The 56754-nt window shown below is 45.5% G+C and carries 64 protein-coding genes (1 of these 64 only partly in view); 41 read left to right on the forward strand and 23 right to left on the reverse strand.

The features are described from left to right. On the reverse strand, positions 1 to 1045 hold a 1045-nt coding region (locus tag HPS55_RS10040), incomplete at its 3' end, for a tetratricopeptide repeat protein (protein WP_172324945.1). Positions 1046 to 1468: 423 nt separating this feature from the next. Here HPS55_RS10040 and HPS55_RS10045 point away from each other — a divergent pair. The 38 genes from HPS55_RS10045 (at position 1469) to rplQ (ending at position 27254) form a co-directional block, all read left to right on the forward strand. Then, positions 1469 to 1699: a hypothetical protein gene (locus HPS55_RS10045; RefSeq protein WP_172324947.1), complete on the forward strand. Its 231-nt coding sequence runs from the start codon at positions 1469 to 1471 to the stop codon at positions 1697 to 1699. 48 nt (positions 1700 to 1747) lie between these two features. Continuing rightward, positions 1748 to 2632, forward strand: coding sequence for a hypothetical protein (locus HPS55_RS10050; RefSeq protein ID WP_172174146.1), 885 nt, complete (start codon positions 1748 to 1750; stop codon positions 2630 to 2632). Between the two features lie 14 nt (positions 2633 to 2646). After that, positions 2647 to 5412 (forward strand): C13 family peptidase, encoded by a 2766-nt coding sequence (locus HPS55_RS10055; protein ID WP_172174144.1) that lies wholly within the window; start codon positions 2647 to 2649, stop codon positions 5410 to 5412. Positions 5413 to 5514: 102 nt separating this feature from the next. After that, positions 5515 to 7101 carry a leucine-rich repeat domain-containing protein gene (locus HPS55_RS10060; protein ID WP_172174142.1) on the forward strand — a complete coding sequence of 529 codons (1587 nt, stop codon included), beginning with the start codon at positions 5515 to 5517 and terminating at the stop codon, positions 7099 to 7101. Between the two features lie 45 nt (positions 7102 to 7146). After that, the gene (locus HPS55_RS10065) at positions 7147 to 8757 is read left to right on the forward strand and encodes a leucine-rich repeat domain-containing protein (RefSeq protein WP_172174140.1); all 1611 of its coding nucleotides are present in this window, start codon (positions 7147 to 7149) and stop codon (positions 8755 to 8757) included. A 302-nt stretch (positions 8758 to 9059) separates the two neighbouring features. After that, positions 9060 to 9440 carry a 30S ribosomal protein S12 gene (gene rpsL, locus HPS55_RS10070; protein WP_021851960.1) on the forward strand — a complete coding sequence of 127 codons (381 nt, stop codon included), beginning with the start codon at positions 9060 to 9062 and terminating at the stop codon, positions 9438 to 9440. A gap of 156 nt (positions 9441 to 9596) precedes the next feature. After that, a complete protein-coding gene (gene rpsG / locus HPS55_RS10075; RefSeq protein ID WP_172174138.1) occupies positions 9597 to 10073 on the forward strand; it encodes a 30S ribosomal protein S7 in 477 nt (158 codons plus the stop codon). Between the two features lie 34 nt (positions 10074 to 10107). Next, positions 10108 to 12225 carry an elongation factor G gene (fusA, locus tag HPS55_RS10080; RefSeq protein WP_172174136.1) on the forward strand — a complete coding sequence of 706 codons (2118 nt, stop codon included), beginning with the start codon at positions 10108 to 10110 and terminating at the stop codon, positions 12223 to 12225. 113 nt (positions 12226 to 12338) lie between these two features. Further along, positions 12339 to 12644 carry a 30S ribosomal protein S10 gene (rpsJ, locus tag HPS55_RS10085; protein ID WP_013064715.1) on the forward strand — a complete coding sequence of 102 codons (306 nt, stop codon included), beginning with the start codon at positions 12339 to 12341 and terminating at the stop codon, positions 12642 to 12644. Between the two features lie 54 nt (positions 12645 to 12698). Beyond that, positions 12699 to 13313, forward strand: coding sequence for a 50S ribosomal protein L3 (gene rplC, locus HPS55_RS10090; protein ID WP_172174134.1), 615 nt, complete (start codon positions 12699 to 12701; stop codon positions 13311 to 13313). Next, positions 13313 to 13942, forward strand: coding sequence for a 50S ribosomal protein L4 (gene rplD, locus HPS55_RS10095; protein WP_172174132.1), 630 nt, complete (start codon positions 13313 to 13315; stop codon positions 13940 to 13942). The genes rplC and rplD overlap by 1 nt, the downstream gene beginning before the upstream one ends. 15 nt (positions 13943 to 13957) lie before the next feature. Beyond that, a complete protein-coding gene (gene rplW, locus HPS55_RS10100) occupies positions 13958 to 14317 on the forward strand; it encodes a 50S ribosomal protein L23 (RefSeq protein WP_172174130.1) in 360 nt (119 codons plus the stop codon). 3 nt (positions 14318 to 14320) lie between these two features. Further along, positions 14321 to 15145 (forward strand): 50S ribosomal protein L2, encoded by an 825-nt coding sequence (rplB, locus tag HPS55_RS10105; RefSeq protein ID WP_172174128.1) that lies wholly within the window; start codon positions 14321 to 14323, stop codon positions 15143 to 15145. Positions 15146 to 15166: 21 nt separating this feature from the next. Beyond that, the gene (gene rpsS, locus HPS55_RS10110) at positions 15167 to 15433 is read left to right on the forward strand and encodes a 30S ribosomal protein S19 (RefSeq protein ID WP_172174125.1); all 267 of its coding nucleotides are present in this window, start codon (positions 15167 to 15169) and stop codon (positions 15431 to 15433) included. A gap of 39 nt (positions 15434 to 15472) precedes the next feature. Further along, positions 15473 to 15871 carry a 50S ribosomal protein L22 gene (rplV, locus tag HPS55_RS10115; protein ID WP_172174122.1) on the forward strand — a complete coding sequence of 133 codons (399 nt, stop codon included), beginning with the start codon at positions 15473 to 15475 and terminating at the stop codon, positions 15869 to 15871. Positions 15872 to 15882: 11 nt separating this feature from the next. Then, complete coding sequence (rpsC, locus tag HPS55_RS10120) at positions 15883 to 16605, forward strand: 30S ribosomal protein S3 (RefSeq protein ID WP_172174119.1); 723 nt, start codon at positions 15883 to 15885, stop codon at positions 16603 to 16605. Between the two features lie 22 nt (positions 16606 to 16627). Then, on the forward strand, positions 16628 to 17056 hold the full coding sequence (rplP, locus tag HPS55_RS10125; protein WP_104368382.1) for a 50S ribosomal protein L16: 429 nt from the start codon (positions 16628 to 16630) through the stop codon (positions 17054 to 17056). 2 nt (positions 17057 to 17058) lie between these two features. Continuing rightward, positions 17059 to 17253: a 50S ribosomal protein L29 gene (gene rpmC, locus HPS55_RS10130; RefSeq protein WP_172174116.1), complete on the forward strand. Its 195-nt coding sequence runs from the start codon at positions 17059 to 17061 to the stop codon at positions 17251 to 17253. A 2-nt stretch (positions 17254 to 17255) separates the two neighbouring features. After that, a complete protein-coding gene (rpsQ, locus tag HPS55_RS10135; protein ID WP_285816203.1) occupies positions 17256 to 17522 on the forward strand; it encodes a 30S ribosomal protein S17 in 267 nt (88 codons plus the stop codon). A gap of 2 nt (positions 17523 to 17524) precedes the next feature. Next, entirely contained in the window at positions 17525 to 17890 is a 366-nt protein-coding gene (gene rplN / locus HPS55_RS10140; protein ID WP_009161008.1) for a 50S ribosomal protein L14, read from the forward strand. 21 nt (positions 17891 to 17911) lie between these two features. Beyond that, positions 17912 to 18259, forward strand: coding sequence for a 50S ribosomal protein L24 (gene rplX / locus HPS55_RS10145; RefSeq protein ID WP_216653096.1), 348 nt, complete (start codon positions 17912 to 17914; stop codon positions 18257 to 18259). Beyond that, entirely contained in the window at positions 18259 to 18813 is a 555-nt protein-coding gene (gene rplE, locus HPS55_RS10150) for a 50S ribosomal protein L5 (RefSeq protein ID WP_172174110.1), read from the forward strand. Before rplX ends, rplE begins: the two co-directional genes overlap by 1 nt. Positions 18814 to 18818: 5 nt before the next feature. Continuing rightward, complete coding sequence (gene rpsN / locus HPS55_RS10155) at positions 18819 to 19121, forward strand: 30S ribosomal protein S14 (protein ID WP_172174108.1); 303 nt, start codon at positions 18819 to 18821, stop codon at positions 19119 to 19121. Positions 19122 to 19194: 73 nt separating this feature from the next. Beyond that, positions 19195 to 19590, forward strand: a complete 396-nt coding sequence (gene rpsH, locus HPS55_RS10160) for a 30S ribosomal protein S8 (RefSeq protein WP_172174105.1) — start codon at positions 19195 to 19197, stop codon at positions 19588 to 19590. 15 nt (positions 19591 to 19605) lie between these two features. After that, complete coding sequence (rplF, locus tag HPS55_RS10165) at positions 19606 to 20175, forward strand: 50S ribosomal protein L6 (RefSeq protein ID WP_172174102.1); 570 nt, start codon at positions 19606 to 19608, stop codon at positions 20173 to 20175. 18 nt (positions 20176 to 20193) lie between these two features. Continuing rightward, positions 20194 to 20538, forward strand: a complete 345-nt coding sequence (gene rplR, locus HPS55_RS10170) for a 50S ribosomal protein L18 (RefSeq protein WP_172174099.1) — start codon at positions 20194 to 20196, stop codon at positions 20536 to 20538. Between the two features lie 6 nt (positions 20539 to 20544). Continuing rightward, complete coding sequence (gene rpsE, locus HPS55_RS10175; protein WP_172174096.1) at positions 20545 to 21057, forward strand: 30S ribosomal protein S5; 513 nt, start codon at positions 20545 to 20547, stop codon at positions 21055 to 21057. 12 nt (positions 21058 to 21069) lie between these two features. Then, positions 21070 to 21246: a 50S ribosomal protein L30 gene (rpmD, locus tag HPS55_RS10180; protein WP_172174093.1), complete on the forward strand. Its 177-nt coding sequence runs from the start codon at positions 21070 to 21072 to the stop codon at positions 21244 to 21246. Between the two features lie 27 nt (positions 21247 to 21273). Next, entirely contained in the window at positions 21274 to 21720 is a 447-nt protein-coding gene (gene rplO, locus HPS55_RS10185) for a 50S ribosomal protein L15 (protein ID WP_172174090.1), read from the forward strand. Between the two features lie 5 nt (positions 21721 to 21725). Next, positions 21726 to 23081: a preprotein translocase subunit SecY gene (gene secY, locus HPS55_RS10190; protein ID WP_172174087.1), complete on the forward strand. Its 1356-nt coding sequence runs from the start codon at positions 21726 to 21728 to the stop codon at positions 23079 to 23081. Positions 23082 to 23096: 15 nt separating this feature from the next. Next, positions 23097 to 23897 carry a type I methionyl aminopeptidase gene (gene map, locus HPS55_RS10195; RefSeq protein ID WP_172174084.1) on the forward strand — a complete coding sequence of 267 codons (801 nt, stop codon included), beginning with the start codon at positions 23097 to 23099 and terminating at the stop codon, positions 23895 to 23897. Between the two features lie 4 nt (positions 23898 to 23901). Further along, entirely contained in the window at positions 23902 to 24120 is a 219-nt protein-coding gene (gene infA, locus HPS55_RS10200) for a translation initiation factor IF-1 (protein WP_004369550.1), read from the forward strand. A 14-nt stretch (positions 24121 to 24134) separates the two neighbouring features. After that, complete coding sequence (gene rpmJ, locus HPS55_RS10205; protein ID WP_104368396.1) at positions 24135 to 24251, forward strand: 50S ribosomal protein L36; 117 nt, start codon at positions 24135 to 24137, stop codon at positions 24249 to 24251. A gap of 35 nt (positions 24252 to 24286) precedes the next feature. Beyond that, positions 24287 to 24667, forward strand: a complete 381-nt coding sequence (gene rpsM, locus HPS55_RS10210; protein WP_104368397.1) for a 30S ribosomal protein S13 — start codon at positions 24287 to 24289, stop codon at positions 24665 to 24667. A gap of 30 nt (positions 24668 to 24697) precedes the next feature. Continuing rightward, positions 24698 to 25087: a 30S ribosomal protein S11 gene (rpsK, locus tag HPS55_RS10215; protein WP_172174081.1), complete on the forward strand. Its 390-nt coding sequence runs from the start codon at positions 24698 to 24700 to the stop codon at positions 25085 to 25087. Positions 25088 to 25131: 44 nt separating this feature from the next. After that, a complete protein-coding gene (gene rpsD / locus HPS55_RS10220) occupies positions 25132 to 25737 on the forward strand; it encodes a 30S ribosomal protein S4 (protein WP_172174078.1) in 606 nt (201 codons plus the stop codon). Positions 25738 to 25750: 13 nt separating this feature from the next. After that, complete coding sequence (locus HPS55_RS10225; protein WP_172174075.1) at positions 25751 to 26743, forward strand: DNA-directed RNA polymerase subunit alpha; 993 nt, start codon at positions 25751 to 25753, stop codon at positions 26741 to 26743. A 7-nt stretch (positions 26744 to 26750) separates the two neighbouring features. Then, positions 26751 to 27254 (forward strand): 50S ribosomal protein L17, encoded by a 504-nt coding sequence (gene rplQ / locus HPS55_RS10230; protein ID WP_172174072.1) that lies wholly within the window; start codon positions 26751 to 26753, stop codon positions 27252 to 27254. A gap of 108 nt (positions 27255 to 27362) precedes the next feature. On the opposite strand, the gene HPS55_RS10235 is transcribed toward rplQ, so the two are convergent. Beyond that, positions 27363 to 27968, reverse strand: a complete 606-nt coding sequence (locus HPS55_RS10235; protein WP_172174069.1) for a nitroreductase family protein — start codon at positions 27966 to 27968, stop codon at positions 27363 to 27365. Between the two features lie 301 nt (positions 27969 to 28269). Here HPS55_RS10235 and HPS55_RS10240 point away from each other — a divergent pair, with 301 nt between their 5' ends. After that, positions 28270 to 31308 carry a M16 family metallopeptidase gene (locus tag HPS55_RS10240; protein WP_253945767.1) on the forward strand — a complete coding sequence of 1013 codons (3039 nt, stop codon included), beginning with the start codon at positions 28270 to 28272 and terminating at the stop codon, positions 31306 to 31308. Positions 31309 to 31426: 118 nt separating this feature from the next. Next, positions 31427 to 32299: a hypothetical protein gene (locus HPS55_RS10245; protein WP_172174066.1), complete on the forward strand. Its 873-nt coding sequence runs from the start codon at positions 31427 to 31429 to the stop codon at positions 32297 to 32299. A 44-nt stretch (positions 32300 to 32343) separates the two neighbouring features. Here HPS55_RS10245 and HPS55_RS10250 read toward each other — a convergent pair whose 3' ends face one another. The 15 genes from HPS55_RS10250 to HPS55_RS10320 all read right to left on the reverse strand — a co-directional run bounded on the left by HPS55_RS10250 (position 32344) and on the right by HPS55_RS10320 (position 48010). Further along, positions 32344 to 32844 carry a septal ring lytic transglycosylase RlpA family protein gene (locus HPS55_RS10250; RefSeq protein ID WP_253945766.1) on the reverse strand — a complete coding sequence of 167 codons (501 nt, stop codon included), beginning with the start codon at positions 32842 to 32844 and terminating at the stop codon, positions 32344 to 32346. 56 nt (positions 32845 to 32900) lie between these two features. After that, complete coding sequence (gene gdhA, locus HPS55_RS10255) at positions 32901 to 34238, reverse strand: NADP-specific glutamate dehydrogenase (RefSeq protein ID WP_172174060.1); 1338 nt, start codon at positions 34236 to 34238, stop codon at positions 32901 to 32903. Between the two features lie 372 nt (positions 34239 to 34610). Beyond that, a complete protein-coding gene (locus HPS55_RS10260; protein WP_172174057.1) occupies positions 34611 to 35894 on the reverse strand; it encodes an O-acetylhomoserine aminocarboxypropyltransferase/cysteine synthase family protein in 1284 nt (427 codons plus the stop codon). A gap of 681 nt (positions 35895 to 36575) precedes the next feature. Next, a complete protein-coding gene (locus tag HPS55_RS10265; protein WP_172174054.1) occupies positions 36576 to 37352 on the reverse strand; it encodes a hypothetical protein in 777 nt (258 codons plus the stop codon). A gap of 128 nt (positions 37353 to 37480) precedes the next feature. Beyond that, positions 37481 to 38068 carry a hypothetical protein gene (locus tag HPS55_RS10270; RefSeq protein ID WP_172174051.1) on the reverse strand — a complete coding sequence of 196 codons (588 nt, stop codon included), beginning with the start codon at positions 38066 to 38068 and terminating at the stop codon, positions 37481 to 37483. Positions 38069 to 38114: 46 nt separating this feature from the next. Then, the gene (locus HPS55_RS10275; protein ID WP_172174048.1) at positions 38115 to 38885 is read right to left on the reverse strand and encodes a hypothetical protein; all 771 of its coding nucleotides are present in this window, start codon (positions 38883 to 38885) and stop codon (positions 38115 to 38117) included. Positions 38886 to 38952: 67 nt separating this feature from the next. Next, positions 38953 to 40107, reverse strand: coding sequence for a hypothetical protein (locus tag HPS55_RS10280; protein WP_172174045.1), 1155 nt, complete (start codon positions 40105 to 40107; stop codon positions 38953 to 38955). A gap of 3 nt (positions 40108 to 40110) precedes the next feature. Next, the gene (locus tag HPS55_RS10285) at positions 40111 to 40665 is read right to left on the reverse strand and encodes a retropepsin-like aspartic protease family protein (protein ID WP_172174042.1); all 555 of its coding nucleotides are present in this window, start codon (positions 40663 to 40665) and stop codon (positions 40111 to 40113) included. Between the two features lie 2 nt (positions 40666 to 40667). Further along, positions 40668 to 41270, reverse strand: coding sequence for a hypothetical protein (locus HPS55_RS10290; RefSeq protein WP_172174039.1), 603 nt, complete (start codon positions 41268 to 41270; stop codon positions 40668 to 40670). Between the two features lie 9 nt (positions 41271 to 41279). After that, positions 41280 to 43064 (reverse strand): hypothetical protein, encoded by a 1785-nt coding sequence (locus tag HPS55_RS10295; protein WP_172174036.1) that lies wholly within the window; start codon positions 43062 to 43064, stop codon positions 41280 to 41282. Positions 43065 to 43081: 17 nt separating this feature from the next. Further along, entirely contained in the window at positions 43082 to 44035 is a 954-nt protein-coding gene (locus HPS55_RS10300; protein WP_172174033.1) for a hypothetical protein, read from the reverse strand. 22 nt (positions 44036 to 44057) lie between these two features. After that, positions 44058 to 45110, reverse strand: a complete 1053-nt coding sequence (locus HPS55_RS10305; RefSeq protein WP_172174030.1) for a hypothetical protein — start codon at positions 45108 to 45110, stop codon at positions 44058 to 44060. 497 nt (positions 45111 to 45607) lie between these two features. Continuing rightward, a complete protein-coding gene (locus HPS55_RS14300; RefSeq protein ID WP_172174027.1) occupies positions 45608 to 45811 on the reverse strand; it encodes a DUF3990 domain-containing protein in 204 nt (67 codons plus the stop codon). Beyond that, on the reverse strand, positions 45811 to 46023 hold the full coding sequence (locus HPS55_RS10315; RefSeq protein WP_172174024.1) for a DUF3791 domain-containing protein: 213 nt from the start codon (positions 46021 to 46023) through the stop codon (positions 45811 to 45813). The genes HPS55_RS14300 and HPS55_RS10315 overlap by 1 nt, the downstream gene beginning before the upstream one ends. 121 nt (positions 46024 to 46144) lie before the next feature. Further along, positions 46145 to 48010, reverse strand: a complete 1866-nt coding sequence (locus HPS55_RS10320) for a MutS-related protein (RefSeq protein WP_172323450.1) — start codon at positions 48008 to 48010, stop codon at positions 46145 to 46147. Between the two features lie 310 nt (positions 48011 to 48320). Here HPS55_RS10320 and HPS55_RS10325 point away from each other — a divergent pair, with 310 nt between their 5' ends. Continuing rightward, positions 48321 to 49337: a YqiA/YcfP family alpha/beta fold hydrolase gene (locus HPS55_RS10325; RefSeq protein WP_172177974.1), complete on the forward strand. Its 1017-nt coding sequence runs from the start codon at positions 48321 to 48323 to the stop codon at positions 49335 to 49337. A 181-nt stretch (positions 49338 to 49518) separates the two neighbouring features. Here HPS55_RS10325 and HPS55_RS10330 read toward each other — a convergent pair whose 3' ends face one another. The 6 genes from HPS55_RS10330 to obgE form a co-directional block, all read right to left on the reverse strand. After that, the gene (locus tag HPS55_RS10330; RefSeq protein WP_172177976.1) at positions 49519 to 50118 is read right to left on the reverse strand and encodes a formate/nitrite transporter family protein; all 600 of its coding nucleotides are present in this window, start codon (positions 50116 to 50118) and stop codon (positions 49519 to 49521) included. A gap of 150 nt (positions 50119 to 50268) precedes the next feature. Beyond that, a complete protein-coding gene (locus HPS55_RS10335) occupies positions 50269 to 53295 on the reverse strand; it encodes a PEP/pyruvate-binding domain-containing protein (protein WP_172177978.1) in 3027 nt (1008 codons plus the stop codon). A gap of 115 nt (positions 53296 to 53410) precedes the next feature. Beyond that, a complete protein-coding gene (locus HPS55_RS10340; RefSeq protein ID WP_172324949.1) occupies positions 53411 to 54172 on the reverse strand; it encodes a hypothetical protein in 762 nt (253 codons plus the stop codon). A gap of 53 nt (positions 54173 to 54225) precedes the next feature. Beyond that, complete coding sequence (locus HPS55_RS10345; RefSeq protein ID WP_172177982.1) at positions 54226 to 54864, reverse strand: M23 family metallopeptidase; 639 nt, start codon at positions 54862 to 54864, stop codon at positions 54226 to 54228. Between the two features lie 73 nt (positions 54865 to 54937). Next, positions 54938 to 55759: a peptidoglycan editing factor PgeF gene (gene pgeF, locus HPS55_RS10350; RefSeq protein ID WP_172177984.1), complete on the reverse strand. Its 822-nt coding sequence runs from the start codon at positions 55757 to 55759 to the stop codon at positions 54938 to 54940. Then, a protein-coding gene (gene obgE / locus HPS55_RS10355; protein ID WP_172177985.1) for a GTPase ObgE crosses the window boundary here: on the reverse strand, positions 55743 to 56754 show its 3' portion. The gene runs 203 nt beyond the window's last position; 1012 of the gene's 1215 nt are visible here — the last part of the coding sequence; its start codon lies beyond the right edge, outside the window; its stop codon occupies positions 55743 to 55745. The genes pgeF and obgE overlap by 17 nt, the downstream gene beginning before the upstream one ends.

Below are 56754 nucleotides of genomic sequence, written 5' to 3' on the forward strand. Positions count from 1 at the left end.
CACTTTGCTTCTTGTTGTCGAGCTCTGCGGCCAATTGTATTTCCTTTATGCTGTCTCGGGCATGTATATGTTCTACGCTGTCTCGGAGTTTTATTACTTTCTTTGATATTATGTTTGCTTCCTTGTATTTGCCCATATGTTCCTTGGTCTGTGCCAGTTCATATAGTATGAATGCTTCCCAGTCGACGCTCGGGCTGTATTTCAGAGCTTCTTCCAAGTATGCTTCTGATTGGGCGTAGTCTTTTCTGTCTCTTGCTAATTTTGCCAATATCTGATAAGCACTGTTGGATTTTCTTATTTCCAATGACTTTAGAGCGTATTCTTTAGCCTTTGCTGTGTCTGTGTTTTCGATAGCAGCGGCAACATTTATATATATAGATGCTTTTTGTGCAAGTGGAACTTTGTCTAAATAGTCAATGCATTTGTTTGCGAAAAAAATGCAGCTATCAGGTTTATGAATGTATCCATATAAATCAGAAACTGTAAGATAGCACCAAATTAGTGTTTCTGTATCATTGGCTTTTTGTCCGTATTTAATAGATTTTAATCCAAATTTCAATCCTGTTTTATAATCTTCATTTTTTAAGTTTGCTAAAGCTATGCAGTTGAATATTCGCATTTTAAGGAAGTTGTTATCTGTCTTTTGAACAGTAAATTCTGCTTTTTTGAAATATCGTATAGCATCTTTTTCTTTACTCATCCTTCCTTTAAGATAATAGCTGAGAGCTAATTTTCGAGCATCTTCATTATCAGAATAATATGAAATGCTGTAGTTTATAAGACTGTCCTCTACATGAACGTTTTTATTTATTCGATTTTTTCTGAATAGTAACTGGTATTTAAGCAGGCTGTAATATGCTCTTTCTTTCCCGTCTTTTATGTTGTATGTGTTTTCAATTATTTGTATTATTTTGTTTGCAGAGTCATTTAGATCATTTTCAGTCAGTGAGTCAACCTCTATCAGTTTCTTGTAACATGCGCTGTCGCCACATCCGTAGGTGATAAATGTAAATGCAGATATGAGTAAAAACAGTATTCTGTTCATAATGATTATCATTTGTTTCTGAGGTGCAAATATATGAAAATTTCTTGATGTGTAAAAATGGAGCAAAATATAAACGTTACAATTTTAGGGGTGTTTTAACATTTTATTTTAGTTATAGTGTTGATAATAAGGATTTTAACAAAAACAACGATGTAACACTGTTAAAAAATGTATACTTAATTTATTTGGAAATATTGATTGGTTTTTTATAACTTTGTTATCACCTAAAGGCAAAAAATAAATGAATAACCAATAAAATTTAAAGTGATGAAAAAGATTTTTATTGTCGTTTTTGTGGGCATTTTTATTATGTCACAGTTATGTAAATCGTATGGATCAATAGAAGCAGAGATAGAGAAAACTCATGGGGATTTGGTTGGTAGTAGTGGTAATAAGAACACTCACAAGTCCGATTCCATTTCTATGAGCTATGACAATGTTACAAACACAATTATTATTGCCAATGACGGTGGAGATAAAGATGTAGATGTGCAGATATACAAAGACGGTGTTTTGGTTTATGCGGACTGTGACAATGTGGGTAAAGGTTCTTCGCTGAATTACATCATGACTGACGAGGAAAGCGGTGACTATTATGTTCGTGTGGATGTGGAAGGACGTGGAAGCATAGAAACGACCATAACCAATGAATAGAAAAGAGTGGTACCATAAAATAAAATTTATAACATTAACAACAAAGAAATGAAACGGGACAAGATTTTAACATTTGGATTTGCAGCATTGTTTGCTGCAGGTCTGCTGTCATCTTGCAGCCAGGAAGATGTTGCAGCAGGAGTGGACTTGCATCAGGAAAATAACAAGACTGTGACCGTGAAGGAACTGACGGAACGCCTGAAAGTGTATAATGCGAATGTTTACGGAGTGACGCGTGCTTCGCAGGAGCCTTGGATGCCCAATCCGGAACTGTCCACCGACTTGAAGATGAAGATAGTTGTTGCCGACGTCAAGGGCGGCATACGCGGTTACCGTCATGGCGGATGGCTCGGCGGGCTCGTTGGAGCGGCAGTCAGCTCGCTTGTAAAGGCCGTTACAGACAGGCTGTTTGGCTCGAAGCGTGTGGAATTGTCAAATCCTACGGTCTTTATAGCAGGCGTGGCTCCCGCGTTTTCGGACAGTATAGGCTATTATCACAATCATCTGGAGGGCATGATGTATAATATGGACAACAACAGCAATCTTTTGACATCGGCCAGTCTGCTGTCCCGTGCCGACAGCATAATGCTTGATACATCCACCGGATATGCTGCCGCCGACAGGCTCAACGGCATGCAGAAGGCTGCCATAGCCGCCGATGCCGATGTGGTGCGCTCCATAGATTCGTCAGACATGACGTTTGACGAGTATTGCGGCAAGCTGACATCACTGAATCCTGAGGATGCCGACTATATAGACTTTGTGGCAGAGTATCTGTATGTTGTCAATTATGCCAATGTGGATATTGCAGAATACACGGAGGAGGTGATGTTTATGATAAACAATGCCAATGCCGACGTGGAAGATGCATCGTTGCTCAACAGCAGTGTGCAGGTGGCGTACGCAAGTTCGGTGGTGGCAAATGGTAACTGAAAAATGCAGAAGCGATGAAAAAGATATATTCATTGTTTGTATTGTTGCTGTGCTGCGTGGCTGCGGAGGCACAAATATCCATTATGGATGCAGAATACAGAATCGTCCAGTCTGTCAGAAGAATGCTGGCCGATACGGCTTGTGTTTACGACTATTATTTAGGTGAATCTAACCGTGTAATGCCGTCAAAGGTTATTACTCCGACCTTGAAAAGAGCGGAACCTGTCTGGGTGGTTTTTGTTGATGAAGAGCCTGGTAGCGGCTGGGAGCATCCCTGTAAATATGTATATTTGCCTAAAACCAATAATATTTCAACATACGAAATAATCGATTCCGTATGCCCGCCGGCAGATGTGGAGTTGAGGCCCGTGTTAAAGCCCGACCGATATGGTACCAATGCGAAGAAGCCCGTTGTGGAGAAGATACAGTCGAACGACCCCAATGTGGCCGCTGGAAATACCTATGCGGTGATACTGAACGGAGGAATGTCGCCGACAGCCAACAGGGAGAACTATTGGAACGACTGCTCGTTCATATACAAGACTTTGCGTAACAGATATGAAATTCCCAAGGGAAATATAAAGGTGGTGATGTCTGACGGTGCTGATGAGGGAGCGGACATGAACCCTATAAGTGGCGATTTCGTATCTTCCCCGCTTGACCTTGACGACGACGGACAGCCTGACATAGAATATGCCGCGACAAAAGAGAATCTGCAGCAGATATTCGGTGAACTGGCACAGAAACTGACTGACAACGACCATCTGATGCTTTTTGTGACAGACCACGGCGGATGGGATAAAGCCAAGAAAACATCTTTTATCTATCTTTGGGACAGTGTGAAACTCTATCCGCAAGAGCTGGCTTCTTATCTGGATCCTGTAAATGCCGGTTTCATAAGCGTAGTGATGGGGCAGTGCTATTCGGGCGGATTCATCGGGCCGCTGCAGAAGACCAACCGTATCATTGCCACGGCTTGCTCGGAGACAGAGCGGTCGTATTGCAGCAAGACATTGCCGTACAATGAATTCCTGTATCACTGGACGTCGGCATTGAACGGTTATGACGCGGTTGGCAAAAAACTGGATTGTGGGGAGAACATCCCGATTGCGGATGCACAGCTGTATGCGGCAAAACACGACTTCTATGCCAACGACGGAACAAAGTTTGTTTCGGAGACGCCACAGATAAACTATTTTACCAATTCAGTGGCATCGGATCTGTCTCTTGCGTATATCCCGCCTACGGTAGATCTTGTTTTTGATGAATACAAAAAACCGCTTGTGTCGGAATTGAAGACGAAAGCGTATAAGAAGGGAAAATCAATAGGTTTGATAACACGTCCGTACTGGCAGGATCGTTATGGTGCTATGTTCGTTCATGACAGATATGCTTTTTGGAACAATCCTTATATATGGCTTAGAAATAATGAGGATGGAGAAGAAAACCAAAAGTCAGAAAAGTTGATAATAGAGAAACACAAACCTGTTTTTGTATATTTCAAGGTTCGTAACAGAGGTGTTAAAGACTATACAAAAGGCGACCAGACGGTGAGGGGGTATTGGACAAAATCCGATGTTGCAATAAACTTGGATGGCTGGAAAGGCAGGATTGATGAAGATTGCGATACATTAAAGCATACTGGTGGAACATTGGGAAGCATCCCGCTTGATTTTATACCCGCAGGCGGCAGCGGTATAAATTGTTTTTGGTATTCGTTCAATAAAGAAGACTATAAAGAAGCGTCAAAACCAGATTTTAATATGTGCACGCTTATTTACATAAGAGATGCGTATGAGTCCGGTACAATGCCGGTGGATGAAGATAGGATAGTGGAGGTTTGGAAAACAAACAAGCTTGGTCAGAGCAATCTGTCAATAGTGTCGATTTCTGATTCCATGCGTGTAAGTTTGTCAAATTGGGGACTGGAAGAAAAATTATATGATATATGTCTTGTCGATACTGTCCTCACCGCATTGTTGTTTAGAGAAGCCAATGTGTCTATGAATTTGTCATCTGACCTAACCGAGTCATGGAATAAAGGCGGCCAATGTGGCGAGTACGTGGAGTTGGATAAGAACAAGGAAAACTCTGTCATGCTGAAAAGCAATGTTAGCAAGCTAAAAAGGTTGAAGATGGCGCCATACCAAAGTGGCAGAATAGGGTTGGCATGTAACTTTTTTGCCAATAAGGCCATAACCGAACGAAAGCAGTACGATGTTGACGTGGCACTGGTGAACAGCGTGACAGGAAAATGTGTCGGCGGAGAGTCATTCAGAATAATTCAGGAACCGCGTCCTGCCATCAATCCGGTGATAAGTGCCAATATGCAGAGCAACGGCAAGACAATGCTTGAGGCTACCAATGTTGACGAGGATGTCATCTACAAATGGTATGACGCCACGGGAGCGGTTGTCGGCACGGGTGCCACATTCGAGGTGCCGTCAGGAGCGGCATCAAGCTATACCGTCCGAGCGGAATCCGTCAGCGACGGTGCCATAAGCGATTCTGCACCCGTGACGGCCGAGACATCGACAATTAAGGCTGTTGACACACAGAGCTGCACAGATGCCGTGGATGTCAGGTTCTATGAGGCTGTGCCGGGTGGTGTAAAGCTGTGCTTGACATCGTCAGACGGCCGCACTCCGGCAACATACTATAACATTGAAAATGGTGCTTCCGGCTATGCCATCCCTGCCATGAACCTGCCATCGGGAATATATCAGGTGACGATGATTCAGAACGGGAACGTGACCGGAATAAAAAAATTCGTGAAATAACGAGTGAAAAAACTTTGCCGTTCGGGATTGTTTGTCTATCTTTGAAAAGAAAAACAAACGGCAAAATTTAGCCAACATAATTATTAATAAAACATGAAACTTATGAAAAAGACACTTGCATTCATCGTTCTGTTTACGGCGTTTATGTCTGTGGTTTCTATGGCTCAGGAGAAGAAAACCAAGGTGATAGAGGCTAATGGCAGTGGATATCCCAACACCCTTGAATCCAGGCTTGGCAACGACCGGTATGAAATAGATTCAATAGTGATAATCAGTGATTACGGTTTTGACGATGACGCTATGGAACTTCTTAGAGACTGTTGCGAAAACGGCCGTCTGACAGGTATAGACATGTCCCGCTACACCGGACTGTTGGGAATCGTGCCTAACTCTTTTATGTCGAAGAATAGGGAGGATGATGGCGTGACCCCGCGCCGCATAAACCTGAAATATATAACATTGCCCGGCAGTCTAAATTGGATTGGCGATAGCGCTTTTGCGTATACCAGTCTGGAATGTGTTGAGATACCGACGGGTGTGGATAACATCGGCACGGGAGCCTTTTCAGGTTGTGCGAATCTGAAGAATGTGGCGTTCAGGGGGAGTGACCCGCGCGGGGATGCCGACGGAAATGCCTTTGCTGCCGGTATGCCGCCGGACGCGGTGCTGCATGTTTGCCCCGGGCTAGGCGGACATTACCGTAATTCGGACAGCTGGAAATCATTCGGCGAAGTGCGTGAGGAGGATGCGCTTTTCAAGAGTCTCGACATTAACTTGGAGGCTGGCAAGAGTCTCACGGATGTGGTGGATATGGCGGGGCTTGATGTCGACTCCGTACATGTCACCGGCATGCTCAGTGCGGAAGATTTGGCTTTGTTGAAAGAAAAGGTTCAGTATGGACACTTGGCCAGTCTTGACTTAAGCGGTTGTGAGATGGGGGAAGACGGCAATCTGTGTTTTTGCAGCATCAGCTATCTGCGTATGCCGGATCGGATGGAAATGATACCCCACGGTTTTCTGGAACGTTCGGAAGTCCGGCATCTTACCATGCCGCAGAGTTATGACAGGATAGGTGTCGGCTCATTCGAATACTGCAAGGCGTTCCCCGACGGTACGCTCACTGTCGCCGAAGGATGCCGCAAGCTGGATTTTCAGGCGTTCTACAGCTGCAGGACCATCAACAAGATTGTGCTGCCTTCCACGATGGAAGTTCTCGAGCCACATTCGCTGGCTCTCACCGGGGATCATTATGTGCCCGATTTCAAGGTCGACCTATATGTCAACCGGATGTTTCCCCCGGAGCTGACACAATATTTTGAAGAGGCAGATTATTTAATCGACACCGGCCATCAAAACGGTCCGTTCGGATGTGTCGGTTCTTGCGATGGCAGCATATGCCGGACCGGCACTTGGCGTCTCTTCGTGCCTGTAGGGGCAAAGAAGAACTATGAGAACACCGACCACTGGAACCACTTCATGGAAATAATCGAGACTCCGATGCTCACGGGAGTGTCGGCAGGCATCGGAGATATCATGACAACACCGATGGCAGGCACCGGACATACCGACGGCATATATACCACCGACGGACGTATGGTGGCAAGGGGCGCGGCGGCAGTGGACCTGTCCCGCGGACTGTATATCGTAAGGGAAAACGGACAGGCGCGCAAGGTGCTGATGGGCAGGTGAGGCCTGCAATCAGGCGCATGAGCAATTTCTTAATGAAAAAAACTTATGAAAAAGAAGATAACATTGATGTTGCTGTTGTCGGCATTGATGACAGCAACGGCTACAGCTCAGGAAACAAAATTGGTGAAAGGCATACATTATGGTATCGGCAGCGACAACAATTTCAGGACAGAGCTGAAACGTGTTCTCGGCGATGACCTTTACAGGGTGGATTCGCTTGTCATTTCAGCCGATGTCCATCTGCCTTACGGCTGGACATCGGCACTCCTCGACTGTTGCGAAAATGGCCGGCTCACGGGCATCGACATGTCGCAATGCAGATATGAGACGGAAATACCCTCCGCCGCATTTCTCCCGACCATGGTGAACGGTGCCCCGCGCAAGTCGGCTGACGGGGGTAACGGTAGCCTGTACATGAACGGCCTGCGCTACATAACCCTGCCGGTGAATCTGGAGAAGATAGGCAACCTTGCTTTCAGCAGCTGCGGCTTGCAGGCCATCGCAATACCGTACTGGGTGAAAGAGATTGGAAGCGGGGCTTTCCATAACTGCAATAATCTGAAAAATGTTGTGCTCTATGGCGACAAGCCACATGACGAGACAATGGGCTGGCAGTTCTCGGGTCTGCCCCATGGCGCTGTCCTGCATGTGGCCCCGGGATGCGGCAGGCATTATCGCGGCAAGGACGGCTGGGCCTCGTTCGGTGAGGTGCGTGAGGATGACACAGCGTTCAAGACGATGACTCTCGAGCTTGACGGCAGCAAACCCCTGAAAGACATCATGGGCAGCGACTATATGTGCGTGGACTCGATGAAGATAAGCGGCGTGCTGAACGCCGGAGACTTTGAAACGCTGCGCCATAACGCCATTTACGGACGGCTGTACAGCATCGACTTTTCCGGTCTTGACGTGGATGCCAGCAAGCGTATGTTCATATCAAGCAGCAAGCTTGACTATCTTATAATGCCAAAGACGGTAAGGGAGATTCCCGGCTCTTTCCTGGCAAAGTCATCGGTGCGCCATCTTGTGATGCCCGAGAGCTATGAGAAAATCTGCCATACCGCTTTCAGGTTTTTCAAGGGCACACTTCCCGACAGCATGTTTGTAATACCGGAGGGCTGCAGGAGGATAGACACCGAGGCGTTCGGACTGTGCGGGGCTGTCAGGTCGATGGTGCTGCCGTCAACCCTTGATGTCCTGGAGCCATGGTCGTTGGGATTCAACTATTGGAGTCCGGAGACCGATCTGGCTGTTGACCTGTATGTGAACCGCATGACGCCTCCTGTCTTTGTATCGGAGATGAGCGGCACCTATGACGATTATTATGCGGAAGAAGGCCCGTTCGGAGCGCCCATGTTCGACTATTGGCCTATGCATGCATCCCGTCTCTTTGTGCCTGTGGGTGCAAAGAAGAACTACGAGAACGCAGAGTATTGGAACCACTTCCTCGAAATCGTCGAGACCCCGCTGCTCACGGGAACATCGGCAGGCATCATCGGGACGACGGTTGCGGCAGGGCAGGCTGGAACCGACGAAATATACACCGTCGACGGCCGCCGGATTGAGGCAAAGGGCACCGCAACCGGCAATCTGCCCCGAGGACTGTATATCGTAAAGCAGAACGGGCAGGCACGCAAGGTGTTGATGGGGCGTTGAACTCTCTGTTTATTATACATAATCTATTACTATGACAGCGGCAGCGACGGCAGATTTTGCCGTACGTTGCCGTTGGATTTTATTATTTGAATGTTGGAAATTCGTAATTTTGTGATTGTAATATTGGTTAACTGTGGTTATTTTATGTTAAAACTGCTATTTTGAGTAATCTAACGTTTATATAATGTTGTGTGTTTTGGGGATTATTTAGTACCTTTGCAGCCCGAATATGGGTATATAATGCCCGTATTGTAACGATTTGAAAATAATACGAAATATATATAATTTAAAACATTAACAAAATGCCTACAATTCAGCAATTGGTAAGAAAAGGTAGAAAGGCGCTTGTTGACAAGAGCAAATCGCCCGCATTGGACTCATGTCCTCAGCGTCGTGGCGTTTGCGTCCGTGTGTATACAACAACCCCGAAGAAACCTAATTCGGCAATGCGTAAAGTTGCCCGTGTGCGTCTGACAAACCAGAAGGAAGTCAACTCCTACATTCCCGGAGAGGGACACAACCTGCAGGAGCACTCTATCGTGCTCGTTCGCGGTGGACGTGTGAAGGACCTTCCCGGTGTGCGCTATCACATTGTTCGCGGTACGCTTGATACCGCCGGTGTCGCAAACCGTACACAGCGCCGTTCGAAGTATGGCGCAAAACGTCCGAAGGCTAAGAAGTAATAACCGGAGAAGGTTAGTAAAGCCCGGATAAAACAACAAATTTTTAATCGTTTTGCTGGAGAATTGTTACGACAAGGTTGAGTAAATGCCCGAGAGAGGACGTTGAAGGACAAAAAAGGAACAGCCCCAAGCAGAATTATTTCATTTAACAACAAAATGAGAAAAGCAAAACCAAAGAAGCGTGTGATCCTGCCGGATCCCGTTTACAATGACCAAAAGGTCTCGAAGTTTGTGAATCATCTGATGTACGACGGTAAGAAAACCAAGTCGTACGAGATTTTCTACAACGCACTTGACACAGTTAAGAACAAGATGGCCAACGAGGAGAAATCGTCTCTTGAGATATGGAAGACCGCCCTCGACAATATCACTCCGCTGGTGGAGGTGAAAAGCCGTCGTATCGGTGGTGCCACATTCCAGGTTCCTACAGAAATACGTCCCGACCGCAAAGAGAGCATATCTATGAAGAATATGATCGCTTTCGCACGTAAGCGCAGCGGTAAGACTATGGCCGACAAACTGGCCGCAGAGATTATGGACGCTTTCAACAGTCAGGGTGGCGCATACAAGCGCAAGGAGGATATGCACCGCATGGCCGAGGCTAACCGTGCATTCGCCCACTTCAGATTCTAATAGGTCAATATCAATATAATAAAGGAAAAAGACAATGGCACATCGCGATTTACATTTGACCCGTAATATTGGTATTATGGCTCATATCGACGCCGGAAAGACGACAACCTCAGAGCGTATCCTGTTCTATACAGGTAAGACTCATAAGATTGGTGAGACTCACGACGGCTCGGCAACCATGGACTGGATGGCTCAGGAGCAGGAGCGTGGTATAACCATCACTTCTGCTGCTACAACATGTTTTTGGAACTATAAGAACAATCAGTATAAGATAAATCTGATTGACACTCCGGGACACGTTGACTTTACCGCTGAGGTGGAGCGTTCGCTCCGCGTGCTTGACGGTGCTGTGGCAACATATTGTGCGGTAGGCGGTGTAGAACCGCAGTCTGAGACGGTATGGCGCCAGGCGGACAAATACAATGTGCCCCGTATGGGCTACGTCAACAAGATGGACCGCTCTGGAGCCGATTATTATGATGTGCTCAAGCAGATGAAAGAAGTGCTGGGCGCAAACCCGGTTAACCTTTGTTGTCCTATCGGTGCTGAAGAACGGTTCAAGGGATTGGTGGACCTTATCAAGATGAAGGCTATTCTGTGGCATGATGAGACTATGGGAGCTGAGTATTCCATGGAGGATATTCCTGCAGACATGGTTGATGAGTGTAATGAATGGCGCGGGAAATTGCTTGAGTCAGCTGCTGAGTTTGACGAGTCGCTGATGGAGAAATATTTTGAGGATCCGGAATCGATAACCGAAGATGAGATTATCGCAGCAATCCGTAAGGGTACCATCTCTTTGCAGTGTGTTCCTATGCTTTGCGGTTCTTCATTCAAGAATAAGGGTGTGCAGACTATGCTTGACTATGTGTGCGCATTCCTCCCTTCACCTGTTGATACTCCTGCAATCGAAGGAACGAACCCGGATACAGAGGAAGCTGAAGTTCGTCATCCGTCAGAGGATGAGCCTACGTCGGCTTTGGCGTTCAAGATTGCTACCGACCCGTATGTAGGCCGTTTGGTGTTCTTCCGCGTTTACTCAGGAAAGGTGTCTGCCGGTTCGTATGTCTATAATCCGCGTTCGGGCAAGAAAGAGCGTGTGAGCCGTCTGTTCCAGATGCACTCGAACAAGCAAAATCCTGTAGAGGAAATTGCAGCAGGTGATATAGGTTCTGGTGTCGGTTTCAAGGATATCCGCACGGGTGATACTCTCTGTGATGAGAACAAGCCTATCGTATTGGAGTCGATGACATTCCCCGATACTGTGATTTCTATCGCTGTAGAGCCGAAGAGTCAGGCCGATATTGCCAAACTTGACAACGGACTTGCCAAATTGGCTGAGGAGGACCCGACATTTACAGTGCATACTGACGAGCAGAGCGGACAGACCGTTATTTCGGGTATGGGCGAGTTGCATCTTGATATCATCATTGACCGTCTGAAGCGTGAGTTCAAAGTTGAATGTAATCAAGGCAAGCCGCAGGTTAACTACAAGGAGGCTATCACCAAGGAAGTCAATCTTCGTGAGGTTTACAAGAAGCAGTCGGGTGGTCGCGGTAAGTTTGCCGACATCATCGTTAACATCGGCCCGAAAGATGAGGACTACAAGGAAAGCGACTTGCAGTTTATAAATGAGGTTAAAGGTGGTAATGTGCCCAAGGAGTTCATTCCTTCAGTACAGAAGGGATTCGAGGATTGTCTCAAGAGCGGTGTTCTTGGCGGTTATCCTGTTACAGGCTTGAAGGTGACACTTCTCGACGGTTCGTTCCATCCGGTTGACTCCGATCAGCTTTCGTTCGAGCTTGCCGCACGCAACGCATTCAAGAATGCTTGTCCGAAAGCAGGTCCTGTGCTGATGGAGCCTATCATGAAGGTTGAGGTAGTTACTCCGGAGGAGAACATGGGCGACGTTATCGGTGACTTGAACAAGCGCCGTGGTATGGTGCAGGGTATGGAAGAGGCACGTAGCGGTGCACGTATTGTGAAGGCAATGGTTCCGCTGGCAGAGATGTTCGGTTATGTTACCGCTCTGCGTACTATTACTTCAGGACGTGCTACAAGTTCAATGGAGTACGATCACCACGAGGCTGTTTCAAGTTCTATAGCCAAGGCTATCCTTGAGGAAGCAAAGGGACGTGCAGATCTTGTATAAAGATTGAAGATATATAATTATAACAGAAAGAGAAGAAGCGCTGCTTAGCGAATGACTCTTAAGCAGCGTACTTCTTTTCTTCAGATTGAGAAACAGTAATCAATTAAATAGAAATGAGTCAGAAAATCAGAATCAAGCTGAAATCTTACGACCACAAATTAGTGGATAAGTCAGCAGAGAAAATCGTGAAGGCTGTTAAGGCTACGGGTGCTATAATCAGCGGTCCTATTCCATTGCCTACACACAAGCGTATTTACACTGTGAACCGCAGTACATTCGTTAACAAAAAAGCACGTGAGCAATTCCAGCTCTCAGACTACAAGCGTCTTATTGACATCTACAGTTCTACTGCAAAGACTGTCGACGCTCTGATGAAACTCGAGTTGCCCAGTGGTGTGGAAGTAGAGATTAAGGTATAGTACAGGTATACGCTGAAGAAGAAAACTTTATAATATATTTTAATATTAATTGAAATGCCAGGATTAATTGGAAGAAAAATCGGAATGACATCCGTTTTCAGTGCCGACGGTAAGAATGTACCGTGCACTGTTATCGAAGCTGGTCCTTGTGTTGTTACACAGGTAAAAACTGTCGAAAAAGACGGTTACAAGGCTGTTCAGCTGGGTTTCGGCGAGGCTAAGGAGAAGAATACTACAAAGCCTATGCAGGGAATCTTCAAGAAAGCCGGAACAACACCGAAGAGCCACTTGGCCGAGTTCAAGTTTGACGAGGAATATAACCTCGGAGACACCATCACTGTTGATATTTTCAGTGACACTCAATTTGTTGATGTTGTAGGTACATCTAAAGGTAAGGGATTCCAGGGCGTTATGAAACGTCATGGTTTCGGTGGTGTAGGCCAGAGCACTCACGGTCAGGATGACCGCGCACGTAAGCCGGGTTCTATCGGTGCATGTTCTTATCCCGCAAAGGTATTTAAGGGTATGCGCATGGGTGGACACATGGGTAATGAAAGAGTGACAACCCAGAACCTCAAAGTGTTAAAGGTGATACCGGAGCATAATCTCATTCTTGTGAAGGGTAGTGTGGCCGGTTGCAATGGTTCAACTGTATTAATTGAGAAATAATGGAAATCAATGTATTAAATATCAATGGTCAGGAGACCGGAAGAAAGGTAGAACTGAACGAGGCTATCTTCGGAATCGAACCTAATGACCACGTTCTTTATCTGGACGTTAAGCAGTATCTCGCTAATCAGCGTCAGGGTACACACAAATCAAAGGAGAGAAGTGAGATTTCCGGTTCTACACGTAAACTTGGTCGCCAGAAAGGCGGTGGTGGTGCTCGTCGTGGTGATATCAATTCACCGGTACTCGTCGGTGGTGGCCGCGTATTCGGTCCAAAGCCCCGTGACTATCGTTTCAAGCTGAATAAAAAAGTAAAAGTTCTTGCTCGTAAGAGTGCATTGTCTTACAAGGCTCAGGAAAATGCAATAGTTGTAGTTGAGGATTTCTCTTTTGAGGCTCCAAAGACTAAAGAATTCGTAAATATTGCAAAAAATCTTAAAGTAGACGGTAAGAAAATGCTTTTTGTTTTGCCGGAAACAGATAAAAATGTATATTTGTCAGCTCGTAATTTGCAGCGTGCCGAAGTTATGCTCGCATCAGGCCTCAATGCGTATAAAGTTTTGAATGCCGATGTACTCGTTATGACAGAGAACTCGCTGAAGACAATCGACGGAATCTTAAACAAATAAAGGAGACAAAAAGACATGGCATTTATTATAAAACCATTGGTCACTGAGAAGATGACCAAGATTACAGACAAGTCTTCTGTGGATAGGACTTACAGGGTGAAGTCAAAGAAAGGTGAGGAGAGAACCAAGAAGGCTACTCCCAAATATGGCTTCATTGTTAAGCCTGAGGCCAACAAGATTGAGATTCAGAAGGAAGTCGAGAGTCTGTATAACGTTAAAGTTATCGATGTGAACACAATTCGTTATGCCGGCAAGCGTTCTGCTCGCTATACCAAGGCTGGTCTGATTAAAGGACAAAAGAATGCGTTCAAGAAAGCAATCGTTACTCTCAAAGAGGGCGATACTATAGATTTTTATAGCAATATACAAGAATAAAAAATGGCAGTACGTAAGTTAAAACCGGTAACTCCGGGTCAAAGACACAAGATTATTGGCACGTTCGAGGAAATTACTGCATCCGTGCCAGAGAAATCTCTCGTTTACGGTAAACGTTCTACCGGTGGTCGAAACAACACCGGTAAGATGACCGTCCGCTATATGGGTGGCGGTCACAAGAGGAAGTATCGTATGATAGACTTCAAACGAGAGAAAGATGGTGTTCCAGCAGTTGTAAAGACAATCGAATACGATCCGAACCGTTCGGCTCGTATTGCTTTGTTGTTCTACGCTGATGGTGAAAAACGTTATATCATTGCTCCCAATGGATTGCAAGTAGGCGCAACAGTGATGTCGGGTGCAGAGGCCGTGCCAGAGATTGGTAATACTCTTCCTCTTGCCAACATCCCCGTAGGTACCGTGATTCACAACATTGAATTACGTCCCGGACAAGGCGCTTTGCTCGTTCGTTCGGCCGGCAATTTCGCTCAGTTAACTTCTCGTGAAGGAAGCTATTGCGTAATCAAACTCCCTTCAGGAGAGACACGCAAGATTCTTAGTGCTTGTAAGGCTACTATCGGTAGTGTCGGTAATTCGGATCACGCTCTTGAGCAGTCCGGTAAGGCAGGACGCTCTCGTTGGCTTGGCCGTCGTCCTCACAACCGTGGTGTTGTTATGAACCCTGTTGATCACCCGATGGGTGGTGGTGAAGGACGTCAGTCCGGAGGCCATCCGCGTTCACGTAAGGGCTTGTATGCAAAGGGTCTCAAGACACGTGCACCTAAGAAGCTTTCTAATAAGTATATTATCGAAAGAGCAAGTAAGTAATTAAGTTAACTAAGTGAAATTATGAGTCGTTCATTAAAAAAAGGTCCATATATCAACGTGTCGCTTGAGAAGAAGATTCTCGCAATGAATGAGAGCGGCAAGAAGACAGTCGTTAAGACTTGGGCCAGAGCTTCAATGATTTCCCCGGATTTTGTGGGACATACTGTTGCAGTTCATAACGGAAATAAATTTATTCCTGTCTATATTACCGAGAACATGGTAGGACACAAGCTCGGAGAATTCTCTCCAACACGTCGTTTCGGTGGCCATGCAGGTAACAAGAAGTAACAGACGGGTAAATCCACCAGAAATAAAAAGAATATAATAATGGGAGCAAGAAAACATATTAAGGCTGAAGAAAGAAAGGCAGCCCTTAAAACACAGTATTTTGCTAAACTGAAAGGCGTTCCTTCTTCTCCGCGTAAGATGCGTTATGTCGTGGACATGATACGTGGCATGGAAGTGAATCGTGCACTTGGTGTGCTGAGATTCTCAAAAAAAGCCGCTGCTGCTGACGTAGAGAAACTTCTCCGTTCGGCTATCGCCAACTGGGAGGCAAAGAATGATCGCAAGGCTGAGAACGGTGAACTTTACATCACCAAGGTCTTCGTAGACGAAGGTGTTACTTTGAAACGAATGAGACCCGCACCGCAGGGCCGCGGATACAGAATCCGCAAGCGTTCTAACCACGTGACTCTGTTTGTTGATGCTAAAACTAATGATTAATAAAAAGTAGAATGGGACAGAAAGTAAATCCGATTAGCAACCGTCTTGGAATTGTCAGAGGTTGGGATTCAAATTGGTTTGGAGGCAAGGACTTCGGAGACAACTTGGTTGAGGACCAGAAAATCCGTAAGTATCTTAACGAGCGTTTGGCAAAAGCCAGCGTGTCTCGCATTGTCATCGAACGCACACTGAAGCTGGTTACCATTACTATCTGCACGGCTCGTCCGGGTATTGTCATTGGTAAAGGTGGTCAAGATGTCGACAAGTTGAAGGAAGAATTGAAGAAACTCTATGACAAGGAGATTCAAATCAATATCTTCGAGGTTAAGAAGCCAGAGCTCGACGCAACAATCGTAGGCAACAACATAGCACGTCAGGTGGAGGGCAAAATCGCTTACCGCCGTGCTATAAAAATGGCTATTGCAAACACGATGCGCGCTGGTGCCGAGGGTATTAAAATTCAAATTACAGGACGTCTGAACGGTGCTGAAATGGCACGTAAGGAAATGTACAAGGAGGGTCGTACACCTCTGCATACATTCCGTGCAGACATTGATTTCTGCCAGGCCGAGGCTCTTACAAAGGTTGGTCTGCTGGGTATTAAGGTATGGATTTGTCGTGGTGAAGTTTATGGAAAGCGTGATCTTTCACCTAATTTCACTCAAGAGAAAGGCAACAACCGCTCAGCAGGTAACAATGGTGGCAGAAAGTTCCGTAATAAGAAGAATAAATAATCGTTTAAAGTAAGAAGCTATCATGTTACAACCTAAGAGAGTAAAATATAGAAGACCTCAAGATGGACGTGGCAATAAAGGTAATGCCCACAGAGGTACACAACTGGCTTTCGGCTCTTTCGGTATCAAGACTCTTGAGGCCAAATGGCTTGACAGCCGTCAGATAGAGGCAGCTCGTGTGGCTGTCAATCGTTACATGCAGCGTGAAGGACAGGTCTGGATCCGCATATTCCCGGACAAACCTATTACACGCAAGCCTGCAGACGTACGTATGGGTAAGGGAAAGGGAGATCCCGCAGGATGGGTTGCACCTGTTACTCCAGGCCGTATCCTCTTTGAAGTTGAAGGAGTTTCATTTGATATAGCAAAAGAGGCTTTGCGTCTCGCTGCGCAGAAACTTCCGGTGAAGACAAAGTTTGTTGTTAGACGTGATTACGATAAAAACGCTTAATTATGAAGATTAAAGAAGTAAGAGAGCTCGAGACCAAAGACTTGGCAGAGAAGATAGAGGCTGAGGTTGCAAAGTACAACCAAATGAAGCTGAACCATGCAATTAGTCCTCTGGCGAATCCGTCGGAAATTAAGGTTACTCGTCGTAATATCGCACGTATGAAATCAGAACTCCGTCAGAGAGAACTTAACAAATAATAATGGGCCAGATGGAAACAAGAAATTTAAGAAAGACAAGACAGGGTGTTGTTGTCAGCAACAAAATGGATAAAACCATTGTTATTGCCTCTAAGTTCAAGGAGATGCACCCTATTTATGGTAAATTTGTCCAAAAGACAAAGAAATATCATGCCCATGATGAGAAAAATGAGGCCAACATTGGTGACACAGTGCTCATTATGGAAACACGTCCCTTGAGTAAGACCAAGAGATGGAGATTAGTTCAAATTGTTGAAAAAGCTAAGTAATTATGATACAGGCAGAATCAAGACTTACAGTATGTGATAACAGCGGTGCTCGCGAGGCTCTTTGCATTCGTGTGTTGGGCGGAACGCGCCGTCGCTATGCAAGTGTTGGTGACGTGATTGTCGTTGCTGTCAAGAATGTCATCCCATCAAGTGATTTGAAAAAAGGTGCAGTATCGAAGGCTTTGATTGTTCGTACAAAGAAAGAAATACGTCGTGCTGACGGTTCTTATATTAGATTCGATGATAATGCGTGTGTATTGTTGAACAATGCCGGTGAAATACGTGGTAGTCGTATCTTTGGCCCTGTGGCCCGTGAGTTGCGTGCAGTCAATATGAAGGTGGTTTCTCTGGCACCTGAGGTTCTTTAACATTTAATAAAGAGACAAGAAATGACTAAGTTGAAAATAAAGAAAGACGATATGGTGCTTGTCATTGCCGGTAACAGCAAGGACCGCAAGGGACAGAATGGCAAGTACCCTGCACCTCACAAGGTGCTTAAGGTGCTTGTTGACGAGCAGCGTGCAATCGTTGAAGGTGTTAATATGGTGTCTAAGAGCACCAAACCTTCAGCAAAGAATCCTCAGGGTGGAATTGTTAAGCAGGAGGCTCCGATACATATCTCTAATTTGAGTCTGGTAGACCCGAAGACAGGAGAACCTACACGTGTCGCCATCAAGAAAACTGATGATGGCAAAAAAGTACGTATCGCAAAAAAATCTGGAGAGGAGATTAAGTAATGAATACAGCGCAACTTAAGAATACATACAAGGAGCAGATTGTTCCGGCACTGGAGAAGCAGTTTAACTACTCTTCAAAGATGCAAGTTCCTGTACTGAAGAAAATCGTGATTAATCAGGGTTTGGGCGATGCTACACAGGACAAGAAAATTATAGATGTGGCCATCAATGAAATTACTGCCATTACAGGTCAGAAAGCTGTTGCCACATATTCGAAGAAGGATATTGCTAACTTTAAACTTCGCAAGAAGATGCCTATAGGCGTAATGGTGACATTGCGTCGTGAGCGTATGTATGAGTTTCTTGAGAAACTTGTGCGTGTGGCTTTGCCTCGTATTCGCGACTTTAAGGGTATTGAGAGCAAGTTTGACGGTCGTGGAAACTATACTCTCGGTATACAGGAGCAGATTATTTTCCCGGAGATTAATATCGATGCAGTGGACCGCATTCAGGGTATGAATATCACATTCGTTACGTCAGCAAAGACAGACGAAGAGGGATATGCTTTGTTGAAAGCTTTTGGTCTGCCGTTTAAAAACGCTAAAAACGATTAATAGATATGGCAAAAGAATCAATGAAAGCCCGCGAGGTGAAGCGTGCTAAGCTGGTTGCCCGTTATGCAGAGAAACGTGCGGCATTGAAGAAGATAATTGCAACTACCGATGATCTGGCAGAGGCTTACGAGGCAGCTCGTAAGCTCCAGAGCATCCCGAAGAATGCTAATCCAATTCGTCTGCACAACCGTTGCAAAATAACAGGACGTCCTAAAGGATATATGCGCCAGTTCGGTCTTTCTCGTATACAGTTCCGTGAGATGGCATCAAGCGGTCTGATTCCGGGTGTAAAGAAGGCAAGTTGGTAATTAGGATACGCACACGAGATTTTTTATTATTTAATATTGTCGGGGTTGTCCCGATTAATTAAAATTTATTTTTATGACAGATCCAATAGCAGATTATCTGACGAGGTTGAGAAACGCAATCATGGCTCATCACCGTGTTGTCGAAGTACCGGCTTCAAACTTGAAGAAGGAGATTACGAAGATCCTCTTCGAGAAGGGATACATCCTGAACTACAAGTTCATCGAGGATGGTCCTCAGGGTTCAATCAAAGTGGCTTTGAAGTACAATCCTTCAACAAAGGAGAATGCTATCAAGTGCCTTAAAAGAGTGTCTACACCAGGTCTCCGTAAGTATACTGGTTACAAGGACATGCCGAGAGTGATTAACGGATTAGGTATTGCAATTTTATCTACATCCAAAGGTGTAATGACAGACAAAGAGGCTGCTGAACTGAAGATCGGTGGTGAAGTTCTTTGCTATGTATATTAATTGGAGGATTTGTTTATGTCAAGAATAGGAAAATTACCAATTAGTATTCCTGCTGGAGTTGAGGTTACTCAGAATGCTGACGGAGTGGTGAGCGTGAAAGGTCCTAAGGGCACTCTTTCACAGAAAGTGGACTCGTCAATCATCGTTAAGATAGCTGATGGTCATATCGTATTTGAGATCGATGAGAATAGCCCTGTTGAAACAAAACAGAAGCAGGCGTTCCATGGTCTGTACCGCGCTCTCGTGAACAACATGGTCGTTGGTGTGAGTGAGGGTTACAAAAAGGTGCTGGAGTTGGTCGGTGTTGGTTACCGCGTATCGAATCAGGGCAACCTTATAGAGTTCTCTCTCGGTTATACTCACCCGATTTTCTTGCAGCTTCCCGATGTAGTGAAGGTGGAGACAAAATCTGAAAGAAACCAAAATCCTATCATTATTCTTGAGTCGTGCGACAAAGCGTTGCTGGGACTTATATGTGCAAAAATTCGTACTTTCCGTAAGCCTGAACCTTATAAGGGCAAGGGTATACTGTTCCAAGGCGAGGTTATCCGCAGAAAGTCTGGTAAGTCAGCTTCAGCTAAGTAACTTTAATAATTTACGATTATGACAACAAAGAAAGTAGAAAGACGAATTAAGATAAAGTACAGAATTCGCAAAAGAGTGTTCGGTACGGCAGAGCGTCCGCGTATGAGTGTATTCCGTAGCAACAAGCAGATCTACGTTCAGATTATAAACGATCTGAACGGGACGACTCTCGCTTCGGCTTCTTCGATGGGTCTTGAGGCCATGCCGAAGATCCAGCAGGCTGAGAAGGTAGGCGAGCTCGTTGCCAAGAAGGCTTTGGAGGCTGGTATTTCTTCAGTAGTTTTCGACCGTAACGGTTATCTGTATCATGGCCGCGTGAAGCAGCTGGCAGATGCTGCACGTAAAGGTGGACTTAATTTTTAAACGATTATGGCAATGAACAAAGTTAAAGTAAATAGTGATGTTGAATTAAAGGACAGATTGGTTGCTATTAACCGTGTTACTAAAGTAACTAAGGGAGGTCGCACTTTTACATTCGCAGCTATTGTCGTTGTCGGTGACGGTAACGGTATTATCGGTTGGGGACTTGGCAAGGCTGGAGAAGTTACTGCAGCTATTGCAAAGGGTGTTGAGGCAGCTAAGAAAAATCTCGTTAAGGTGCCTGTGCTTAAGGGTACTATACCTCACGAGATGGAGGCACATTTCGGAGGCGCAGAGGTATTTCTGAAGCCTGCCGCTGCTGGTACGGGTCTGGTTGCCGGAGGTGCTATGCGTGCTGTACTTGATAGTGTTGGTGTGAAAGATATCCTTGCTAAGTCAAAGGGGTCTTCCAATCCTCATAACTTGGTTAAGGCAACTATTCTTGCACTGACTCAGATAAGAGATGCTTACACTATAGCCGGTACACGTGGAATCAGTATGGACAAGGTTTTTAGAGGATAAGGAGATTTGAATATGGCAACAATTAAAATCAAGCAGATTAAAAGTAAAATTGGTGCTCCTGCAGACCAAAAGCGTACTCTTGAGGCATTAGGATTGCGCAAGATTTCTCAGGTCGTGGAAAAGGAAGACACTCCTTCACTCCGTGGAATGATACGCAAGGTACATCATTTAGTGACCGTAATAGACTAATTATTCAAATAAAAAACAGATTCGATTATGAAACTACATAATTTAAAGCCGGCAAAAGGCTCTACACACTCTTGTCGTAGAATCGGTCGTGGTCCAGGATCTGGTCTCGGCGGAACCTCTACACGCGGACATAAGGGTGCTAAAGCAAGATCCGGTTATAAGAGAAAGATTGGTTTCGAGGGTGGACAGATGCCTTTACAGCGTCGTGTTCCGAAGGCAGGTTTCAAAAATATCAACCACAAGGAGTACTTTGCTGTTAATCTGTCTACTATACAGAAACTTGCAGAGGAAAAGAATCTTGCTAAGATCGGAATTGCGGAACTCGTTGCTGCTGGTCTGACAAATGGCAAGGAACTTGTTAAGGTTCTCGGAAACGGCGAACTGACAGCTAAAGTTGATGTAGAGGCAAATGCTTTCTCTAAGACTGCTCAGGCTGCTATAACTGCATTAGGTGGTAACGCAACAATAATTTAAAGATAATGAAGAAGTTAATAGAGACACTAAAGAACATTTGGAAGGTTGAGGATTTGCGTCAGCGTATCCTTATTACAATCCTTTTTGTGGCTATCTACCGTTTGGGCTCGTTTGTGGTACTTCCTGGTATCAATCCTGCCATGTTGTCTGGACTTGAGGAGCAGACTCGGAATGGTCTGATGGGACTTCTGAATGCATTCTCTGGTGGAGCATTTTCCAATGCTTCAATATTTGCATTGGGAATCATGCCTTATATCTCAGCTTCTATCGTTATGCAGCTTCTTGCCATCGCTGTGCCTTATTTCCAAAAGATGCAGCGTGAAGGAGAAAGCGGTCGCAAAAAGATTAGTGCGTATACTCGGTATCTGACGGTAGGTATTCTGCTGTTTCAGGCACCGAGTTACCTGATAAATCTTAGGATGCAAGCCGGTGATGCCATTGCTACGGGCATTTCTTGGCCTATGTTCATGATTACGGCTACTTTGATTTTGGCTGCAGGAAGTATGTTTATCCTATGGCTGGGTGAACGTATCACGGATAAGGGTATCGGTAATGGTATCTCAATGATAATCATGATTGGTATCATTGCTCGTCTTCCACAGGCTTTCGTGCAAGAGATAAGCTCTCGCCTTACAGCTATTTCTGGTGGTGGATTTGTTATGTTCCTCATTGAGATTATGATATTGTTTGCTGTGGTATGTGCTGCTATTTTGCTTGTACGGGGTACTCGAAGGATTCCTGTGCAGTATGCAAAGCGCATTGTAGGCAACAAGCAATATGGTGGAGCACGTCAGTATATTCCGTTGAAGTTGTTTGCTGCTAATGTAATGCCGATTATCTTTGCTCAGGCTTTGATGTTTATTCCATTGGCTGTAGTTCAGTATTCGACAACTGACGGTTCCGAGGGATTCTTTCATGCTATTTTCCGTCCTTTGATGGATCATCATAGTTGGGAGTATAATGTGGTATTTGCACTTTTGATAATTGCATTTACCTATTTCTATACTGCTATTACGTTAAATCCTACTCAGATGGCGGAGGATATGAAGCGTAACAATGGTTTTATACCCGGTGTAAAACCGGGAAAGGATACAGCTGATTATATAGATACAGTGATGTCACGTATAACGCTGCCCGGTTCATTGTTTATTGCTTTCATTGCTATAATGCCGGCATTGATTGGAAAATTTGATGTGCAGGAAGGCTTCTCTCAGTTCTTTGGTGGAACATCTCTGTTGATTCTTATCGGTGTGGTACTTGATACACTTCAACAGATAGAGAGTCATCTGCTTATGCGCCATTATGACGGTTTGCTGAACTCGGGACGTGTGCATGGTCGTGGCGGTATGGCTGCCTATTAGAATTTTGCTTCGGAGATGAATGTATTTCTGAAGACTGAAGATGAAATTGAGTTGATGCGCCAGGCAAGTCTGCTTGTAGGGAAGACACTTGGTGAATTGGCAAAACATATAAAACCAGGGGTAACGACTCTTCAATTGGATAAAATTGCAGATGAGTTCATTAGGGATAATGGAGCAAAACCTGCTTTTAAAGGGTTTCCAAATCCATTTGGTGAGCCGTTCCCTTCAAGTATTTGCACATCTGTCAATGATGTCATAGTTCATGGAATACCTGACAATAAGACAGTGCTACGCGATGGGGATGTTATTTCTATAGATTGTGGCACGGTTTTTGATGGGTATTGCGGAGACTCTTGCTATACATTTTGTGTTGGTGAAGTCTCATCTGAAATAAAGAGATTGTTGAAAACTACAAAAGATTCTCTTTATTTGGGAATAGAAGCAGCTGTAGCGGGAAAGCATCTTGGAGATATCGGAAATGCAATTCAGGAACATTGTGAGAATAATGGTTATGGAATTGTAAGGGAATTGACAGGACATGGCATAGGCCGTGATATGCATGAGGAGCCTCAGGTTCCAAACTATGGTAACCGTAATGAGGGGTTAATGCTGAAAAATGGGATGTGTATTGCTGTTGAACCGATGGTTACAATGGGAAATCGGCTGATATGGCTGATGCCTGACAAGTGGACAGTTCGTACACGTGACGGAAAGCCGGCAGCTCATTTTGAGCATACGGTGGCTGTTCGTAGGGGTAAGGCAGAAATTTTATCTTCGTTTGAAGAAGTAGAGAAAATAGAAGGAAATTTATATTGAAGACATGGCAAAACAATCCGCTATAGAGCAGGACGGGACAATAATTGAATCACTTTCAAATGCAATGTTCCGTGTAGAACTTGAAAATGGAGTGCAGATAATCGCACATATATCAGGTAAGATGAGAATGCACTACATTAAGATACTTCCTGGTGATAAGGTTAAGGTTGAGATGAGTCCTTATGACTTGACAAAAGGAAGAATTGTATTTAGATACAAATAAACGATAGACATAATATGAAGACAAGAGCATCATTGAAGAGACGTAACGCTGACTGCAAGATTGTGCGTCGTAAGGGACGTCTGTTCGTTATCAACAAGAAGAACCCGAAGTACAAGATGCGTCAGGGTTAATTATCAAACAAACATTTAATTAATTTTATTAACAAATGGCAATAAGAATTGTTGGAGTAGATTTGCCCCAGGAGAAGCGTGGCGAAATCGCATTGACTTATATCTATGGTATAGGTCGAAGTAGTTCAGCAAAGATATTGGATAAGGCCGGCGTGAGCCGCGACTTGAAGGTCAGCGAGTGGACTGACGATCAGGCTGCCAAGATCCGTGAAATTATCGGTGCTGAATTCAAAGTAGAAGGTGATCTCCGTTCTGAGATCCAGTTGAATATCAAGCGACTGATGGATATTGGTTGCTATCGTGGAGTTCGTCATCGTAACGGTCTTCCTGTTCGTGGTCAGAGTACAAAGAATAATGCTCGCACTCGCAAGGGAAAGAAAAAGACTGTTGCTAACAAGAAGAAGGCCACTAAATAATTAGTAATTACAAATTGAGAATTTAGAATTATGGCAAAGAAAACAGTCGCTTCAAAGAAAAGAAATGTAAAAGTTGACGCTATGGGTCAGCTTCATGTTCATAGCTCTTTCAACAATATCATCGTATCTTTGGCAAATAGTGAGGGTCAGGTGATTTCTTGGTCTTCTGCAGGTAAGATGGGATTCCGTGGCTCTAAGAAGAATACTCCGTATGCAGCCCAGATGGCAGCAGAGGATTGCGCAAAGGTTGCTTTTGACCTCGGTTTGCGTAAGGTAAAAGCATACGTTAAAGGTCCGGGTAATGGACGTGAATCTGCTATACGTGCCGTACATGGTGCTGGTATTGAAGTAACAGAGATTGTTGATGTCACTCCGCTGCCACACAACGGTTGCCGTCCTCCGAAGAGAAGAAGAGTATAGTTCACAGGTACAATGTTGTTGAAACAAGAAAAAGTATAATAATTATGGCAAGATATATAGGACCGAAATCAAAAATTGCGCGTCGTTTTGGTGAGCCCATTTTCGGCGCAGACAAAGTTTTGTCCAGGAGAAACTTCCCTCCCGGACAGCATGGCAATAACCGTCGCAGAAAGATGTCTGAGTATGGTGTCATGTTGGCAGAGAAGCAGAAAGCCAAGTATACATACGGAGTACTTGAGCGTCAGTTCCGTAATATGTTTGAGAAGGCTGCTAAGGCTGACGGTATTACCGGTGAGGTGTTGCTGCAGAATCTTGAGTGTCGTCTCGATAATGTTGTTTTTCGTTTGGGTATAGCTCCAACACGTGCGGCTGCTCGTCAGCTTGTCGGACATAAACATATTACAGTTGACGGAAAAGTTGTTAACATTCCTTCATATGCTGTAAAGCCGGGACAGATAATTGCTGTTCGTGAAAAATCCAAATCTCTTGAGGTTATCGATGCAGCTCTTGCAGGCTTTAATCACAGCAAGTATCCTTGGATAGAATGGGATGAGAATACAAAGAGCGGTAAGTTCTTGCACAAGCCAGAGCGTGCCGATATTCCTGAGAATATCAAGGAGCAGTTAATCGTTGAGTTATACTCTAAATAAAATCATTGAATTAATGGCGATATTAGCATTTCAAAAACCTGATAAAGTCGTAATGTTGGAGGCTAATGACAAATTCGGCAAATTTGAATTTCGTCCGTTAGAGCCTGGCTTCGGTGTTACTATAGGTAATTCCTTGCGCCGCATTCTTCTTTCATCTCTCGAGGGTTATGCGATTAATACGATTCGCATTGCCGGCGTTGAGCATGAGTTTTCATCCGTATCTGGAGTAAAGGAGGATGTCACCAACATGATCTTGAATCTCAAGCAAGTGAGATTCAAGCAAATAGTAGAAGAGTTCGAGAACGAAAAAGTCAGTATCACGGTTGAGAATTCTACCGAATTCAAGGCTGGTGATATCGGTAAGTATCTGACTGGATTTGAAGTGTTAAACCCGGATTTAGTGATTTGTCATTTAGACTCCAAAGCTTCAATGCAGATTGATCTTACTATCAACAAAGGTCGTGGATATGTGCCCGCTGATGAAAACCGGGAATTCTGCACCGATGTTAATGTAATTCCAATCGATTCTATTTACACCCCAATCCGTAACGTTAAGTATTCAGTAGAGCCGTATCGCGTTGAACAGAAGACCGATTATGACAAACTGGTTATGGAAGTGACTACGGATGGTTCCATTCACCCGAAAGATGCGCTGAAAGAAGCGGCCAAAATCTTGATTTACCACTTCATGTTGTTCTCTGATGAGAAAATCACTCTCGAGAATGCGGATGTTGATGGCAATCAGGAATTTGATGAGGAAGTTCTGCATATGCGTCAGTTACTCAAGACACGTCTTGTGGATATGAGCTTAAGTGTTCGTGCCCTCAACTGTCTTAAGGCAGCAGATGTTGATACTCTTGGCGACTTGGTACAATACAATAAGACCGATCTGCTTAAGTTCCGCAACTTCGGTAAGAAATCGCTCACTGAGCTTGATGATTTGCTCGAGAGTCTGAATCTGTCGTTTGGAACCGATATTTCTAAATACAAATTGGATAAAGAATAATTAAAAAATGAGACATAACAAGAAATTCAATCATCTTGGTCGTACTGCATCTCATCGTAGTGCCATGCTTGCAAATATGGCAATATCGCTGATTATGCACAAAAGAATCACTACGACTGTTGCAAAGGCTAAAGCTCTGAAGAAGTATGTAGAGCCCTTGATAACTCGTTCTAAGGACGATTCAACAAACTCACGTCGTGTAGTGTTCCGTTATTTGCAGAACAAGGAAGCTCTGAAGGAACTTTTCGGTGAAGTAGCTGCAAAGGTAGGTGATCGTCCCGGAGGATATACCCGTATCATTAAATTGGGTACTCGTCAGGGTGATGCTGCCCCCATTTGCTTCATTGAGCTTGTTGACTTTGATGAGAATATGGCTAAGACAACCGCTTCCAAGAAGAAAGCTACACGCCGTTCACGTAAGTCAACAAAGTCAGAAGAAGCTGTTGTTGAAGAGACTGCCACAACAGAAACAGAGACTCCCGTAGCAGAGGAGGCTCCAAAAGCTGAATAAATAGAATTTTGGTGAATCCGATAGGGCGGGTCCGACAGGTTTAATCCGGTTGGACCCGTTTTTTGTGTTTACACAAGAATATAGCAACAATCATGAAATGTCCGGTCATTATTTTCCAAACACCAGTACGCGTTCTTCTTCTGGCAGAAATGTTTTGTGTAGCATATCTTCTGCCGGTGAACCGAAGGGCATTTGTGCTATCAATTCCCATGTTCCACTGATGTTCCATTCCTTGCGTACCGCGCAATCTATTATCGGATTGTAATGTTGTAGAGATGCTCCGAACCCCATGTCTTCCAGCATGGTCCATACTGCAAATTGGTGCATTGCCGATGTTTGCTGCGACCACGTGGGGAATCTCTCACTATATATCGGATTTTCGTCTTGTAGTTGTTTCACGGTTGTTTTATCTTCATAAAACAGTACCGTACCGTATCCCGAACGGAATCCATTGTCGATTTTTCTTTCCGTATTCTTTATGGATTCTGGCGATACAATTTTTTTCAGTTCCATTTTTACTATATCCCACAGTCTGCGATGATGTTCGCCGAAAAGCAGTACCATGCGTGAAGATTGTGAATTGAACGCTGACGGTACGTGTAGAATGGCAAGATTCAGCATTTCAATTATTTTTTTGTCGCTTACCGGCGATTTGTCTGACAGTCTATAGTAACTCCGTCTGTTAACTAATGCTTCCTGAAAACTTCTCTTCATAGTCTTATCATTTTAGGGGTTATGTGCCACAAATATAGCCATTCTTTTTTATTATCTGTCATTTGAATGTTGTGGTATATGCTTTTTTGATAAGTTTTAAAATCAGTTTGCAGCTATTCTGATGCAGTGATGTTTGATGGTTGATGAATGAAGTCAGAAATCGAGTCAAGTTTTTGTAGGGTGTTTAAAAATGTAATCTTTAGTTATAAATATATATATGATACATAAAAATGTGATATGTATATACATTTTACATACTTTTCCGTATTTTTGCACAAACTAAACATAAAGCAGTGAAAACATGGTTAACAAGAAAAGACGATTCGTCACATCCCATCATTCTGTATTACGAGACATAGCATGTACCATCATTATGATTTGGCTTCGTGTCATTGTTGCTGTAGGTCAGCCGTTTGCATCATCATATTGTCCGGTATCCCTTTTGCTGTCAGCGGGCAGATTGACTGATAAAGGGACTTGCGGACCAGGTGATGACAAGTCGGAACACCCATACATGTTGCAGGTGAAAGAGCTGATGCTGAGCAACGGACTTACCGTGTGGATAAATGAAGACCACACTCAGCCCAAAGCCTATGGTGCCGTGGTTGTAAAAGCAGGTGCGCGTGACTGTCCCGATACGGGTATTGCCCACTATTTCGAGCATATCCTGTTCAAGGGCACCGACAATATCGGTACTGTAGATTATTCTCGCGAACGTCCTTGGCTCGATTCCATAGCCGCATGTTACGACCGTCTGTCACAGACCGTTGACGAAAGCCGTCGTCGTATGATACAGCAAGATATCAACCGTCTGAGCATAGAGGCTGCCCGATATGCCATACCCAACGAGTTCAACAATCTTATTTCTCGTTATGGCGGTACGGGACTCAATGCCTATACATCGCTTGATGAGACTGTGTTCTACAACACTTTCAGCCCACAGTATATAGCCCAATGGGCCGAACTCAACAGCGAGCGCATGCTCAATCCTGTGTTCCGTCTCTTCCAAAGCGAACTTGAGACGGTCTATGAGGAGAAGAACATGTATTCCGACAATATGCTCGTGCCGGCCTTGGAGGCTGTGCAGAATCGTGTTTTCGCCGGCACGCCATATGAATACCCGATCATCGGTAGTACCGCGAATTTGAAAAATCCGCGTCTGTCGGAGATGCAGGCATTTTTCGATCGTTATTACGTGGCAGGCAATATGGGGTTGATGCTTTGCGGCGACATCTGTGCCGATACAATCGTTCCGTTGCTTGAGCGTACCTTCGGACGTCTGCGCCGTGGTGATGTTCCCTTGCGTACACCGGTGGTGCAGAGTCCTTTCGGCAGTTCTGACCGTCTTGACATCAAAGTGCCCATCCCCGTCATAAAGGCGCAGGGCCATATTTTCCGTGCACCTAAAGCGACACACCCCGATCATGTCCCTTTAGAACTGGCCATGTTGTTGCTCTCCAACAGTTCGGGCACAGGTCTGCTCGACTCGCTTGAGCATGCCCACAAGGTGATGGGTGTAATGGCTGGCGTGGTGGGACTGTCGGGCGACGATGACCTCGTTGGCTATGGATACATTCCGCGCCTGCCATTCGGTTCAAAGAAGAAGGCCGCCCGCCTTTGCCGTGAGCAGATAGACAGACTCGCCACCGGCTGTTTTGACGATGCGATGCTTGAAGCCCTCAAAGTCGAGGAACTGCGCAAAGCCAAGGAAGAGCTTGAGGACATGTCCGTGCGTTCCTCGATGATGGTCAATGCCTTTTCCCGTGGGCGTAGTTGGGCCGATGTGCTTAGCCGTCCCGAACGTGTGCAGGCGGTTACTCGCACCGACATAGAGCGCGTGGCCCGTCAGTATCTCAGTGGAGGCAGTTTGCAGGTTACCAAGCGTTTCGGCCGATATGCCAAGGATAAAGTCAGCCAGCCCGGATACACCCCTGTGCCACCGGCCAACACTGGTGTACGTTCGGATTATGCCAAGCGTCTGGAGCAGATGCCTGTCGTGACGGCCAAACCGCGTTTCATAGATTTCGACAACGATGTGCGTGTCATCCCTCTGCGTCCTCTCGTCACACTTTACACGGTGGATAATCCCGTAAACGATCTTTTCTCCCTCGAACTCATTTACCATCGCGGAACCATTGCCGACAATCGTCTTGAAGCCGTGGCGTCATACATCGGTGATCTCGGCACCGATTCTCTTACACGCCATCAGTTCGGCAGCGCCTTGCAACGGCTTGGCTCGGAGATTACGGTAGAAGCCGGCGATGCAGATTTCACCATAACCGTCAAAGGTTTTGACAGCGCATTTGACGAAACGATGAAGCTGCTCAACAGTCTTCTCGCCACTGTCAAGGCCGATGAGGACAAGTTTGACGAACTTGTTATGAGTGAGCGTATAGCAGAACGCACTTTCTTCCGTGAGAACGCTGCAATAGCAGATGCGTTGTTCGAACGGGTGGCATATGGCGATGGTTCCAAATATTTGGGTCGGCTTACGGCCGACATGCTGAAGCGGATGAGCGGTCGTGAGCTTGTCGACATATTTTGTGACTTGCAGCATACCGAACTGAGCATCGTGTATAGTGGTACGCTGACCGTGGATGATGTTGAGAGCCGTGTGTGCCGTTGGTTGCCGATTGACACCGTATCACGTCCGCAGACCGACAGTTACCGGCCTTTGCTTTCATACGACGAGCCTGTGGTATATGTCTATGACAGTCCGTCAGCCCGTCAAACCATCATCGGCACTTATCACCAGCTGCCTCCGCAGCCGTCTGTTGCCGCACGCGCACGTCTCAACCTATGGAGCCGTTATTTTGGTGGTGGCATGTCGTCGTTGATGTTTCAGGATATCCGCGAGTTCCGTTCCTTGGCTTATTATGCTTATGGCGATGCAGAGCTACCGTCATTTATGCGCCATCCTGATGTTCCTGTGGCTTATCAGACCGTGATGGGCACACAGTCTGATAAGGCCATGCAGGCTCTTGGTGTGCTTGACTCCCTGTTTGCAGCCATGCCGTTGCGTGAGAACAATGTGGCTGCTGTGAAGCAGGCCATGGCTCATTCGGTCAACAACAACCGTCCCGCATTTCGTGACATCGGGCGCCATGTGGCCCGGTTGCGTGCCGGTGGTTACTCTGCCGATCCGGCGCGTGCTTCCATGTCAGCTCTTGAGACGCTTGGCGCAGTTGATATCTCGGCTTTCTACGATGAGTGTGTGCGTCCGGCCAAGCGCGTTACTGTGGTTGTTGGCAACTGTGGCAAACTCGACATGGATGCCCTGTCTCGTTATGGCAGAGTGGTTGAGTTGAAGAAAGAAGATGTTTTCCGTGTAGGGAAGTGATTTTATCCGGTTAGCGTAACGTTTCGCTTTAGGGTAATCCCTACTTAAAAAACGGGAAAATTCCATTGCTCTTTTCTTAAAAATGGCTATATTTGCACATATAATAAAACATACAGCGATGAGAAAGGGTTTTGTATCAGCCGTATGCCTGTTGCTGGTTGTAAGCAGTTGCAGCACGACTGAGCAGGGTGCCAATGCAGGTGCCATGTTCGGGTCGATTATAGGCTCTGCCATAGGTGGCATCTCGGGCGGATACCGCGGCAGCGATATAGGCACATTGGTAGGCATGGCCGGTGGCGCGGCTGTGGGTGCAGCCATAGGACATGCGTCAGAAAAGGCTCGGGAGGAGAAGTATGATGCCTATAGGCGTGAGCGCGAGGAGCGCGCGGCCCGTCGTGAGCATCGTGGTTACGACAGTTCCGCAGGTGTGGTGTATAGTGGTGATGATAGCGGGTTCGATCCTTCCAACAGCGGTGACGACCGCATTATCTTCGAGCCGGCGCCTTCGTCTTCGGGTTGTGGCTATCCTGTAGCTGCCGACAGCATACATATATCTTCCGAATCCATCGCCCATCACCCCTCCGTGTCTTTGGGACAGTTGCAGGATATGAGACATGACGGCAATTGTGATAATGATTTACAGATAGAAATACGCAATGTCGGATTCAGCGATGCCGATGGCGACGGAGCCATCAGCCGTGGTGAGGAGTGTCGTGTGGCGTTTGAGATAATGAACCGTTCGTCGGTTCCGGTATACGATATAGTACCTTTCGTGACCGATACCACGGCAAACAGGCATATTGTCATCTCACCGTCAGTGCGTGTGGAGAGCATAGCCCCGGGGCGCGGTGTGAGATACAGTGCAGCCGTTGTGGCCGACAAGAAACTGAAAGACGGCGGTATTGTGCTGAAAGTAGGTGCGGCACGCGGTTCGGATTCTGTTACGATACAGTCGGTTGATATCAATGTGTCCACGCGCAAAGAGCCTTGACAATCGGATTTCAGCTATACGTCTAATATGTTTCCGGCATGCTTTTATTTCTTCTTTTGTTGTATTGCTGACGGTTTCTTCTTAGGTATGCTCTTTGCCGGTTTCTCGTTCACTTTCTTTATGTCCTGCCATGCCGGGTGCATGCCGTCCATGATATCATCGGAAGTCTGGAAGTCGAGTTCTGGCAGCGCCATGTTGTCACTCGGACGGAACGGAACTATCGTCGTGTCCATCGGTTCCACTATAACCATCGCCACACCCTGTGTCAGCATGTCCAGTTCCTTGGCGGCCCGCCATGACAGGTCGATTATGCGTCCGCGTCCGTATGGTCCCCGGTCTGTGACTCTCACAAATACCATCTTGCCGTTTTTCGGATTCGTCACTTTAAGTTTAGTGCCGAACGGGTAGGTCCTGTGTGCGCATGTCAGACTGTCGTGATGCAGCCGTTCTCCGCTGCTCGTGCGTGCTCCTGTCGCTTTTTTTGAATAATAAGAGGCTTTACCTCTCTGTATGGTCTGGCCGTACAGAGAGACAAAGCCTGTCAAAGCAAAAATTATGGATAAAAGTCCTGATTGCAGATGATTCACGGCAGTATCGTTCTTTATACGATGCCCTGAGCCATCATAGCATTGGCCACTTTCATGAATCCGGCAATGTTGGCACCTTTCACGTAGTCCACGTATCCGTCTGTCTGCTTGCCGTATTTCACACATTGTTCGTGTATGCTGCTCATTATATGATGCAGTTTCTCGTCCACTTCAGCCTCACTCCATGTCAGACGGATGGCGTTTTGGGTCATTTCCAGACCCGATGTGGCCACACCTCCTGCGTTCACAGCCTTGCCCGGTGCGAAGAGCATCTTGGCTGCCACAAACTTTTCTGCAGCTTCTGCCGTGCATCCCATGTTGGATACTTCGGCCACACATAGCGGTTTGTTCTTCAACAGCATGTCTGCATCGTCACCGTTAAGTTCGTTCTGTGTGGCGCAGGGTAGGGCAATGTCACATTTCACCTCCCATGGTTTACGCCCGGCGATGAACTGTGCTTCAGGGAACTCCTCGGCATACGGGCTGCATATGTCGTTGCCGCTGGCTCGCAATTCAAGCATATATTCTATCTTCTCGTCGTCAAGTCCGGTCGGGTCGTATATATATCCGTCCGGTCCTGATATTGTGATAACCTTGGCACCCAGTTCCGTCGCCTTTTTTGCAGCGCCCCATGCCACATTGCCGAATCCGCTTATGGCCACGGTCTTGCCCTTGATGTCAATGCCGTTGGTGCGGAGCATCTGGTTGACAAAGTACAGAGCACCGTAGCCCGTGGCTTCGGGACGTATGCGCGAGCCGCCCCATTCGAGCCCCTTGCCTGTCAGTACGCCGCTCCACTCGTGTTTCAGCTTCTTGTACATGCCGAAGAGGTAGCCTATCTCTCGTGCGCCCACACCGATGTCGCCTGCGGGGATATCCTCGTCGGGACCTATCACACGGTACAGTTCCGTCATGAACGACTGGCAGAAGCGCATCACTTCGTTGTCCGAGCGTCCGCGTATAGAGAAGTCGGATCCGCCCTTGCCGCCGCCCATGGGCAGTGTGGTCAGCGCGTTCTTGAATGTCTGCTCGAATCCGAGGAACTTCAGTATCGACAGATTGACAGACGGGTGGAATCTCAGTCCGCCCTTGTATGGTCCTATGGCGCTGTTGAACTGCACGCGATAGCCTATGTTCACGTGCACTTCGCCTTTGTCGTCAACCCAAGGCACGCGGAATGTCACTACGCGTTCCGGCTCGACGATGCGTTCTATCAGTTTGGCTTTCTCAAATTCCGGATGTTGGTTGTATACGTCCTTTACCGATACAAGCACTTCCCTCACAGCCTGCAGATACTCGGCCTCGCCCGGATGCTTCTGCTCCAGGGCCTGCATTATTTTCTCAACTTCCATAGTAATCTTGTGTTTAAAAGGTTTATATGAATTTGTCAGTTGTCATTATGTTATTAAAACACCACAAATATACATCAAAACGGGGAAACGGCAAAGCCTTAACGGGATTATTTTCGGTTTTAAGGTTACAAATTGTTAAACGCGCATGCTGTTACTGCAAACGTCAGCAACGGTCGCCATCCGGTCGCCGTGTCGTGGCCGGCAGCAGATGTTATTGACTTTACTCACTAAAGTCAATAACATCAGTGAGTAAAGTCAATAACATCAGGGGATAAAGTCAATAAGATTATAGGGTAATGAGGCTGTGTCGGAATATGAATATGTCCCGACTTTGTTTAATGGACCGTATTTCGACACAGCCTGTGCTATATTTTAGATTTTGTCAAGTGCCTGGCGGATGTCGTCAAGAATGTCGTCCACGTCTTCGATGCCTACAGAGAGGCGTATGAGATCGGGAGCCACGCCTGCCTCGCGGAGCTGCTCGTCGGAAAGCTGGCGGTGGGTGTGGCTGGCGGGATGCAGCACGCAGGTGCGTATGTCGGCCACATGGGTTACGATGTTGATCATTTCGAGCGAGTCCATAAAGCGTACGGCTGTGTTGCGGTCGCCTTTCAGTCCGAAAGCCATCACGCCGCAACTGCCGTAGGGCAGGTATTTTCCGGCCAAAGCGTGGTTGGTGTCAGTCGGCAGACCGGGATATCTTACCCATGCCACGCGGTCGTCGGCTTCAAGAAATTCTGCCACTTTTTGCGCGTTGGCGCAATGCTGGCGCATGCGCAGTGCGAGTGTCTCGAGACCGAGGTTGAGCAGGAACGAGTTCTGCGGTGCCGCAATTGAACCGAGGTCGCGCATGAGCTGTGCCACGAGCTTGGTGGTGTAGGCCATCCGACCGAACGATTTCGTGTAAGTCAGTCCGTGATACGATTCGTCGGGCATGCATAGACCTTGGTATTTGTCGGCATGGTCGTCCCATGCGAAGTTGCCGCTGTCCACCACGCATCCGCCAACCTGCGTGGCGTGACCGTCCATGTATTTTGTGGTGGAGTGGGTTACGATGTCGGCACCCCACTCAAACGGACGGCAGTTGACGGGAGTGGCGAAAGTATTGTCCACTATGAGCGGCACTCCGTTGCTGTGGGCCAGGCGTGCAAACTTCTCGATGTCGAGCACGCGGCAGCCGGGATTGGATATCGTCTCACCGAAGAGTGCGCGGGTGTTAGGGCGGAAAGCCTGCTGTATCTCCTCTTCCGTAGCCTCGGGATTGACAAACGTGCACTCTATTCCGAGCTTGCGCAGCGTGACGCCGAACAGATTGTACGTGCCGCCGTAAATTTCGCTTGATGCCACGATGTGGCTGCCCGCCTCGCAGATGTTGAACACAGCGTAGAAGTTGGCTGCTTGTCCGCTCGATGTGAGCACTGCGCCCACACCACCTTCCAGCGCGGCTATCTTTGCGGCTACGGCATCGTTGGTGGGATTTTGCAGCCGGGTATAGAAGTAACCCTCTTTCTTCAGGTCGAAGAGCATGGCCATCTCTTCGGTGTTGTCATACTTGAACGTTGTGCTTTGTACTATCGGCAGTTCTATCGGTTCGCCGTTCTTGGGTTGCCATCCGGAGTGGATGCAGAGCGAACCGGGTCTTAGTTTTTTTGTCATGATTGTTGTTCTGTTGTTGCTATGTTGACGGCTGCAAAGGTACACAAAATAATTATAAGCAGATGTTTCTTGTGCCGTTTTTTAGATTTCTATACTGGATAATTTCATTATTTGCCGCATCGTTCTTTCTTCCATAGTTCGGAAAGTCTTGTTGCTGGGATCAGCCTCGGGTGTCTTCTCTCACCATTTCACCGCTTATGGACAATTTGTCCAATAAACTGTAATAGCTGTATCTGTGTTTCCATGTATTCTTAAAACTTCTTTTCATAGGCCCCACAGCTACCCGACAGTTACCCCGCAAGCAACCAATATGAAGGTTTCTCTACCGCCGAGAATATGACCGTAGACAAAGTCACCGACTTTCTTGACCGACTTTCGTTCCGTATCCGTAAAAATACGTTTGTGGTTCTTGACAATGCAAGCATTTACAGGTGCAGGCTCATGCGGGAACCTCGTCAGGTTTGGGAGAAATGTGGACTTTTCCTTTCCCCCCCCCACTATATAGTCCTCACCTCAATAATCGCCTATATTCTATGGCAAATGGCTGAGATCTGCGGATTACTTCTCCACAGATTCCCAGCTTTATGCAAAAAAAACGTGCGTTAGCAGCTATTGGTTCTGAACTCAAAATCAATTTTGTCTATGCGGCTTAGTATAAATTAATTTTTACGACTTACTTACCTACTTAAAATTCGTTATTAATGTATTCCATAATTTCATTGGAAATTCATTTGGTCCTGGAATAAATTCATAGTTTTCATCATTTTTGTAAATAACTTCTCCTGAACAAAAAGGTACAAACTGCCATTTATCCGTATGCAATAACCTTGACACTATATTTCTTTCTTCAAATTGTTTCATGAAATTATGATAAAGTTCATTTGCCTTATCAAATGCAATATCTTTGTCTATTTTTCCTGCTTTAAACAGTCCAAAACATTTATCTGCCTTACTCAAAACACAAACAGCCTTATTCTTCTTATAATCCAGAGACGAATAAAATAGACGTATGGCATTCACATAATCACAACGTTCGTTTTCATCTAAACAAGGAGCTGCATCATACATGAATAACCAAATCTTAGGATTAGGACTATCTATTATTTCTGTCAAATATGAACTCATCTCAGCAAGAGTATAATCTGCATTACAGAACCTTTCTCCGCAACAGTCAAATAAATAACAGCAATGATTATTCTTTCTGTCAAGAATTTCCAACAATATATCTCCTTTATCTAAAGTTGCAACAGGAATCGTTCCTTTGTGAAACAGTACTTTTTCATGTTCTTTACAAATTGACTCATACTCTGTATCATTACGAAAAGTACGCTCCGGAGTACAACAATAACCGTCCTCCAATAAATAACGGATCAGGCGATGAATCATAAGAGTTTTACCTATACATCTGTGTCCAAACGGAATAATAATCGGGACATCTTTATTTGGTATGCAAATCATAAGAGATTACCCTTAATACGTGTCGGGCGCAACTTCTAATTTCTTTTTTGTTTATATATAATCGAGAAATAAGTCCTATGAATTTAATGTATTATAAAATTCATCGAATCTGTATTACAATGAAATTTCTATTTTGATTTTGCAACTAAATCAACATTAAAGATTACAGTTGTATTGGCAATACAACAAAGATATTCTTGTACATTGGCTTCACCTGAAATATCTACTTCTTCTGGCATGGAAGACTTCTCGTAAATTTTAACAAGCGAATCATCCAAGTATACATACCATTCAGAATTGAAAAAACCATGATAGAACGAGTACACTTTATCCGGATTAATGACATTTTCATCCTTAAGCTCATAAGTCACCCATATTTTATCTTTTGCCTCCAAGCCATCATATCTTTTTTTAAACTTCCAATAATTGTCAATAAATTCTTTTGTTGTCGTTGTTTTTACTCCATTTATTGTCAGGTTTATAGTAGCCGACCCCTTAGATATTGTTTTAAAATCATCTTTTTTTAACGTAATATTCTTCTGAACTCCATTATTATCCCAATAATGCACTGTAGGGATTACAAAATCCAACAAGTCCGGCGAGCAACTAAAAGAAAAAGTTGCGACCATATAGTCATCATTATCATCGCAACAAGACGACAGCGTAAAAAGCAAAACACTCATTACCGAAAGTAAAGAAAACTTCAATCGTTCCATTCTGTTTTTTATTTAAAAATTAAACATATAATGTTTTTTACAATATTTAAAATTCTTCCGAACTAATTTTTACGATACATACATCACCGGATATATCTCCTATATATCTATACAAGATACTGACATTGGCTTCTTTACAAGTTCTGATTAATTCTTGCATCATAGGATCTCCGCTTAATAGTAGTTTTTTAATATTAGCCTTCAAAACATCTTTGTTTCCCTCTATCGATTCTACGGAAACAGTATTTTCATCCAAACTGTAATTATATACAAAATTATCCTTTTCAAGAGAAACAGAAGAGAGAGTCATAACTTTATCTATTTGTATCGGACATTGCGCATTTGTTGAAACAACCATGATTTCCAGCATCTCACGAGGTGTAATCGGATCTATATTACCTGCCGAAATATCTTTTACTTCTTCTTTCGATATTCTAATCTTAAGACTTTCATTCGTTTCGGCAGTCTGCATAACGATAGTAAATTCTGCATCAGCACTGGCTATCTTCTCCATCAGTGTCATATTTGATTCTGATTTTGCCATGTTGCCTAATACGGTTCTTTTCATAGTATTTTTAAGCTGTTTCAATGCCGAGAGTTTAAGAGGCAAGTCTTTATTTATAGTCATTGTCATAACAACTTCATCAGTTTCCTCGTCATAATTAATACTCGATATTTCTCCTACCATACCCAGATCAAGAGGGCATTCATCTTTTACTTTTTCTATTTCTGATTTTAAATCCTTCTTAGAAGAATCACAAGAAATAAAAGCAAAAGACACCAACAACAAAAATGTTGCAAATACAATTTTATTCATTGCTATAACCCTATATTCGTGTCGGGCACAACTTTTAAATTCTTTTATTTATAATACCAAATATTTGTCACCACCTTTTTCCACCTATCACGTTACCGTCATATAAAATATTCACATAATAATAATTTACAGGATTAAGACGATAATTAAATTTTAATTTCAATTGATGCTTACCTTCGTATATAGTAACAGAATGGCTGTTTGATACAACCTCTGGTTCTGACTCGTTTATTGCTTTCAAATAAATAGTTATATCTTTTTGTTCCACTGCATAATAATCAATTGTTATCTCTTCTGCATCGATGCTACAGTTTGTTATGACAAACGGAACCCTTGCAAATATTGCCGATAATTTATTTTCCAAATCCCTCTTTTCCAGTTTTTCATTATTCAGGCATAAGCGAAGAGAATCTTTCGAAGTATTCAACATCTTAATAACATTCTTCTTATCAACAATGGTACTTTTTGCCTTAGCAAGTTGCCCCTGCGTACTATTCAGATTGTCATATAAGAAAAACATACCAAATCCGCAAATAAGAATTGCGAAAGCAAGCAAAACCACATTTCTGTATTGCTTCTTCTGCGACTGTAAATTACGATAATCCTCTCTCAACTCACTATTTTCTTTGTATAATTTGGAAATAGTCTGCTTAACATAGCTTATTGATGAGTAGGCATTGTCGCCGGAATATATATTTACAACGTTGTTCTGTTCTATAGCTCTCAGAATTTCAGAGTTTCTTTCTTCAAGTGCAATATTCTTAGTTGCTATCAAACCGGAAAAGTTTTGTTTTGTTTGGACAGCATAAGAATCCAAATTCTCTTTGACAATTTCACGTGCAAGGATTTCTGTCTGTTCTATGCCGATCTTGTCTGACGCAAAATTATCTGAGAGATACGATATTTTTCCAGTTCCAGTCAATCTGAGTATCTTACCATTGAAGACAATACGAGAAAAAATCTTGTCAAAAGTTTGATGCAAAACCTTAATGTCTTTGATATACACCCCGTTTGTAACAATACATATACCAAAGACCTGCGACAAATCGGTATCTAACAGCATCAAAAAGGCGTAATAAGTGAGAGAGCCTTTTCTATAAATAGTCAGTCGTGTGTCTTTTTTATCGGTACATAACGACCGAAGAAAAGCCTCCTCACCATCATAAGGGTATTGAATGTAAGTCCCTTTATTTGTTCCGAACAGATATAAACTATAATTCATCTACTACTTGATTTTGAACTTAATTATATTGTTCTCATTATCAACCGTGTACTGTGGCAACTCTTTCAAAACAGTCTGTCCAAGGAGCAAGGGAGCATCGGCGTTTTCTACTACTGTAGCCTTTACATTGTTGAGTATCAACTTTCCGCCAAGAACAAGTTTGCGGAGGTTCACAACCATGTTCACTGTGATGTTACCATTGGCATCACCGAATTTCTCCGTACCAAGAATATCATCATCAGTCAGCACATTCTCGTTATAAAGATAGTTCGCTTCTCTAACTGTTATCTGCGTATATGATGCTCCGGTATCAAATATCATTTCTTTATTGATACGGTCATTAATAAGAACTTGCACTATTTTTAGATTACTTTGTTCTGTATATGAGACATTCACAATATCTTCGTCCGGCAGTTCAATTTCCAATTCGTCATCCTCATCATAAGGAGAAATTAACTCTGTCACTTCGTCATTAGTGTTTGAGCACCCTTTGCATGACTCCATGCTAAAGCCTATTGCAACTAAACAAAAGGGGATAATAAAACTTTTGTATTTCATAATTAGAATATGTACTTTTTTAGAATGTCTGTTAATCTTTCTGACAAACCGTGATAAAACTTGTTCTGCTCTTCACTGAAGGAGGACATGTTTATTTTGTCGATTTGATTAAGCAGTTCATTGGCTTTGTCAATACCAGATTTGATTTTGATTGCTACAAAATTCTTTCTATCTGCATCTGTCACATCTTTATCCGCTTTCGCCGCATCAACTTTATTTTCCATATTTATAATACATTCTGCGAATTGGCGTATTGTTGAGACTGCCGCATAGTGTGCCTGCATATACTTTGGTAACTTGCGGGTGTCTATCTTTATATAATTATGTGAGAAAACAGAAGAATCTGTGCATGCAAAGAACCGATAGGCACGTGCATCTTTTTCAAATGCAGAGAAATATCGGACTGAGTCTGCCATGAGATTATAAACAGAATCTTGTAAAATAAGAGCTTGTTCATAACCCTTAACCTTATCTTTGTCTTTTAATTGGCTACAGAGATGACGTATACTATCTGATTTTTGCAACAAAGAGTCTACTGAAATTTCTTGTCCGAAAGAATATATTGGAATAACCACCAATATAAATGCTAATATTTTTGTTTTCATCGTTTGTTATTAATTAGTTACGTTAAATGTATATACAATACTGTCAGCTAATTCCAATTGTTTTGATCCTACTTCCGTCGCACGTATGTTAAGATGGTTATTGTTCGGATCTACTTCAAGGCCGTTGTCTTTTCTCAAAAGCTTATTAGTACCTTCAATCACAAAGCAAGAATTTCGTTTACAAGTGATTTTTCCATCCTTGGCCGAAATGGCATTTTCTTTTTTATATTTATAGTCATCAGTTGCATGATATATCATCACACCGGATGTTCCAGTACCTGTTTTATTTTCAGTTCCTTTCTTATTATTTATTTTCAGTTTGTCTATCTTATTTTCAATAAACTTTATATGATTTTCATTAAAGTCATTAAAAGCTACATAATTCTTTATTATATCTTTTAACTTTAATAAATCATCTATACTATTTCGGTTATCAACTTCTTCTTTGAACCACTTATTATAGGAAATTTGCAATGTCAATTTAAGCCCGACTTTTTTATCACCTTGAACATTCTGAAGCATGTTCCAAGCAGTGTTAAAATTGTAACTATTAAGAAACCCATAAAATTCTTTATATTTAAAATTATCATCATTACCTTTTTCCCCATTAACACCTTCGCCGATAGCTTTTGACAATCCTTTAGTATCGTTATACAAATTTCTTTCTGTTTCATCTGTTTTGTCATATTTTGATGTCGATTTGGAATCATCTGATAACAAAAGACCAACTACAGATAATACTATAAATAAAAGAAGAACAGCACAGGCACCAGCAATAATTTTTTTCGGATTTTTCTGAATAAACGTTTTAAACCAATCATTATTTTTATCGTCATCAACAGGAAAATGCGTATACATCTCTGTATGCGTTGTTGTTGATTGCTGTGGCTTTAAATTGTCAAGCTCGTTGTAGATCGACATATAGTCATCTCTCAATTTTCTCAATACAGGTTGCCTACCTATATATTCTTCAATCGTGTTCAGGTAATGGTTTATTTCTTCTCGTTTTGCCATTATGTCATCAATAGAAACACGACCTTTCAAACCTTGAATAATGAAGTCTTTATGGCTACCTACTTTATTTGTAAGTTCATTGATAAAATGTACTGAAAGTAAATCTTGACTATCTGCAATTGGATATGTCTTTTTATGTCCTGGTGTTTTCGGATAGTTACTTTGCTGTGAGGAAACAGGAGTAGCTTTGCATTCTGATGACAACGAAACCCAAGTGTAACTACGCAGTGCCTGACTTATGCTTATGTCATCCGCATCAAAGGGCAAGGTGAGCATGCGCCCTTCTTTACTATTGTTAAACGAGTCATCTATTGTGCTTATAGAATCAGCAAGTTCGCCAATAACATTGTTGATTATGATACGTCCAATTTTCTCGCACATATCTTGCCGTTCGTCGAACCTTGATATACAAAATCGCCCGATAGCATTGGCACCATTTATGGAGGAAATGATCTTATCCTTATCATCGGATTTTAGTATTATCTCATTGTAAACGCCATCAAATAATTCTTTGAGGGAAACCGGATTATTACAATACTCATCACCGGTAAATACTATCGACATCCCAAGGAATGCTCCTTCACGACCTTTGCAAGAAACTAAATTGTATATCAGATATGAATACACAGTTTCACCATTCGTCTTGCGATTAATCCTCATTTCTCTACCTCGTTTACTGGTGTCGTAGAATAACTGGTAGTAGAGGATCTCATCAGGAGTTCCCGATAGCATGTTGAAACCATCGGGAACACCATAAATATAGAATTTTGGATTATTCATTTTTTGCAATTAAGCGATTATATATTTTTCTTGATTACTCTCCAAAGTTGTTCAGGATAAAAATCTTCGCCCGGAGTATATACTTGCCTACCGTCACCGGTTGGATTAAATGTTCCTGCGGAGAATGTCACGAAGTCAAAATTATATGGCGAGAACCAGCGTGTAATCGGATTACGGTTGACATAACGGTCGAAGATGTGCGGATATTGATTCTTGATATTTTGGAATATTGCGGATATATTCGGGCGACCATCAGGACGGAAATGGTTTGACTTGTCCACTTTATGGCAAGTAAATATAATTCTATCCATTGGCTTGATTCTCCGTTGCATATCTTGTATCTTTTTCGCGTACAAATCTCTTACAGTTTGAGAGCCGCCCCAGTTTTCCTCAACTATGAACATCCAAGTTTTGCGGTTCTTAATTGCATGGCTGATATTCTCGATATATGCAGGAAAAAGACGGTCGGGTATGTCAGAATCGAAGTAATGTTCACCAGGTGCTTCGAGAATTTGGCAAAGTGTACGACCACTCGGCGAAATGACTTTGACAAGCATAAAGCTCATAACGTCATTACCAACCGGGGCATAATCAGAATGGGCTAATGTACCGAACTCTTTACACATACGCTGGTAGTACATGTCTGTATCAGGACGGAATATAGGGTCCGGAACAACATTGTAACCCATTCCTTCCAAATACTTGGTGAGGCGTATCAGTGTCATTGTTTTGCCAGAAGTCTTTGCGCCAAACAATACGACAATTGGAGTTTTCGGGTCACTTACGGTCACGATGATAGTATCAGGGTTCTTTATCTCTGTATCAGACAGCCCCTTGATTTTAGAATCAGCAGCTTGTGCCGCATCTGTGGAAGTTTGTCCTACTTGATTGTCTGCGTTTTGATACTGCTGTGTCTGTTGTTCTTGCTGGATTTCAACTGTATTTCCAGGGTCATTGAAATTAAACGGCATGTTTGTATTTGTTTAAAGGTTATTATTCTTCTTTCTTAAAAGCCATATCAAAGAAAATGAATCCGGCTGCATCAATAAGTATGGAAATTATCATCCAGAACACGAATTTTCCACGTGCTATCTTGCCATCAAAGAAGTCCATCCAAACATCCCAAACACTGAGCATACGCTCTGTTTTTGAAAGCGTGTTACCGGCATAAACCTGTTGGTCGTTATCCTTGAATTTCAAATGGTCGGAATACTGATTAATCAAACCATAAGACTCTGACAGAACAGTACTTGCATTAACCATTACTTGGTCATTGATAGATGACATTTTATGAATGTCACCAAGTACTTTGGATATATTCTTCCTGTGGAGTTGAATTTTTTTCTTCACTTCCGGGGTAATGACTATAAATCTACGAATATATTCCGGCTTTTTCCTTTCAAGCAAGTTGGCGATCGAGATACGATACACTTCCAACACTTCATTCCATCCTTTCACGTTGTTTGTCTTAGGCTGAACACGACCAACTTCCACTCCAAACTTTCCATCAAGCTTTTTCATCAGATTTTCTACATATTCAGCAATGCCCGGGCGCGCCGGATTACGGACTTCATTACAGATTTCCTGATAGATACCCCATACTTCTGTCTCAAAGACCGACCAATCATGTTCTATGGTTGCCATTGCAATCTCATCTGTTTCAAGTGTACGCAAATAATCATTCGTCTTTTCCAAATCACGAATGGCAACATCCTTTATAGTGTCTTTGTAGAAAAATGTATGTGTATTTGTCGGCATACTCATTATCAACCAAAATATTACCATAATAAAAATGCCACCAAGAAGTTTCAGACCCGGATTCTCCGTATAGACATGACTGTTAAGACTATCCACAATCATCTTAGACCCCCAAGAGGCAATGAAGAAGAACCCGACAGTAATAATCCATACAAAAATAACAGGAATGTTACTGTCTTTCGCAGACAACAGAAGGTGTAAAGACTCCACCGTTGCCCAACAACTCACAGCGGCAAAAGCAATGAAAGCTGCCGCGCAGAACACTTTGAGATAATTTTTTTGTTCCATATTAATTTATTTTAATTAATGATTGATTTTAGCATATAATACAAAAGTCCGTCAGCGTCAGTCTTTAGATATGACATTGAGGATTTTATAATTCTTGTATCCTTGATGGATTTCTATGTTATTGGGCATCGGTGGATTTTTTATATTTGCTCATAGCCTTTTTGGTGAATACTTCTGTTCTTTGGCTGATGTCTGCGCTAATTCCAGGACATGAAAAAACGGCGCAGACTTGCCATTTTCCCATACAGGCCTACCACAGCCCCTAAATACAAATGGAGAAGTCTGCGTCGTGATGACGCAACTCCTTGTATTTAGGATTGCTCGTTAATTCCTGTTCGAGGTGGTAGTTCGTATGGGAAAGTTGAGCAAATAAGAAGATGTGCTTCTTGCATGAAGCACGGCTACAAAGGTAAAAATTTTATTTTGATTTACAATATAATTTTATCCTAAATTTATTATCCTATTGCATTGATAGGGAATAATTCCATTAAGACGCTCTATGGATAGAGACATATTTTCTTGAAAAACAGGTGACAACGAATGTTTGTTTTTTCGTAAACAAGTATTCTTAATGCTTCTTTTCTGACGGCCTGCTCACGTATTGTGGTCAGATAAAATCCTTTTCCGAAATCAAGAGAATCTCTGGAAAAAGAAACGTCGGGATGTTCGACTATGGTATAAGACGCATGATAGACAACCATCACAACACTCCTTTCTCTTTCATGTACGACACGAGGTCGTCAACGATATACTGGCCGCTGTACGTATGCAGAACATCGTATGCGGGGATGATGTAGCCTGTAAGTATGCCGGATTCTTTCAGTTTCTGATATACGGTCAGTTGGTTCATATTCAGGTACTCGGCAAGACTGCCGATGCAATATATAGCGAAATCCAGTTGGTTTAGAGTCATGTCTAAGTGGGATTAAGGATTTATACGGCAAGTGTACAATAAAATCGCGAGATTATACACCGGCAGGATAAAGAAAATGATTTTTCTTTAGAGGAAAGATACGAAAAAAAACGGGATACCTTCACACCTTTTCTATTATTTTCCTCAGCAGATGCGTGGCGTTCTGGTTGCGGGCCACGCCCGGTGTAATCTTGTATGTATATGTTATCTCGTCGGCCAGGCGTATCTCGAAACAGAAGTTGTGGAAGCGTTCGGGACGCTCGTCGGCCATTCGCGACAGTTCGAGGTCGTGCGTGGCGATTACGCCGCTCACGGGCAGGCGCGATATTGCGTCGAGGAACATGCGCGAGCCGTTGAGCTTGTCGAGCGAGTTGGTGCCCTTCAGAATTTCGTCGAGGATGATGAGCGTGCGGCGGTGGCGGTGGCAGTGGGCGATGAGCTGCTTCAGACGCAACAGCTCGGCGTTGAAATAGCTGATGCCGTGGGCCAGGTCGTCGCTGGTGCGCATGCTCGAGAACAGTGAGAAAACCGATACCTTCAGACTTTCGGCAAATACGGGCATGCCGTTCATTGCCAGAATATAGTTTACACCAAGCGAGCGAAGGAATGTACTCTTGCCCGCCATGTTGGCACCGGTGACTATGTAGTAATGAGAGTCGGCGATGTCGAAATCGTTTCGTACGGCATGGCTGTCGATGAAAGGATGCCACAGGCCGCGGGCTTCGTACACCACGTCGGTCGAATTGCAAATTTCAGCGCTGCCGGCCTCAGGTTCGTTGTAGCGGAAAGTGGCCATGGATATGAGAGCGTCGAGGGTGCTCACCTCGCGGATACACCGTCCGATGGTTTCGGTATGGCACTGTTGCCAGCGCCGGAAACGTCTCACGAGGAAGAAATCGCTGAGCATGAAGATGTCGAAGAGTATCAGACCAAGCACGTTGCCGCGGCGGTCGAGCCCGTCGAGTATGCGGCGCAACGATCCGAAAGCCTCACCGGCACTTGCCAGAGTGGGACCGGCGTTTGCCGCAGTTTCGTTTTTCGTCAGTATGTCCATCAGTTCACCGTAAGCCCTGAACTCGCTGTCAAGCCGGCCGGCGGTCTTGTCGATGGCGCGCAGCGGCCTGTTGCACATCATGAGCTGGATGAAAAGGTGGAGCGTGCCCCATGCCGTGGGTATGCCCGATGGCAGAGAGCAGAATGCCGACAGGACGACTGTGGTGAAGAAGCCGCCGAGCGACAGCCATGCAAAGATTGCCGCTGTTTTCGAGCCGGCCCATGCCGGAAGCCTCATACGGTGTACGTCGTCGAGGGCCTGCAACACCGCGCCGGTGTCTGTCGGCGTGTCTTGTCTGCGGGCTGCGAACTCTGTGCGCAGTTCTTCGTCTGCGGCCAGACGGTCGATGATGCTGTGCTGTTGCTCTATATACTCGATGAAATGGCTTGTTTTTGCATCTTCCGGCAACATGTTTTCCCGTCCGTTTTCTTCCATTCCATCGCAATCCGGCAGTGAAGACAGCCTCCGGGCCAGTTCGTCGCTGCCTCCGGTGGTCACGGTGCGGTTGATGCGGTGGAATAGCGACTGCGGACCGAATATGTCCATGTCGTATGCGAAAGGGTGTTGCGGGTCGGAATACCGTCGTCCGTCGTCAAAAGGCGAGAAGTCGCCGTCGAGATATTCCAGCTCGTTCTCATAGGCGGTGCGGCGTGCTGTCAGCCGTGCGGTTCGTTCACTGTTGTTCACGTCCATCCGCCTTGCGACGATATATGCCACTCCTGTCAGCGCTGCCATGCCCGTCAGCCAGAGTTTTCCGTACACGGTATAGGCGGCCACAAATCCTATGGCGGCGGCAAATGTCAAGAGTTCTGCGGTCAGAAATATACGGTTGCGCATTTTCAGCGATGCTATCTGTGCTGTCAGTGCCGCGGTGCGGTCTTGGTAGAATCGTATCAGCTGATTCTTTGCGGTTGGTTGTTCCTTTGTTGTCATAGATGTTTGTTAGATGTGCAAAGGTATTGAAAAGGTGCGATGGGATGGCGTTTTTTGCTTATTTTAACTCGTCTTTTACCGTGTCCGTGTGGCAGTTCCGGTGCAGTGAAGCCGGTACGGGACCGTTGTACTGTCGGTACAGGGCCGTTGTACTAACGGTTCAAGGGCTTTGTACTGACAGTACAACGGCCTTGTACCGGAATGAAAACGGAGTGCAAGCGCCGAAATCTGCTCTCCGAAGCATCGCATGTGGTGCATTTTTCGTATATTTGCACACGGATATACTTATATTGAAACGGATACTTTTTATATGCAGAACACTGATAACGCTTACATAAAGACATATCCTGACCTGATGGCGGGCAAGAAGATAATGTATGTGCACGGCTTCGGCTCGTCGGGACAGTCGGGCACGGTGGCACGCTTGCGCGAGATGCTGACCGGTGCAGATGTGATAGCGCCCGACCTGCCGATACATCCGGTTGAGGCGATGGAGTTGCTCAAGCGGATGTGCGAGGTGGAACGGCCCGACTTGATAATAGGAACATCGATGGGCGGCATGTATGCTGAGATGCTTCGTGGTTACGACCGGATACTGCTCAACCCCGCATTTCGTATCGGTGACGATATCCTGAAGCACAACATGTTGGGCAAGGTGACGTTTTACAGCCCGCGGAGCGACGGCATGAAAGAGTTTATGATGACAAAGCAGTTGCAGGCCGAATATCAGGAGATGAGCGAGCATTGTTTCTCCGGCATAACGGCCGACGAACAGAAGAAAGTTTGGGGACTATTCGGGCTGGAGGATCCCGTGGTGCATACCTACGACCTGTTTGCCGCCCATTATCGTCAGGCACTTCACTTCCATGGCGAGCACCGCATGAACGACGGTGTACTGATACACTCGGTGATGCCCGTCATTCGGTGGATAGACGACTGCCAACATGGCCGCCAGCGGGGCATTGTATATATATGTATAGAGGAAACGATGATGGGCCGTGACGGCCGTCCGCTGCCCAGCCTGCTCAAGGCTTACCGCCTGTTGCTTGAGTATTACGACGTACGCATTGTGGCATCACTCCCAACCAATGACACCGACTACGCCCGGCAGATGCAGGAGTGGACGTTTGAGACGTTGGGAGTGGCGTCTTACGACCGTCTTATTCTCACCAACCGCAAAGACCTGCTCTACGGTGACTATCTGATAGACGGACTTGACACCAATGGCTCCACTGACTTTATGAGCACCCGCATCGATTTCGGTTCGGACACGTTCAAGACGTGGGATGACATCATCGAATATTTCGGACGTTTGGGCGGACAGTAGATTCTTTATAATTTCAGAGTTCTGAAAAGTGATGAGTGCAGAGTGATGAGTGCAGAGTGATGAGTGCAGAGTGATGAGTGCAGAGGTATGATTAGCAAAAAGCCAAGGACTGATTACGAATGGGTAGAAATCGGTCCTTGGCTTTTTACATGAAACAATGCTAATCATACCTCTGCACTCATCACTCTGCACTCATCACTTTTAATACGGCTCTATACAGATTGCAGCCCACAAAGTTGCCGGCAACCTCGCCTATATATATGATAAGGAGAGCCGGCGAGAAGAGAATGTCAGCGGGTGCGAGCATGAAGTAGAATGCGTCGGCAATGCTGTGGGTAAAGCCGCATAGGATGAACACCGGCACGCCGAGCAGAAGTGCGAGCATCTTGCCCTGACGGGCAAACTGTACGGCGGTGGTCATGATAAATCCGCAGCCGATGGCGAGCAGTGTGCAGGCCACAGGGCCTTTGGCGAGTCTTGAGGATACGATGTCGGTGGCGGGAGCTATGCAGTCGGGCTGCGCGTAGGCGATGGTGAGGGCCGAGAGCAGACAGCCCACGATGTTTCCCAACAGCACTGTCAGCAGCATGGGCCAGTCGCCATGACGGCGGATGAAGCCTGCCGTGCCCGTGTACAGTTTCAGACCGTAATACACCACTGTCGTGAGGCCGAAGGCAAAGAGCACTGCTCCTGCTAAGCCACCCGTGCGCAGATTTACCACGCAACCTATCGAAATGCAGATACCGGCGAGTATGGCCGGGGGAAAAGTTTTGCGAAACATATTTTAGGAGTTAAAGGAGTTAAGGGGAGTTACCGCTCCCTACGGTCGCTTAGGAGTTAAAGACGATAGCTTTGTTTTTAGGAGTTAATTTTTTCGGGAGTTAAGGAGTTGAAGTGATAACTCCCGTTAACTCCTTTTTGGAGCACTCGTTCAAGAGTGCTCCAAAACTACCACCCCTTCCTGCTTCTTTCCGTCCATCATGATTTTCAGCGGGCGCTCGAAGCGTACGTGGCGCACATATTGCGTCTCTTCTATGGCAGGCATGGCGTCAAGGATATCCTTGCGGAAGATGCCGTCGCCGTTGAACGTGTTGATAGTGAAGTATCCCACACCGAACGATGTCAGATTCTGGAAGAAGTGAGTGCCCTGGCTCGGGTCCACGCGGTAGTTCTTCAAACCGGCTTCTACTATCACGCGGGCAGCGCTGATATGAGGCCATTTCACGGGTATGCCCAGCCAATAGTCGCTCGACCCCCACCGGCCGGGCCCGACGAGCACATATCCGCGTCCTGTGTCAAGGAACTTGCGGTTGACGGCCTCCACGTCGCGGGCTATGGCCGGGTTGTTGGCGGCGGTGAAATCTTCGTCGGTCTTTACGTAAACCACGTCGGTCACGTCCTCGCAGATGCCGTGACCCAACGAGTTGTGCGAACGTAACAGGCAACTGTCGTCCGGAATGGCCTGCAGGTCTTCGTCGAGCATCTGCTTGCTGTCTACAATGGGGCGTATCTGCAGCAGATACAGTTCGCCGGTCTTGTCGGTATTCATGTTGCATGCAAACTCTATCTCTACGGGGCGGCGCATTTCTTCCGCTCCGCATTTCTGTGCTGTCTGGAGCAGCTCCGGCAGCGGGAATACGCCCTGTTGCAGCACTCCGCAGAAGGAAATAACCTTTCGTCCGCCTTCATATATGCCGTCGCGTATCACTTGGTCGTACGGGTCGAACGTTGAGGCTATATAGTTGAGGGAGCCGTCCTTGTCGGCTTCCTTTACCCTCAGGTTAAGTATGTTGAATCCGTCGTCGGCCTTCAGTTCTGTTGCCACGTTCTTCATGTCGAGTGCATAGAATCGTGTCTGCGTATCGCGCAGTGCCGTCTCCATCTCGCTCGTCTGCAGCACTTGGTGCGGATGGTGTGGGCTCACGCGTAGCGTCTGTCCTCCGTCTACGATATATTTGCCCAGTCCGAGGGCCAGGTTGGCAATGCCCTCTTCTGCCTTTTCGTCGCCTATGGGGTAATAGTTGAGCGAGCGTAGCACACCGCTGAATGTGGGATAGTAGCGGTCGCCGTACTGTCTGCCCACCACTTCCTGCAGTATCACGGCCATCTTCTCCTGGTCTATGACATTGCTCGTTGCCGTCATATATGCTTTTGAGTCCCTGTAGAACACCGAGGCATATACGCCTTTGATGGCGGCGGCCAGCATGCGCAGCATCTCGTACTTGTCGTCGAGGTATGGAATCATGTATGTTGAGTAGATGCCGGCAAACGGCTGATAGTGCGAGTCTTCGAGCAGCGAGGATGAACGCACGGCTATCGGCGACTTCACCGCGTCAAAGAATGTGAAGAAGTCGGCAATCAGCGAGTCGGGCAGCTGTGCCCGCAGGAAGTGGTTGAGTATTTCGTCGTCGCTTGCATCGCTCAGGGCAATCTGATACAGATTGTTCTTGTCCATGAACTCGTCGAAGAAATCGGTGCAGAGCACCACCGTGCGAGGTATCGACACCGATGCACCGGGAAAACGGTTGAATTCCGGATGGCGCTTGATGATGTTGTCGAGGAATGCCAGACCACGGCCCTTTCCGCCGAGTGAGCCTTCGCCGATGCGGGCAAAATGACCGTAGGCGTCGAATTTGCCGCGGTCGAACACGGCCACGATACCTATGTTTTTCATTCTGCGGTACTGTACTATGGCGTCGAAGATAATCTGCCGGTGGGCATCCACGTCCTGCAACTTATGCCATGTGACGTGCTTGAGGAATGCCGACACGGGGAATATCGCCCGTGCACAGAGCCAACGGCTGACGTGGTTACGGCTCACGTGATATAGCATCGAGTCGTTGGGAATCTTGAATATGTTGTCCTGCAGTTCTTTAAGCGTGCGTACCCGCATCACCTCTTCGTGGGTATTGGGGTCACGGAAGATAAAGTCACCGAAGCCCATGTGTTCTTCCATCAGTTTGCGCAGGTCGATATTCATTTTCTTCGAGTTCTTGTCTACGAAGCGGAAACCTTCTGCCCGTGCTTTATCTGCATTGTCAGATTCGGCGCTTTGAAGGATTAGCGGTACATATTCGTCGCGCCTGCGTATCTCACGCAGCAGACGAAGGCCGGCATCGGCCACGCCCAGTCCGCCACCGGCACCGCCGGCGGGAAGTGGGGTGGAGCCGGTCAGGTCGTGCCCAGCCGATTTGCCTATCGGGAAGCGTGCGTCGCTGATTACTCCAAGTATGTTGTCGGCATAGCGTTCGTATATCTCCATGGCCTCGTCATAGCAGCGTGCCAGCACCACCTTGGGGCGTCCGCGTTTACGTTGTGCAGCAGCGTGCGGGTTGAGTGCCTCGGTGGAGAAACGGTTGCTCTGCAGCAGGATATAACTGTACAGGTTGGGCAGTACTGACGAATAAAACCGTATGCTGTCCTCAACGAGCAGTATTACCTGTACACCGGCCTCTCTGATGTCGTGGTCGATGTTCATCCTGTCCTCTATCAGCTTGATTATGGACAGGATAAGGTTGGTGTTGCCCAACCAGCAGAACACATAGTCGAATATAGACAGGTCTTCGTTCTGCATTCGTCGTGTGATGCCATGCGAGAACGGTGTTAGTACTACGCATGGAATGTCAGGCGACGACGCCTTTACGGCTCTTGCCACATCGAAGGCGTCGTTGTCGGCATTTCCAGGCATACATATCACGAGGTCGATGTTCGTTGTGTGCAGCACGTTCTCCGCCTCCTCCGTTGTGCTCACCTGTGTGAACGTTGGCGGATAGCGTAGTCCGAGGTCCATATACTCATCGAAAATCTTCTCGTCTACCCGTCCGTCGTCTTCGAGCATGAAAGCGTCATACGGGTTGGCCACGATAAGTACGTTGAATATACGCTTTGTCATCAGGTTGACGAACGATACGTCTTTCAGGTAGAAATCGTTCCATTCCTGTGGTATTTCTGTTGCCATATCCTGTTTTGTATTGTTTTTGTTTGGAATTTGTTTTGTTCCCTTTTTTTTACTAATGACAAACGCGGACCGGGCTGTTTTATGCCGTTCCGCGTTTGTCGTATGATGTTTTTTTTTATTCGTAATACTCTATGTTTCTGGTCTGTGTGAACGAACCGTTGGTCTTTTCGACCTTGTTGTTCTGTTCTTCATCGCCAAAATCATCATATTCCTCCACAGTGCTTGTCCACTTCACTGTGCGTTCGGTCCAGTTGCCGTATTGATCAAACTTGGTATAGGTGTAGTTTTGCTCCAGAGTCCAATTCATATACTCGTCGTTGCTTGTACATGTGGCGCTTTTTTCCATACCCTCATTGTCGAGGATAAATTCCTCTCCATACAATCCGGTACATTCTCCAGAGTCGAATGTGTACGATATTTTGTTCTTCCCGTACTGGAAGTGATAGCCCTGCTGTTCGCTGCATCCGTCGGCACAGTCAATGGCTGTGATGCGTCCGTCCTTGTCGCGCTTCACTTTGTTGCCTTTCTTGTTGGTCACTTTGCCGCTCTCCACCTTTTCGTATGATATATTGTAGGTGTCGATTCGTGTCAGACGGCCTTGATCGTCGTATCCGAGTTGCATGCTTGTTTGCTTGTTGTCGTGATATAAGCCGATTATTTTTGCGGCCTTGACATTGCCTTTCAGGCCGAACAAGGTGAGGTCGGGTGTGCTCAGCTTGTTCTTGGTCCCTTCGGCCGGCATTTCCTTCTGCTGGTTTACAACGGTGCTGTCATTTGCTCCGGGAACATCAGTTCCGCTTTTCTTATTGCCGCATGAGGCCATGCAAATGGATGCTGTGGCTAACATCATTGCCAATGTCTTTTTTCCAATAGTCATAGGTCTTTTATTTTTTAGGTGAATAACTTGGGCTTGTATGTACCGGGCGGGCTTTATTTACCTTTCGCCATGTAGTTGGCTTCCGACTTTATCGAGATGCCCTTGCCGGTTTTTGTGAATGTTAAGAGATTCATCTTGATGGAGTGGTTGGCGTGGTCGAAAATCTTTGCCGGATCGAATGTGCGGCCGTTGATGCGGCATTCAAAGTGCAGATGCTCAGTCGTGGCGCGTCCTGTACGACCTGTCAGCGCAATCACCTGACCGGCTTTCACCTTGTCGCCCACTTTCACGAGGTTCTTCGAGTTGTGGCTGTACAGTGTCTCTATGCCGTTGGGATGTTTAATCTTGATGCACTTGCCATAGCCGCTATATACCTGTGACATGGTCACCACACCGTCGAAAGCAGCAAGAATGTTGTCATTGGGTTTTGTCTTTATGTCCACACCACTGTGATTGCGCCCGCCGCGTCTGCCGTATTGGCTTATCACTTTGGCCCCGGGCAGCGGATAGTGCCACTCTCCGGGATTGAGGTCGGAAAGATTGATGGTGAATTTCTTGCCGCTGGCAAACGGATCTTTGTTCACTACCTCTGTATCGTCTTTCTGTCCGGTTTTCGTATTTTGGTCTTTGGCTGTCGATGTCATTGTCACCATGAAAGCCGCCGTAATGATAAATAGATGTTTCAGTTTCATTTTGCAGTAATATTCTTTAATTGATATTATTATATTTCTTTATTGTATATTTTTTATATTGATAGCATATGTCTTAATGCCGTTCTTGGTGAGCGCTCCTCACGATGATGCCCGTAAAAATTCGTCCTGAGGCAGTTCCGAGGCGACGTGCGGAGAAGAACATTTCGTGATTGGCATAAGTGCATGTTCCGTCTATGGTAATGTTGGTCTGCGGAATACCGGTATTGATTAGCTGGTGGCGGTTGCATTCCCACAGGTCTATGTGCCACTTGTCCTTGTGCCGGCTTATCGTTTCCATGCAGAAACCGGCATCTGTGAAAGCCTCGTATACTTCATCTCCTACTTCAAATGCTTCAAGCGATATGCCCGGGCCTATCACAGCTTTCAGTCGTGATGGATTGGTGTCGAAAGTCTCGGTCATGGCTCCAACGGCCTTTTCTGTGATGCGCTCCACGGTACAGCGCCATCCGGCATGCACGGCACAGACAGCTCTATGCTCGTTGTCGTACAGAAGCACCGGTATGCAGTCGGCCGTAGACACTCCTATGCATACATCTTCTATATCGGTCATCAGTGCGTCAGTGCTTTCCAATGCCTTGTCGCGTTCAGTGATGGACATTGCCATCAGTTTACTGTCAACATGAACCACCTTCGTACCGTGTGTCTGATGAGGAATGACGATTTTCCCGTCTTTGTATTTGTCCGGCCATAGGGTGTTGCCGAGTGCAGTCATGTTGCGGGCCACCGTTTCCGGGTCGTCACCGCACCACCGGTTCACATTCATTCCGCCGTATGGCCCGCTACTGTATCCTCCATAGCGTGTGGTGCTGAACGCTGTCACCCCCGGGCCTATGTCATAGTATCGCAGCACGGGCGCGTCAGCTGTTGGCCCCATTTTTTTCGTCATCCTCTTCGTATTCGAAGTCTTCAAGATATTCCACATCTTCGAGGTCTTCGATGTCCTCTTCGTCTACGTCCACATATTCTATATCGTCCATAGCACCCTCTTCTTCCATTTCCTTCATGAAACGGGTCATGTCCTTGTCGCGGTGCACCAATGTTTCGGTGCTTCCGGTCATTATGTCCTGCAATTTGTTGCTCTCGCTGTTCAGTTCGCGCCACAGCACGTCTTTCAGTTCGTCAAGTCCGATATTTGCCACCGACGATATGAATACCACGGGCACGTCTTCCGGTAATGTCTCGCGCAGCATCTCGATCAGTTCTTCATCAAGAAGGTCGCATTTGGTCACAGCCAGTACTCGGTGTTTGTCGAGCATGTCGGGGTTGAAGTTGCTCAACTCGTTCAACAGAATTTCGTATTCCTTTTTTATGTCGTCTGTGTCGCCCGGCACCATGAACAGCAACAGTGAGTTGCGTTCAATGTGACGCAGGAACCGCAGCCCGAGACCCTTGCCTTCGCTTGCGCCCTCGATGATACCCGGAATGTCGGCCATCACGAACGAACGACGGTCGCGGTAGCTCACGATGCCTAATGACGGCTCAAGCGTGGTAAAAGGATAGTTGGCTATCTTGGGGCGTGCGCTTGACAGCGATGACAGCAGTGTCGATTTTCCAGCGTTGGGGAATCCCACCAATCCGACGTCGGCCAGCAGTTTAAGCTCAAGGATGATTGTCATTTCCTGCATCGGTTCGCCCGGTTGTGCGTAGCGTGGAGCCTGATTGGTGGCTGTACGGAACTGGAAGTTGCCCAATCCGCCGCGTCCGCCTTTGAGCAGTAACACTTCCTGTCCGTCGTGCATCACATCACATACGTACTTGCCTGTTTCGGCATTGTATACCACCGTGCCGCAAGGCACGTCGATATATACGTCTTTACCCTTTGTTCCATGGCATTTGTCCCGTCCGCCGTTGCCGCCATGTTCGGCGCGT

It is taken from the genome of Xylanibacter rodentium (assembly GCF_013166575.1).
Taxonomy (GTDB): Bacteria; Bacteroidota; Bacteroidia; order Bacteroidales; family Bacteroidaceae; genus Prevotella; species Prevotella rodentium.

Bases quoted from the DNA above. Each gene is read 5' to 3' on its own strand.
- rplP (WP_104368382.1), top strand. From the start codon at position 16,628: ATGTTACAACCTAAGAGAGTAAAATATAGAAGACCTCAAGATGGACGT.
- rplX (WP_216653096.1), top strand. From the start codon at position 17,912: ATGACTAAGTTGAAAATAAAGAAAGACGATATGGTGCTTGTCATTGCC.
- rpmC (WP_172174116.1), top strand. From the start codon at position 17,059: ATGAAGATTAAAGAAGTAAGAGAGCTCGAGACCAAAGACTTGGCAGAG.
- HPS55_RS14300 (WP_172174027.1), bottom strand. From the start codon at position 45,811: ATGGTTGTCTATCATGCGTCTTATACCATAGTCGAACATCCCGACGTT.
- rpsK (WP_172174081.1), top strand. From the start codon at position 24,698: ATGGCAAAGAAAACAGTCGCTTCAAAGAAAAGAAATGTAAAAGTTGAC.
- HPS55_RS10245 (WP_172174066.1), top strand. From the start codon at position 31,427: ATGAGAAAGGGTTTTGTATCAGCCGTATGCCTGTTGCTGGTTGTAAGC.
- fusA (WP_172174136.1), top strand. From the start codon at position 10,108: ATGGCACATCGCGATTTACATTTGACCCGTAATATTGGTATTATGGCT.
- rplN (WP_009161008.1), top strand. From the start codon at position 17,525: ATGATACAGGCAGAATCAAGACTTACAGTATGTGATAACAGCGGTGCT.
- rplR (WP_172174099.1), top strand. From the start codon at position 20,194: ATGACAACAAAGAAAGTAGAAAGACGAATTAAGATAAAGTACAGAATT.
- HPS55_RS10280 (WP_172174045.1), bottom strand. From the start codon at position 40,107: ATGAATTATAGTTTATATCTGTTCGGAACAAATAAAGGGACTTACATT.
- pgeF (WP_172177984.1), bottom strand. From the start codon at position 55,759: ATGGGGCCAACAGCTGACGCGCCCGTGCTGCGATACTATGACATAGGC.
- HPS55_RS10285 (WP_172174042.1), bottom strand. From the start codon at position 40,665: ATGAAATACAAAAGTTTTATTATCCCCTTTTGTTTAGTTGCAATAGGC.
- rplQ (WP_172174072.1), top strand. From the start codon at position 26,751: ATGAGACATAACAAGAAATTCAATCATCTTGGTCGTACTGCATCTCAT.
- rpsE (WP_172174096.1), top strand. From the start codon at position 20,545: ATGGCAATGAACAAAGTTAAAGTAAATAGTGATGTTGAATTAAAGGAC.
- rpmJ (WP_104368396.1), top strand. From the start codon at position 24,135: ATGAAGACAAGAGCATCATTGAAGAGACGTAACGCTGACTGCAAGATT.
- HPS55_RS10295 (WP_172174036.1), bottom strand. From the start codon at position 43,064: ATGAATAATCCAAAATTCTATATTTATGGTGTTCCCGATGGTTTCAAC.
- HPS55_RS10050 (WP_172174146.1), top strand. From the start codon at position 1,748: ATGAAACGGGACAAGATTTTAACATTTGGATTTGCAGCATTGTTTGCT.
- rplE (WP_172174110.1), top strand. From the start codon at position 18,259: ATGAATACAGCGCAACTTAAGAATACATACAAGGAGCAGATTGTTCCG.
- HPS55_RS10300 (WP_172174033.1), bottom strand. From the start codon at position 44,035: ATGCCGTTTAATTTCAATGACCCTGGAAATACAGTTGAAATCCAGCAA.
- secY (WP_172174087.1), top strand. From the start codon at position 21,726: ATGAAGAAGTTAATAGAGACACTAAAGAACATTTGGAAGGTTGAGGAT.
- rplC (WP_172174134.1), top strand. From the start codon at position 12,699: ATGCCAGGATTAATTGGAAGAAAAATCGGAATGACATCCGTTTTCAGT.
- rplB (WP_172174128.1), top strand. From the start codon at position 14,321: ATGGCAGTACGTAAGTTAAAACCGGTAACTCCGGGTCAAAGACACAAG.
- HPS55_RS10235 (WP_172174069.1), bottom strand. From the start codon at position 27,968: ATGAAGAGAAGTTTTCAGGAAGCATTAGTTAACAGACGGAGTTACTAT.
- HPS55_RS10260 (WP_172174057.1), bottom strand. From the start codon at position 35,894: ATGACAAAAAAACTAAGACCCGGTTCGCTCTGCATCCACTCCGGATGG.
- infA (WP_004369550.1), top strand. From the start codon at position 23,902: ATGGCAAAACAATCCGCTATAGAGCAGGACGGGACAATAATTGAATCA.
- rplV (WP_172174122.1), top strand. From the start codon at position 15,473: ATGGGAGCAAGAAAACATATTAAGGCTGAAGAAAGAAAGGCAGCCCTT.
- rpsS (WP_172174125.1), top strand. From the start codon at position 15,167: ATGAGTCGTTCATTAAAAAAAGGTCCATATATCAACGTGTCGCTTGAG.
- HPS55_RS10045 (WP_172324947.1), top strand. From the start codon at position 1,469: ATGAGCTATGACAATGTTACAAACACAATTATTATTGCCAATGACGGT.
- HPS55_RS10240 (WP_253945767.1), top strand. From the start codon at position 28,270: ATGGTTAACAAGAAAAGACGATTCGTCACATCCCATCATTCTGTATTA.
- rpsM (WP_104368397.1), top strand. From the start codon at position 24,287: ATGGCAATAAGAATTGTTGGAGTAGATTTGCCCCAGGAGAAGCGTGGC.
- gdhA (WP_172174060.1), bottom strand. From the start codon at position 34,238: ATGGAAGTTGAGAAAATAATGCAGGCCCTGGAGCAGAAGCATCCGGGC.
- rpsQ (WP_285816203.1), top strand. From the start codon at position 17,256: ATGGGCCAGATGGAAACAAGAAATTTAAGAAAGACAAGACAGGGTGTT.
- rplF (WP_172174102.1), top strand. From the start codon at position 19,606: ATGTCAAGAATAGGAAAATTACCAATTAGTATTCCTGCTGGAGTTGAG.
- HPS55_RS10345 (WP_172177982.1), bottom strand. From the start codon at position 54,864: ATGAAACTGAAACATCTATTTATCATTACGGCGGCTTTCATGGTGACA.
- HPS55_RS10315 (WP_172174024.1), bottom strand. From the start codon at position 46,023: ATGACTCTAAACCAACTGGATTTCGCTATATATTGCATCGGCAGTCTT.
- HPS55_RS10330 (WP_172177976.1), bottom strand. From the start codon at position 50,118: ATGTTTCGCAAAACTTTTCCCCCGGCCATACTCGCCGGTATCTGCATT.
- HPS55_RS10065 (WP_172174140.1), top strand. From the start codon at position 7,147: ATGAAAAAGAAGATAACATTGATGTTGCTGTTGTCGGCATTGATGACA.
- rpmD (WP_172174093.1), top strand. From the start codon at position 21,070: ATGGCAACAATTAAAATCAAGCAGATTAAAAGTAAAATTGGTGCTCCT.
- HPS55_RS10270 (WP_172174051.1), bottom strand. From the start codon at position 38,068: ATGGAACGATTGAAGTTTTCTTTACTTTCGGTAATGAGTGTTTTGCTT.
- map (WP_172174084.1), top strand. From the start codon at position 23,097: ATGAATGTATTTCTGAAGACTGAAGATGAAATTGAGTTGATGCGCCAG.
- rpsC (WP_172174119.1), top strand. From the start codon at position 15,883: ATGGGACAGAAAGTAAATCCGATTAGCAACCGTCTTGGAATTGTCAGA.
- rpsG (WP_172174138.1), top strand. From the start codon at position 9,597: ATGAGAAAAGCAAAACCAAAGAAGCGTGTGATCCTGCCGGATCCCGTT.
- rplW (WP_172174130.1), top strand. From the start codon at position 13,958: ATGGCATTTATTATAAAACCATTGGTCACTGAGAAGATGACCAAGATT.
- rpsN (WP_172174108.1), top strand. From the start codon at position 18,819: ATGGCAAAAGAATCAATGAAAGCCCGCGAGGTGAAGCGTGCTAAGCTG.
- rplD (WP_172174132.1), top strand. From the start codon at position 13,313: ATGGAAATCAATGTATTAAATATCAATGGTCAGGAGACCGGAAGAAAG.
- HPS55_RS10320 (WP_172323450.1), bottom strand. From the start codon at position 48,010: ATGACAACAAAGGAACAACCAACCGCAAAGAATCAGCTGATACGATTC.
- HPS55_RS10265 (WP_172174054.1), bottom strand. From the start codon at position 37,352: ATGATTTGCATACCAAATAAAGATGTCCCGATTATTATTCCGTTTGGA.
- HPS55_RS10060 (WP_172174142.1), top strand. From the start codon at position 5,515: ATGAAAAAGACACTTGCATTCATCGTTCTGTTTACGGCGTTTATGTCT.
- HPS55_RS10340 (WP_172324949.1), bottom strand. From the start codon at position 54,172: ATGACTATTGGAAAAAAGACATTGGCAATGATGTTAGCCACAGCATCC.
- HPS55_RS10290 (WP_172174039.1), bottom strand. From the start codon at position 41,270: ATGAAAACAAAAATATTAGCATTTATATTGGTGGTTATTCCAATATAT.
- HPS55_RS10305 (WP_172174030.1), bottom strand. From the start codon at position 45,110: ATGGAACAAAAAAATTATCTCAAAGTGTTCTGCGCGGCAGCTTTCATT.
- rpsJ (WP_013064715.1), top strand. From the start codon at position 12,339: ATGAGTCAGAAAATCAGAATCAAGCTGAAATCTTACGACCACAAATTA.
- rplO (WP_172174090.1), top strand. From the start codon at position 21,274: ATGAAACTACATAATTTAAAGCCGGCAAAAGGCTCTACACACTCTTGT.
- HPS55_RS10275 (WP_172174048.1), bottom strand. From the start codon at position 38,885: ATGAATAAAATTGTATTTGCAACATTTTTGTTGTTGGTGTCTTTTGCT.
- HPS55_RS10055 (WP_172174144.1), top strand. From the start codon at position 2,647: ATGAAAAAGATATATTCATTGTTTGTATTGTTGCTGTGCTGCGTGGCT.
- rpsH (WP_172174105.1), top strand. From the start codon at position 19,195: ATGACAGATCCAATAGCAGATTATCTGACGAGGTTGAGAAACGCAATC.
- rpsD (WP_172174078.1), top strand. From the start codon at position 25,132: ATGGCAAGATATATAGGACCGAAATCAAAAATTGCGCGTCGTTTTGGT.
- HPS55_RS10225 (WP_172174075.1), top strand. From the start codon at position 25,751: ATGGCGATATTAGCATTTCAAAAACCTGATAAAGTCGTAATGTTGGAG.
- HPS55_RS10335 (WP_172177978.1), bottom strand. From the start codon at position 53,295: ATGGCAACAGAAATACCACAGGAATGGAACGATTTCTACCTGAAAGAC.
- HPS55_RS10325 (WP_172177974.1), top strand. From the start codon at position 48,321: ATGCAGAACACTGATAACGCTTACATAAAGACATATCCTGACCTGATG.
- rpsL (WP_021851960.1), top strand. From the start codon at position 9,060: ATGCCTACAATTCAGCAATTGGTAAGAAAAGGTAGAAAGGCGCTTGTT.